The following is a 56,641-nucleotide window of genomic DNA, read 5'->3' as shown; positions in this document are numbered from 1 at the left end:
TTGATCGTCGCTCCCCGTACAGCCGGCGACCCCCGCGACGCCGACCGCGCCGGCCGCCGCGAGGAACTTCCGCCGTCGAACGTCGCGCCCGTCTCGTGCGTCGGATTCGTGGGTCGTCATGTGTTTTAGGCTTGCCTAAATGGTTTTAGTCGTGTCGGTTCAGTCGTCCGCGGGCGCCGGCGTCCGCCGGATCGCGTCGAGGCAGTCGAGCCAGTCGCGCATGTACTCGCCGCAGTGGTTGAGGAACGCGCCGTTGTTCCACTCGTCGAAGTCGCCCTCGGCGAGCGCGTCGGCCATCGCGTCGAAGACCGCCGCGTACGAGTCGGCGTCGGCGCCCGCCTCGTCGACGACCTCCCAGACGTGCTCGTTCAGCTCCAGCCCGGCCACCTCGTTCGAGAGGTCGTCGAACGTTGAGCGCGGGGCCTTGTTGTGTTCACAGAGCGGGTCGCCGTTGTAGATGCGCTTGCCGAGCACGTCGCAGGCGCGCTTTAAGAACAGCCCCGACCAGATGTCGTCGAACCGCCCCACGTCCCACTCGTTGTCGTCCATCGGCAGCTGGTAGAACGCCGGGATCACCTCGCGGCGGAACGCGAGGTTCATCGAGCAGACGGTGAGGTAGTTGCCGCGCGCGGCGACGAAGTCGTCGCCGAAGTCGTCGGCGGTCGCCCGCGTCTGCGCCTGGCCCTCCAGGTCGCCGTCCATCAGGATCCGGACCGCGTCGAGGTCGGGGACGTTCGTCCACAGCCCCTGCGAGGCGACAACCTCACCGGCCTCGACGTCGACCGCGTCGGTCTCGACGGTCTCGTCCATCGCCGAGTACGGGTAGCCGCGCGGGTAGAGGCCGTGCTCGTCGGCGTTGTCGTAGAGGACGTTCACCCAGTCCTCGTCGGAGCGCACGCGCTCGATTTCGCCGCCGAACGCGAGGTTCGCCATGTGTCGACCGAAGTAGTCGACGTCGTCGTGCGGGAGCGTGTCGTCGTCGATGAAGACGCCGTAGTCGAACGACTCGTCGGCCCACATGTACAGCAGGCCGAAGCTCGTCTCGGCGTGGCTCGCCGCCGGGACGACGTGGCCGTACTCCGCGACGCCGTTGGCCTCGTACCACTCCTCGCGGCGGCTGCCGTCGAACACCTCGCCGGAGACGTCGAGGTCGTCGAGCATCGCGCGCATCTCGTCGGTCTCGCAGAAGTCCTCGGTGACGAGGACGAAGTGGAGCCGCGAGACGTCGAACCCGTGCTCGCGGGCGTTGGCGACGTACGCGCGGAGGCACTCGTACTCTCTGATCGTCGGAACGATGACGCAGATATCCGAGCCGTCGCCGCTCGGGGCGGTAGCCGTCATACGCGTTAGTTTTTAGGCTGGCCTAAAAGTTTAGCGGTCCGTCGTCGGCTGCGTCGCGGTCGCGTCGGGTTCCCGCTCCGACTCGTCGGGAGCGCGCGTCGGCGACAGGTCGAACGCGGCCGCGACGGCGCCGCCGCCGGCGAGCGTGACGGCGTTCTTCAGCGCGTGGTCGAGGGCCGCCGCGGCGAGCGCGACTTCGGCGGAGATCGGCGTCGCGGCGACGACGATCCCGGTGAACGCCGCCTCGTACAGCCCGATCCCGCCCTGCGAGAGCGGCAGCACCTTCGCGAGGTTCCCGGCCGAGACGGCAAGCGTCCCGACGACGGCGAGCGCGACCGGATCGACGGCCCCGCCGAACCCGCCCACGAGCGCCGCGAGGACGAAAACAGCGGTCGCGACGTCGAGCGCCCACACGACGCTGCTCGCGAGCGACACCCGAACGAGCGCGCCCGCGTCCGCGGCGACGACGCGGACGGCGGCGCCGAACCGGACCGCCGCGTCGACGGCTCGGGCGAGCCGGGATCCCGCAGCGCGATCGCGGAGGGCCGGACCGAACTGCCGGTCGCTCCGAGCGACGACGACGGTGAGCGCCGAGAGCAGCGCGGCCGCGATCGCAGTGCCCCCGGCGACGACGAGCACCCGACCGGAGCCGTCGGGCGCGACGACCCGCCCCCCGGCGAGGCGGACGGCGAGCGCGGCGCCGCCGAGCGCGCCGAGCGCGATCAGGTCGAAGGCGCGCTCGACCGCCAGCGATGCGACGCCGGTAGCGTAGGGGACCTCACGGCGGTCGTTCAGCAGGTACGCGCGCACCCCGTCGCCGGCCCGGGCGGGGACGATCAGGTTCGCGGTCTGGCTCGCGAACACGGTCGCCGTGAGGAACGCCGTGCGACACCGGTGTCCCATCGGCCCGAGCACGTCGCCGTACCGCCGGCCGCGGACGGGCCACGACGACAGGTACGCGACGAGCGCGGCGGCGACGTAGACCGGGTCCGCGGTCGCGACCGCGTCGACGACGGCGGCGAGGTCGAGGGTCTGCGTCAACACCGCGCCGCCGATCGCGAGGACGAGGACGGTTCCCGCGACCGCGAGCGACCCCCGAGGGACGCGCGCTCGGAGCCGGGAGAGGCGCTCGCGGAGTCGAGCGGCGGCGGTTCGCGGTCTCATACGATTATTTAGGTCGCCCTAAAGAACATAACGCTGGCGGTTCGCGGAGGCGAACCGGCGGGGCGGGCCGGACCCGGCGCGACGCAACACGTTTGTTCGCGGGAATCGAACAACTACGCATGAGCGCGAACGAGGCAGACGCCGGCGCTGCGACCGAGGACGTGCGGATGTGGCTCGTCGAGCGCACGTACTCCGACGACGAGCAGAACATGGTGATCCTCACGTACGCGACGCCGGACGGCGAGCGCTACTTCCGCAAGGAGCGCGCGCTCACCTCCTTCACGGACGTGCGCGACACCACGGCCGCCGTCGACGCGGCGCCGTCGAACGTCGGAGCCGTCGACGACCCCGACGACCGCGAGCGCTACGCCGCCGAGGCGACGCGGATGGCCCGCGCCCACGACCCCGACGACGTCATCTGAGCCGCACCGCGGACGGGCCGCGAGCGACCGGGCCGCACAGCCTTTTCACCGCCCGGGCCCAACGCCCGGCCGATGCGCGCCACTCTCGAAACGCTCGGCGTCGCCCTCCTCGTCGGCGCCGCGCAGGCCCTCCTCGGCGTCGTCGGCCTCGCCGGACTGTTCGCGCTGTCGACCCCCGTCGCCGTCGCTCCCTGGACGCTCGTCACGAGCGTGTACGCGCACGGCTCCGTCGGCCACCTGCTGGCGAACGCCCTCGCGCTGCTGCTCGTCGGGCCCCTGGTCGAGCGCCGGACGACCCGCGCCCGCTTCCACGCGTTCGTGGTCACGACGGGCGCGCTCGCGGGCCTCGCGCAGGTGACCCTCGGGAGCCTACTCGGCCCGCCGGTCGCCGTGTTGGGGATCAGCGGCGCGGTGTTCGCGCTCGGCGGCTACCTCCTCGCGGGAAACGTCGTGAGCGAGACGCTGTTCGACCGCCTGCGCCTCTCGCCGCGAGTCCAACTGGTCCTGTTCGGGCTCGTCGCCGTCGTCCTCACCGCGACGACGGCCGCGCCGGGCGTCGCGCTGATCGCGCACGCGACCGGGGCGTTCTGCGGGCTCGTCGCCGGACGCGTCGGCCTGCTCGACGCACGGTGACCGGAACCGGACCGGACGGTGGGCGCGGGCCGCGATCGACGGCGCCGAGGCTAGGCGATGTGAAAAACGAAAGGGGTGAAAGAGAAACGCCCTAGCGCTCAGTCTTCGAGAACGATCTCGATGCTGACGTCGTTCGGCACTTGGACGCGCATGAGCTGGCGGAGCGCGCGTTCGTCGGCGTCGATGTCGATCAGACGCTTGTGGACGCGCATCTCCCAGTGCTCCCACGTCGCCGTCCCCTCACCGTCCGGGGACTTGCGCGACGGGATCTCGAGCGTCTTCGTCGGCAGCGGGATCGGGCCCGACAGGGCGACTCCCGTCGAGTCCGCGATCTCGCGGACGTCGTCGCAGATGTCGTCGAGGTCCTCGGGGCTCGTGCCGGCGAGGAGGACGCGTGCCTGCTGCATCGATTATCGCTCGTTGACGTCCAGCACCTTGCCGGCCGCGATGGTCTGACCCATGTCGCGGATGGCGAAGCTGCCGAGTTCCGGAATCTCGCCGGACGGCTCGATGCTGAGCGGCTTCTGGGGACGCACGGTGACGACCGCCGCGTCGCCGGACTTGATGAAGTCCGGGTTCTCCTCGGCGACCTCACCGGACGAGGGGTCGATCTTCTGATCGATGGACTCGATCGTACAGGCGACCTGCGCCGTGTGGGCGTGGAAGACCGGGGTGTAGCCGGCCGTGATGACCGACGGGTGCTGCATGACGACGACCTGGGCCTGGAACGTCTCGGCGACGCTCGGCGGGTCGTCGGCCGGGCCACAGACGTCGCCGCGGCGGATGTCGTCCTTGCCGATGCCGCGGACGTTGAATCCGACGTTGTCGCCGGGCTCGGCCTTGGGCACCTCTTCGTGGTGCATCTCGACCGTCTTCACCTCGCCGCCCACGTCGGACGGCTGGAAGGAGACGTTGTCGCCGGTGTTGAGGATCCCGGTCTCGACGCGTCCCACGGGGACGGTCCCGATACCGGAGATGGTGTACACGTCCTGGATCGGCAGGCGGAGCGGCGCGTCCGTCGGCGGCTCGGCCTCCGGCAGGTCGTTGAGCGACTCCAGCAGGGTGGGGCCGTCGTACCACGAGGTGTTCTCGGACGCTTCGGCGACGTTGTCGCCCTCGAAGGCCGAGATCGGCACGAACGTGGTGTCGTCGGTCGCGAAGCGGACCTGGTTGAGCAGGTCCTCGACCTCGCTGATGACCTCCTTGTAGGAGTCCTCGCTGTAGTCGACGAGGTCCATCTTGTTGACGCCGATGATGAGCTCGTTGATCCCGAGCGTGCGGGCCAGGAACACGTGCTCGCGGGTCTGGGGCGCGACGCCGTCGTCGGCCGCGACGACGAGCACCGCGTTGTCGGCCTGCGAGGCGCCCGTGATCATGTTCTTCACGAAGTCACGGTGGCCCGGACAGTCGACGATGGTGAAGTAGTACTCGTCGGTGTCGAACTCCTGGTGGGCGATGTCGATCGTGACGCCGCGCTCGCGCTCCTCGGCGAGGTTGTCCATCACGTAGGCGAACTCGAAGCCGCCCTTGCCCTTCTCTTCGGCTTCCTCGCGGTGCTGCTCGATTACGTGCTCGGGGACGCTCCCCGTCTCGAAGAGGAGGCGACCCACGAGCGTACTCTTGCCGTGGTCGACGTGGCCGATAATGGCCAGGTTCTGGTGCGGTTTGTCACTCATGGGGTAATCACGCGCTAAGGCGCTCTGTGAGTAAGTTTCGGTTGATTCCACTAAAACGGTTTCGATACGGCCCACAGAGTATCGTGCCGCCGTCTTGCGATTCTCGACAACCCGGGGCACGCCACACGGCCGCACGGAGACCGTCGGTGGGCGAGTCGGGCGTCGGCTACTCCAGCCGGCCCACGTCGCCGAGGACCGCGCTCGCGGTCTCGGGGCCGCCTGCGCCGCGGCCGGAGATGTTGAGCCGGCCGGCGTGAGAGGTCTCGATCTGGACGATGTTCTGGGTGCCGGAGACCGCGAGCGTGCCGTTCTCGGGGACGAGCCGCGGCGCGACGCGGACGGTCTCGCCCGTCGCCTCGCCGATCAGCCGGACCGTCCGCCCGTCCTCGGCCGCGAGGCGGAGCGCGGAGCCGGGCACGTCGCGGATCCCCGAGACGTCGGCGTCTTCGAGCGTGAACTCCCGGGCGTCGGCGGGGTCGTCGACCGCGCCGAACGAGAGCACGTTTGCGAGGATGACGCACTTCAGCGCCGCGTCGGTGCCGTCCACGTCGAAGGAGGGGTCCGCCTCCGCGACGCCGAGGTCCTGCGCCTCCGCGAGCACGTGGTCGTAGTCCAGCCCCTCGGCGGCCATCCGCGTCAGGATGAAGTTCGCCGTCCCGTTGAGCACGCCCCGGACCGCCGTGACGTGGCCGGGCTCGATGTCCTCGACGGTCGACACTGCGGGGATCGCGCCACCCACGGTCGCCTCGAACCGGATCTGGCCGTCGCTGTCGCCGACGGCCGCCCGCAGGTCGCCGTACCGCTCCGCGACGGGGCCCTTGTTCGCGAGGACCGCGTGGCGGTCGCGCTCTAAGGCGGTCGTCACGTGCGAGAAGCCCGGCTCGGCGTCGCCGAGCGTCGTCGGCGTCGCCTCCACGAGGACGTCGTAGTCGGCCGCCAGCGCGTCTGCCGGGTCGTCGTCGCCGACGATCCCCCGTTCCGCCTTCCGCGCCACGACCGCGTCGGGGTCGACGCCGACGGCCTCTCCGCCGGAACCGCCCGTCCCGTCCGCGACGACCGCGGTCGACGAGTCGGCGACCGCGACGACCTCGTGGCCGTGTTCGCCCGCCAACTCGACGACGGAGCGCCCGACGGCGCCCGCACCGATCACGGCGAGTCTCACGCCTCCACCCCCGTGAGTGGCTCAACGACGCGGAGGTCCTTCTCCGCGGCGAGGTCGCGGACCGCGGCGAGCGCCGCGTCCGTCTCGCCGGCCCGGGCTTCGAGCCGGAGCCGCGCGCTCGACACCTCCTCGGTGCCCTGCGGGGCCGCGAGCGACACGTCGGCGACCGACGCCGACTCGCAGGCCTCGATGCTCGAGAGCGTGTCGGAGAGGTCGGTGTCGATAAGGTGGCCGAAGAGGAGCAGCGTCACCTCCTCGGCGTACCGCTCCGTGCCGGCCTGCATCACGTTCACGCCCTCGCTACGGAGCGCGTCGACAATCTCCTCGAACCGGTCCGGCGTCGCCTCGAAGTCGACCTCGACCGGGATCCGGCCGCGGGGCGTCTTGTTCCCGCGCTCGTGGTAGATCGACAGGAGGTTCCCGCCGTTGTCGGCGATCGGGTGGAGCGCGGCGAGCAGCTGCCCGGGCTCGTCGACCAGCTCCAGCCGGACCGTGTGCGTCGAGACCGCCGTCGAGGCGTGGCCGCCGTCGGGCGACGCTCCCGAGTCGGGCTCGTCGACGCCCGCCTCCGCGTCGAGCGCGGCCTCCGGCGCCCCGTCGCGACGGTCGCTCACTGCGCCACCTCCGGCGCCGCGCCGCGCCCGGCTTCATCGCGGCCGGTCGAGTCCGGATCGCTCGTCCGCGGACGCGCTCCTGTCCCCGACGTGGAGCGGTCGCTCGGTGGCTCCGTCGCGGTGCGCCGGGGGGGAGTCGTGCCCGTCTGCATACCCGAACGGAGTCGGACGATCCGGTATAAGCCTTCGGCGCTGGCAGGCGTTGCCTCGCTTCCGTGCCTGTCAACGCGGCGCACGGTTCGGGGAGGTCTGCCGCGATCGACGGCGTCGGGGCTCTCAGGCGGAAGACGCGAGAGAGAAGTTGACCGCAGAGACCGCGGACCGCGTCGTCGACTTAGAAGTAGTCGATCGACTGCGGCAGTTCGAGCTTCATCCCCTTGCGCTCGCGGATCTCCATGATCTTCTCGCGCTGGAGATTATCGACGAGGACGCGGAAGCCCGCGTTCTCGGTGTTCCACGAGGCGCGGCCCTCGGTGGCCGAGCGGATGTCGGAGGAGAACCCGATCATCTCCTCGACGGGCGCGATGCCCTCGACGACCATGAGGTCGCCCTCCTGGTACATGTCGTCGACGCGGCCGCGACGACCCTGGATCTCGCCGGAGGCCGCGCCCATGTGTTCGCTGGGCACGTCGATCCGGACGTCCTGGATCGGTTCGAGCAGGCGGACCTCGCCGTCGATCAGCGAGCGGTGGACCGCGTCGCGGACCGCCGGGATGACCTGCGCCGGACCGCGGTGGATGGTGTCCTCGTGGAGCTTCGCGTCGTGGAGTCGGAACAGCGACCCCTGGACCGGCTCGGCGGCCAGCGGACCGTCGTCGAGCGCCTCCTGAAGCCCCTCCAAGACGAGCTCCATCGTCTCGTTGAGGTGCTGGATCCCCTTCGTGTCGTCGATGAGGATGTTGGTCCGGTGGATGTCCTCGACGTTCTGGGAGGTGTCCTTGTCCATGCCGGCCTCCTGTAGCGCCTCGCGGCGCTCCAGTTCGGGCATGTCCATCGAGACCTCGCCGAGCTGGATGGCGTCGACGATCTCCTGGTCCATCGGCTCGACGGTGATGTAGAACTTGTTGTGGCGGTTCGGCGACTGCCCCTCGACCTCGCGAGAGGACTCCTGGGGCTGCTCGCGGAACACGACGATCGGTTCGCCGGTGATGACCGGGATGCCCTGGTTGTCGCGAATCCGCTGGGTGATCACTTCGAGGTGGAGCTCACCCTGCCCGCTGATCAGGTGCTCGCCGGTGTCCTCGTTGATCTCGATCTGGATCGTCGGGTCCTCCTTGGCGACCTGCTGGAGCGTCTCGATGAGCTTCGGCAGGTCGTCCATGTTCTGCGCCTCGACGGACTTCGTGATGACCGGCTCGGAGATGTGTTCGATCGACTCGAACGGCGTCATCTCAACCGAGGAGACGGTGGAGCCGGCGATGGCGTCACGCAGTCCGGTGACGGACGCGATGTTCCCCGCCGGGACACGGTCCACCTCCTCGCGTTCGGACCCCATGAAGAGCCCCACGCTCTGGATGCGGTTCTTCCCGGCCGTGCCGGAGACGTACAGCTCCTGGCCCTTCTCCAGCGTGCCGGAGAAGACGCGGCCAGTCGCGATCTCGCCCGCGTGCGGGTCCATGGAGATGTCGGTAACCATGAAGACGACGTCGCCGTCCTCGTCGACCAGCTGCATCCCCTCGGCCAGCTCGGTGTCCGGGTCACCGCGCCAGATGCGCGGGACGCGGCGGGGCTGCGCGTCGACCGGGTTCGGGAAGTGTTCGCAGACCATGTCGAGCACGACGTCAGACAGCGGCGTCCGCTCGTGGAGCTCCTGCCGCTTGTCGTTCTGTTCGAGCTCCATGATGTCGCCGAAGTCCATGCCGGTCCGCTGCATCGAGGGCATCGAGACGCCCCACTTGTACAGCGCGGAGCCGAAGCCGACCGTGCCGTCCTCGACGGAGACGGTCCAGTCCTCGGGGATGTCGTCCATGTTCTCGGCCATCCCGCGGATGAGCTCGTTGACGTCGGCGATGACCGACATCAGCCGCTCTTGCATCTCCTGGGGCCCCTCCTGGAGCTCCGAGATGAGGCGGTCGACCTTGTTGATGAACAGCGTCGGCTTCACGCCCTCGCGGAGCGCCTGTCGGAGCACCGTCTCCGTCTGGGGCATCGCGCCCTCGACGGCGTCGACGACCACCAGCGCGCCGTCGACCGCGCGCATCGCGCGAGTGACGTCGCCCCCGAAGTCCACGTGGCCCGGGGTGTCGATGAGGTTGATGAGGTGGTTGGTGTCCTCGTACTCGTGGGTCATCGAGACGTTCGCCGCGTCGATGGTGATCCCGCGCTCCTGCTCGTCCTCCTTCGTGTCCATCGCGAGCTGCTCGCCCGCGGTGTCCTCGGAGATCATCCCGGCGCCCGCCAGCAGGTTGTCAGACAGCGTCGTCTTCCCGTGGTCGACGTGGGCGGCGATGGCGATGTTCCGGATGTGCTCCGGGTTGTCCATCAGCCGCTCACATTCCTGAACGATCTTCTTGCGTCGGCCCATTATACCGAGTGTTACCGAAAGGAGGGTCAAAAGGGTAGTGTTTCGTCGCGGCCGATTCGCCGGGGATCACCCCCGATCCCCGGCGATTTCGTGTCGCACAGTGTCACGGAACGACCGCCGCGGGCGCCCGGGTCGAGACCCCGGCGGAGCGGGCATCGGCGCGGTTTTAAGAGCCGACTCGGGAAACGGTGAGTATGAACGAGACGCTCTCACGGCTCGTCGACAGCGGCGTCGTCGCGGTGCTCCGCGGGGTGCCCGCCGACCAGCTCATCGAGATCGCGGAGGCGCTCCGCGAAGGCGGCGTCACCGCCGTCGAGATCACCGCCGACACGCCGAACGTCGCGGACCTCATCGACGAGGTGACCGCCTCCTTCGACGACGAGGTCGTCGTCGGCACCGGTACCGTCCTCGACAGCGAGACGGCCCGGACGACGCTGATGGCGGGCGCCGAGTTCGTCGTCTCGCCGAGCCTCCACGAGGACGTCATCGAGACGTGTAACCGCTACGGCGCGGTCAGCGCACCCGGCGTGATGACGCCGACGGAGGCGGTCCGCGGCTACGAGGCGGGCGCCGACTTCGTGAAGGTGTTCCCCGCGAAGACGGTCGGGCCGGCCCACCTCGGCGCGATGAAGGGGCCGCTCGGCCAGATTCCGATGATGCCGACCGGCGGCGTCAGCCCGGACAACGCCGCGGAGTACGTTGAGGCGGGCGCGTTCGCGGTCGGCGCGGGCGGCGCGCTCGTCGACTACGACGCCGCCGAGCGCGGCGACTATGAGGTCATCACCGAGACCGCCCGCGAGTTCACGCGGGTGGTCGAGGAAGCGCGCGGCGACTGAACCCCGAGGGTCCGGCGCGGTGAGGCCCGCTCGACCCGCGGCCGCTCCCCCCACCTCACATGAAGTCCGCGATGCCGGACTGCTTGTTCGTGTCGTCCTCGAAGATCGACTCTAACGACTGGTCTAACACCTTCAGCCGCTGTTTCGTGTAGGGCCGGCAGTCGAACCGCTCCGCCACCTCGATGGCGGTGTCAACGTACTTGCTCACCGACCCCTCGTGGACGGTGAGGTTCACGCGGCCGCCGCACTCGCGGCACTCGCCCGTCAGCGGCATCCGCCGGTACTTTTCGCCGCAGTCGAGACAGCGCGTTTCCTGCCGCGAGAACGCCCGGAGGTTCCCGATGATGTCCGGCAGGAAGTGGTACTCGATCACCCGCTCCGCCACGTCGGTCTCGTCGACCGCGCGGAGCTTCCGGGCCAGCTCCAGCTGGGCGTCCATCTTCTCCATCATGTCGCCGAGCGTCTTGTACGCCGAGAGGTCCGGTCCCATCGCGATGTCGGTGGTGTCGTGGGTGTGGTCGAACCCGTGGTACTCGTCGTCGGTGCCGAGCGTGTCCTCGCCGATCTGGATCAGCTCCTCGACCGCCTCCGGGTCGGCCATCTCTCGGGACGCCTCGTACAGCTCTTTGGGGTACTCCCGCACGATGTCGACGTTGTGCGCCTCGTCGTCGATCTCGGAGGGGTCGATTCGCGAGGACATCACCAGCGGCGCGTCCATCCGCCCGCCGCGCTGATCGGGCAGAAATTCTTTCGAGAAGTTGAGCAGTCCGTCCATAAGCAGCATCACGCAGTCCTCGTCACCGTCACACTGACCGGAGTACACGTCGTTCGCGACGAGCGTGTTTGTCTCCTCAACAGTCAGACAGTATGTGAATTCGATGTCGGACTGGACCATCTCGACAGAGACGACTTCGTCAACCCAAACGTCGCCTCCGTCACCGAAGAGTCGCTGTGTTCGGGTATCGACGCGGTCCAGCACGTCAGTAAGCGTCTCGTCCTTGCGGCCGAGATGGAAGCCGACTCGGTCGGCGAACCGCACGGCGTTCTGTGATGTGATCTTGAGGACCCAGGATTCGAACGACTGCTCGCCGTCGTAGAACTCGGCCACCGCACCCGTCTTCGGGGTACGCTCCTCGCGATACACTTTCGTAGCGATACCGAACCGCTTGAGGGCTGCGATTAGGTCGGACTGTAGGTCGTTGCTCACCGTATGTGCGCGAACCTCGACGCGTTCGCTAGACGTGCTTCCGTCGCCAGAGAAGTACGCCGCGAGGAACGTTCGGAGAATCGAGTCCGGTGCGGAGAGCACGCAGTCCGGGATTAGTTTCGTCTCCGCACGACTCCCGGCGTCAAGAACATCCGAGAACAGCGTCGTGACGAGGCGACTGGAAACAGTAATCTTCCATTCGTTCTCCTCGAACGCCTCAACGTCAAATACGTCGTCAAAGACGTCAATGATCTCGTCGCGTGGCACGTCGTCCGGCGTACAGATTGTCGTCTGGTAAAATGACCCAGCCTCCTGCCGGGTGAACCCTTCTGCAGCGTAGTATCCGAGCATCGTGCCGACCGTCTCGTCGACATCGAACTGACGCGAAATCGAAGCGCTGTCTCGACGGATTCCAAGTGTCACGTCGGTGGGAACGCGTTCGACGACAGTGTCGCAGTCGTACAGTTCGATCAGAACGCCGGCCGAGATGCTGTCGCGAGACACCCAGTTGTACACCGTCGACTGACTAACGTCGAGGAGTTCCGCAACAGGCTTCAGGTAGTTCTCGGCGTCTGTCGCATCATCGAGGAGTTGTTTGAGATTAGATTCGCCGAGCCCTCGGATCATCAGGTCGTCGTTCGAAACGGCGTCCGCGTCGAGGAATTCCGCGAGCAGGTCGAACGTCGCTGTTTCCCCGTCAACCGAGATCTGTTTCGGCGCAGGGAGCGCATCTTCCGTGGTTAATTCTCGGGCCGACACGCGCTCGATTCCATCGCCGGTCCACCGACGCATCGAGTGGTCGGGCGTCACCGTCAGCTCCTGTCCACTCTTTGTTTCGACGCGGACGAGGTGGTCAGGCGAAGGATGCTTCGAGAGTGCTTCAGCCCGTTGGAGCGTTTTCTCGCCATCCTCAGTTACGGACGGTACATACACATCGTCATCGAGTTTCTGGACAAGCGTCCCGAAGTCGTCCTCTTCAGCCGTTTCGGCGTCAAGTCGGTCCTCAACGAGTGTCTCGATGGGGTCGTAGTGCCACTTTCCGGCTTCGTCCTCGTACCAGATTTTCGTCTCCGGGTGGAAGCAGTTCCGCCGTTTCGCGGCGTGAAAGTACGGATGAGCGTATCCGACCGCGGCCGACGTGAAACCCACCACTCTCCCAACAGTCGCGGCGCTCGTGTGGGGCGCCATCCCGAAGACGAGCTCGCCGACGAGGTCGTCGCGCTCGTTCACCTCGTAGAAGCGGTCGAGCCCGTAGAACTGTTCGAGGAGGTCGTCGACGAAGTCGGCGGTCTTGAGCATGTGCTCGGCCGCGCCGTCCGAGAGGACGATGTCCTGGACGCGCAGTTCGACCACCTGGTCGTCGTGGCGCAGCGGCTCGCCGTCAATATCGGTCTCGTAGCCGAGCTCGCGGAAGTGGTCGGCGGTGACGTCGAGCTCCTCGGGCCGGACCGCGGTGACCGGGAGGTCGGTCATGTCGTACCGGACCGTTCCGTCCTTGAACGACGTGACGCCGTTCTTCGCGCGGAGGACGCCCTTCTCGATCGGCTCCGGCGTCTTGTTCCGCGAGGTGAGCCCCTGAACCCCCTTCAGGATCTCGAAGGCGGACTCGCGCTCGCCGACCGTCTCCAAGGCGGTGCGGTACGCGTCGTTGACGTCGACCTCCTGATACCCCGCGGCCGTCACCTCCCACTCGCAGTTCGGGCACTCGACGCGGCCGGCCTCGTCGGGCTCGCAGACGGTGCCGCAGTCGTTACACTCGTAGTGCGGTTCGGTGTGCGTCTCGCAGTCGGGGCACAGCGCGGCGTAGGTGTGCTCGCCGCAGTCCGGGCAGACGCGGTCGGAGACCTCCAGTTCGTGTCGCCCCCGCCGGCCGGTGTCGTCCATCACGTTCGCGGCCTCGGCGACGTCGCGCTGGGGGCCGCCCGCCTCGTTGATCGGGAAGAGGGTGTGGACCGCCGGCGAGAGGTCGCGGCTCTCCGACTTCTCGGGGCGTCCCATCCGGTTACCGATGCGGGTGGGGGCCCGCTCGCGCACTTCGAAGGGGGCGACCTCGTTGACCGCGCGGATCGCGTTCTCGCCGTCGGCGTACTCCCGGGCCGCGGGGGAAAGGTCCGCGGGGTCCCACTCCTTCCGGAGGCCGTCGTCGATCCCGAGCGACCGCGCGAGCGGCCGCCACGTCGGGATCCGGAGGGCGTCCGGGGTCGCCGCGTGTTCGATCAGCAGCGACTCCAGCGTGTCTTGGACCTGATCCGTGCGCTCGATCGCGAGGACGCCCTCGACGACCTCGCCAGCCGCGATCGCGTCGGCGAGCGCCGCGAACGCGTCGACCGACACGTCGTGCCAGAGGTAGGTGTACTCGGGGTGGAGCGGGCAGTCGTGCTCGCGCGCCCACGAGAGCGCCCGGTCGACACCGGGGTGTTCGAGGTCGACGTGCGGGTCGTCGCGGAGCGCGCGGACGTCGGCGCCGGCCGCCTCGAACTCCTGGACCCACCACTCGGGGGCGTACGAGGCGGGCGCGAGCGGGTGGTTGTTCTCGACGAACTCCCCGTAGTTGACGAGGTACTCGCCCAGGTCGAGGACCTTCTCGACGCCGTTGCGGAGCTCCTTCGCCTCCTCGGGGTCGTCGATCCGGCGGACCTCGCCGTTCGCGAGCCGGACCGTGGGGCCCTCGATGGAGTCGACCGGGACGACGCCGTGCGCCTTCCCCGGCCGCTCGGTCTTGATCTGCGTGCCGGCCGCGAGGAAGTCGTCGACGATGTGCATCGTGGCGGGGTGGACGCCGCCGGTCGCGAAGCCGTGGTTGCGCGCCCGGCCGTACCGGAGTCGGAAGCCGCCAGCCTCGCTCGGGTGGGTGAACACGGGCCGCCCCGCGATGAGGTCGCGGAGGAACTTCTGTGAGGGGTCGGCCCGCGGCGGTCCGGCCGCGTCGTCGGCCGCGCTCTCGTCTCCCTCGGTGTCCGCCGCGTCGTCGGCTTCGGCGTCGCCGTCACCGTCTCCCGTGCCGCTCTCGGTGTCCTCGTCGGCCGCGGCGCCCCCGTCGCCCGCCCCGTCTTTCCCGATCGTCCCGTCGATCAGGTCCTGGAGCCACGGCCAGTCGACCTCCTCGAGGTCACGGGTGTACCGCTGGATCTTCGGGGCCTTCAGCGCGATCCCCTCGGCGGCGACGAGGCACATCCCGCCGCGCGCGGAGTTGGTGTCGACGCGTTCGAGGTCGCGGAACCCCGAGACCTCCTCGTCGCTCGTCGCCTCCCCGTCGAGCATGACGGGGATGTGCTTGGCGATGAACTTCGACTCCTTGTCCTTCGGCGTGTACTGGAGCCCGGTGTCCTTGTCGTAGAGGGCGATCTCCTCGGCGTAGCGCTCGACCTCCACGTCGCGGGGCTTGTACTCGTCGACGTCGAGCAGCGACCGGGCGTAGTCGGCGACGAGCACGGACAGCGCCTGCGCCGTCCCGCCCGCCGAGCGGATCGGACCGGCGTAGTAGACGTTGACGAATTCCGTGCCGTCGTCGTTCTCCAACAGCTCGACGCGGTCGATCCCCTCGATCGGCGCGGCGACGACCCCCTCGGTGAGCAGCGCGACCGCGGTCCGGACCGCCCCCTCGATCTTCCCCTCGCGGGAGTTGTAGTCACCGACGTTGCCGTCGACGAAGTCAGTGACCAGCTCCAGAGCCGCCTCCTCACGAGACATCTCGCCCTCCAGCTCGCGGACGCGCTCGGCGACGCCGTCGATGCCGAGGATGTTCTCGACGCGGTCGGCCATGTCGCGGGCGATCGGGATCTCGATCTCCGGCTCCGGGTCCCGGCCCTGCTCTTTGGCCGTCTCCGCGACATCCCACGCCTCGTCGAGTCGCTCTTCGATCCGGGCGAAGTAGCGCTCGTCGTCCGGTCTCATCGGGCCTCTGGGGTCCGGTGGCGCGGTCGACGGGTCACAGCCACAGGTCGAGGTCCGTCGCCTCGTCGTGCGAGCGCTCCAGCGGCTCGGCGAACGCGCGCAGGTGACACTCGCCGGCCCAGACCGTCGCCGAGTCGAGGTGCCCCGCGAGCGCCTGTCCGCTCGGCCGCGAGAGGACGGCGTGGGTGTGTGCGAACACGTCACCCTCCAACAGCGAGACGTTGCCCACGCAGGCGGCCACCTCGAGCGGTTCGTCGAACGTCACCGATCGATACTCGGTATCGTCTTGGTCGTAGAACCAGACGTTCGCGTCCTGGACCGCACCGAGCGCCGTGAACCAGCCGGCCTCGACGTCTTCCTCGCGGGCGAGCGACTCGATCTCCTCGCGCCAGTCGGCCCCCGTTTCGAACCGCGCGACGTACTCCGCCGTTGGTTCGACCTCGCGGTGGTACATAGCAACTCCCCACGGCGGCCGGGGAGAAAAAGGCTTCAGTCGGACCGAGAAGGACGGCGGACTCAATTCAATATAGCGTTATGTGATACATCTAGCGACGACAGCGAGAGTCAGAGAGACGACAATAAGGCCGAGAGAACGCGTCTACACCGTAGAAACGGTGGATCTACAGAGACGGGCGGTCCAGTAGCTGACGGCGTTGCGACTCGCCGAGCGGAAAGAGAGGAAAGGCGTGGTCGGCCGGGTTCAGAACGGCGCCTGGGGGCCTTCGTCGTCACCGTCGTCGTCGGTCGTCTCCCCGGGGAAGGAGGGAGACATCCCGCCGCCGCTGCTGGTGCCGCCGAGGTCGCCGTCGGCGCCGGCCGACGCGCCGGTGTCGGCGTGGACCGTCTCGATCTCGGGGATCTCTTTGACCATCCGGGACTTGATCGCCTGGATCGTCATCGGGGAGATACCGCAGCCGGAACAGGCCCCGCCGAGCTGGACCGTCACCTCGCCCTTCTCGCGGTCGAGGTGGGCGATGGCGGCGCTGCCGCCGTGCATCTGGATCTGCGGGAAGTTGCGCCGCAGGAAGTTCGTGATCCGCTCGCGGAGTTCGTTGTCCGCGTCAGCCGTGTCCGTGCTCATGCCCGCGAGTTGGCGGGCACCGGGCTTATGCCTTTGGTTCGGCCGGATCCGCTCCCGTCGCGGGTCGCGTCGGACCCCTACTCCGGTCGGTCGACCCCAAGGGTCCGGTACAGTTCGGACTCGATCCGCTCGACGTACTCCTCGAGCGTCTCCTCAAACGTCTCGTCGTCGACCGCGACGGCGCCGCGGATGCGCTCGCGCGGGTTCTCCGGGAGCTCGACGCGGAACTCACCGTCCTCGTAGAACGGCTCCGACTCGTTGAGCACGGTCTGGTCGATGCCGTGGATCAGCTCCGAGTCGTACCGGTCGTTCATCTGGTTGAACGCGTTCTTGTACGCCCGCTGGAGCTCGTTGAAGTAGTGCGCGTACTTGTCCTCGAACTTCTCCGGGTCGAACTCGTCGGCCATGTCGCCAGCGAGGGCTCGGCGGGAAAAAAGCCGGTCGATCGCCCCCGAGACGCCGAAACGGGGGCCCCCTCGAACTCGCGGTTCGGGGAGAGATTCGAACGTGGCCGACAAGATAAATTATATGTCGCGATATAGAATTTGATCGGCGCCGGTCACCGGGTCCGAAGCGAGAGTCACGACTCGGCGGCCGACAGCGAGAGGCTCGAACGGCGGGCGACGGCGGAGCGACGCACCACCGGCCCGCGTTCGGCGGGGGCAGAGTCAGAGAGAAAACCGGGAGCGCGGCGATCGGGTTACTCGAGATCGAAGCGGTCGAGCTTCATGATCTCGCTCCACGTCGCGGCGAAGTCCTCGACGAACTTCTCCTCGTCGCTGGCGTACACGTCCGCGATGGTCCGGAGTCGCGCGTTCGAGCCGAAGATGAGGTCGGCGCGCGTCGCCTCCCACGCGACCTCACCGGTGTCGCGGTCGCGGATCTCGTAGACGTCCTCGTCTTCGGTGACCGCGTCCCACTCGTACTCCATGTCGAGCAGATTCGCGAAGAAGTCGTTGGTGAGCGCGCCGGGCTCGTCGGTGAAGACCCCGCGGTCGGAATCGCCGTACGTCGCGCCGAGCGCGCGCAGACCGCCGGCCAGAACGGTCATCTCGCTGGCGGTCAGGTTCAACAGGTCCGCCTTGTCGACCATGAGGTCCTCGACCGGCTCGTCGGCGTCGCCGAGGTAGTTACGGAAGCCGTCGGCCTCCGGCTCGAGCGCCTCGAAGGAGTCGACGTCGGTCTGCTCCGCCGTCGCGTCGACGCGGCCGGGCTCGAACGGCACCTCGACGTCGTAGCCCGCGTCGGCCGCGGCCCGCTCGACGGCCGCCGTCCCACCGAGCACGATGAGGTCGGCGAGCGAGACGCGGACGTCGTCGTCGCGCGACTCGTTGAACTCGGTCTGGATCTCCTCGAGCGTCGAGAGGACGTCAGCGAGCGCCTCGGGCTCGTTGGCCTCCCAACTTCGCTGCGGTTCGAGGCGGATGCGGGCGCCGTTGGCGCCGCCGCGCTTGTCGCTGTCGCGGTAGGTGGACGCCGCCGCCCACGCGGTCTTGACGAGTTCGCCGGTCGACAGGCCGGACTCGAGGAGCGCGTCCGTGAGCTCGGCGACCTCCGCGTCGCCGATGGCCTCGTAGTCGGCCTCGGGCAGGGGGTCCTGCCAGATCATCGTCTCTTCCGGGACCTCGGGGCCGAGGAACCGCTCCGGCGGGCCCATGTCGCGGTGGATGAGCTTGTACCACGCCTTCGCGAACGTCTCCTGGAACTCTTCGGGGTCGTCGCGGAACTCCTCTAAGACGGCCCGGAAGTCGTCGTCGTGCTTCAGGGCGACGTCCGTCGTGAGCATCATCACGTCCTCCTTGTCGTCGGGGTCCGCGACGCCGGGCGCGGCGTCGTCGAGCTCGTCGTTCTCCGTTGTCCACTGCCACGCGCCGCCGGGACCCTTCTCCGGCTCCCAGTCGTAGGTGAGCAGGTTGTTGACGTAGCTCATGTCCCAGACGGTCGGGGTGGCGTTCCACGGCCCCTCGATGCCGCTGGTGATCGCGTCGGGGCCCATCCCCTCGCCGAACTCGTTGTCCCAGCCGAGTCCCTGGAGGTCGATGGGGGCGTCCTCGGGCTCCGGACCGAGGTTGTCGCCGTCGTCGGCGCCGTGGACCTTGCCGAAGGTGTGGCCGCCGGCGATGAGGGCGACGGTCTCCTTGTCGTTCATCGCCATGCGGCTGAACGACTGGCGGATGTTCTTCGCGGACCCTTCGAGGTCGGGCTCGCCGTTCGGCCCCTCGGGGTTCACGTAAATGAGGCCCATCACGGTGTTGCCGAGCGGCGCCTTGAGGTCGCCCTCCTCGTCGAAGCGCTCCTCGGAGGTCGTCTCGAACTCGCTCTCGGGGCCCCAGTCGACCGCGTCGTCGCCCCGGAAGTCGTCCTCGCGCCCGCCCGCGAAGCCGAACGTCTCGAAGCCCATCGACTCGAGCGCGACGTTGCCGGCGAGGACGATGAGGTCCGCCCACGAGAGCTTCTCGCCGTACTCCGTCTTCACTGGCTCCAGCAGCCGCCGGGCCTTGTCGAGGTTCACGTTGTCCGGCCAGCTGCTGATCGGGGGGAGGCGCTGGTGGCCGCCGGCGGCGCCGCCGCGGCCGTCGAGCGAGCGGTACGTGCCGGCGCTGTGCCACGCCATCCGGATGAACAGCGGCCCGTAGTGGCCGTAGTCGGCTGGCCACCACTCCTTCGAGTCGGTCATCACGTCTTCGAGGTCGGACTTGACCGCCTCGAGGTCGAGCTCCTCGAACGCCTCGGCGTAGTCGAACTCCTCGCCGTAGGGACCGATGTCGGCGGAGTTCTGATCGAGCAACTCCAGGTCCAACTGGTCCGGCCACCACTCTTGGGTGTTACTAGCCATCAAAAAATAGTCGCCCTTCTTTACGGATAATATTGTCTAATACGAGGAGACAATAATCGATATAACGGAGAGTTTCTATCGAGAAACTGAAGTTCTGTTTTCCGATCTGCGAAGTCGGCGTCGTGGACCGCAGCGGCGCTCCGCATGGCGTGCTCCGCCGAGAAGTGAGTGGCGACCCCGCTACGGATCGAGAAGTCGACAGTTCGATAATCATGTGTGAGAGTTCCACCCGAGGGAGGCGGGCGCGTCCGTTCGCCTCGCGGCCACTTCTGACTCCGCGCGGGAGCGTCGAGTCGCCGACGGCGCCGACCCGGGGTCTCGAAGACGGGCCGCTCAGCGGTTCAGCGTGTGGATCGCCTGCCCGCGAGCGTTCTCCGCGGCCTCCATCACCGCCTCCGCGAGCGTCGGGTGGGTGTGGACGGTGGCGGCCACGTCTTCGAGGGTCGCGCCCATCTCGACCGCGAGCGCGACCTCCGCGATCAGCTCCGACGCCTCGGGTCCGACGATCTGCCCGCCGAGGACGAATCCGGTCTCCTCGCCGGCGACGATCCGGGCGAACCCCTCGGTGTGGCCGGTCGTCATCGCCCGGCCGGAGGCGTTGAACGGCATCTCGCCGACGACGGGATCGAAGCCGGCGTCCTCGGCCTCGGCCTCGGTCATCCCGACCGTCCCGATCTCGGGGTCGGTGAACACCGCGGCGGGGACGGCCTGTCGGTCGAGCGCGGCAGGTTCACCGGCGATCACCTCGGCGGCGACGATCCCCTCGTTCGAGGCCGCGTGCGCGAGCATCGGGTCGCCCGCGACGTCGCCGACGGCGTGGATGTGCTCGACCGCCGTGCGCGTGCGATCGTCCGTCTCGATGAAGCCGCGGTCGTCCGTCTCGATACCGGCGTTCGCTACGTCGAGGCCGTCGGTGACTGGCTGACGGCCGACCGCGACGAGGATCTTGTCGACGCCGTACGTCGACTCCTCGCTGTCCTCCGTCTCGGTGTGGAGGAGGTACCCGCCGTCGGGCGCCTCCGACCACTCGCTCGCGCCCTCGCCGAAGTTGAACTCGACGCCGAGCTCCGCGGCGCGCTCCCGGACGATCCGCTTCACGTCGTCCTCGTAGGGGTCGAGGATGTCGTCGAGCATCTCGACGACCGTCACGTCGGCCCCGAGCTTGGCGTACGTCGTCGCCAACTCCATCCCGATGTAGCCGCCGCCGACGATCCCGAGCCGGTCCGGGACGGTGTCGGCGTCGAGCGCGTCGGCGGAGCTCCAAACGTGGTCCTCGGCGAACTCGAAGCCGGGGATCTGGATCGGACGCGAGCCGGTCGCGACGACCGCGTGTTCGAACGAGAGCGTCTCAGAGCCCTGCCCGTCGCCGCCGTGCGCGACGCGGACGGTGTCCTCGCCGACGAACGAGGCGGTCCCTTCGATCAGGTTCACGCCGTTCGCCTTACAGAGCTTCTCGACGCCGCCGGTGAGCCGGTCGACGACGCCATCTTTCCACTCGATCATCTTCCCCATGTCGACGGCGGGGTCCGCGTGGACGCCCATGAACTCCGCGTTGCCGGCCTCGTGGGCGAGCCCGCTCCCCGTGATCAGCGCCTTCGAGGGGATACAGCCGCGGTTGAGACAGGCGCCGCCGTAGGCGTCCTTCTCGACGAGGGTCGTGTCGAGCCCCTCCTGTGCGGCGCGGATGGCGGCGACGTAGCCGCCCGGCCCCGCGCCGATGACCAGTACCTCCGTTCCCGTGGTGACATCTCCGACGACCATTATTCGTTGAGTAACAGCAGGGGGTTTTCCAAGTGTTCCATGACGGTGTTCGCGAACTCGGCCGCGACCGCGCCGTCGACGACGCGGTGGTCGATCGATAAGGACAACGGGAGCGTCGGCGCCGGGACGACCGTCGAGTCGTCCGAGTCGTCGAGGAACTCGGACTCGACGTCCGCGTGGTCGCGGACGACAGGGCGCTCCTCGATGGCCCCGAGCCCGAGGATCGCCGTCTCGGGGTAGTTGATGATCGGCGTGGCGTACTCGCCGCCGATCGCGCCGAAGTTGGTGATAGAGAAGGTCCCGCCCTGCATCTCCGCGGGCTTGAGCTTCCGCTCTCGGGCGCGCGAGGCGAGGTCGTTCACCGCGTCGGCCAGCTCGAAGAGCCCCTTCTCGTCGACGTTCTCGACGACGGGAACCATGAGACCCGCGTCGGTCGCGACCGCGATGCCGAGGTTGTACTCGCTTTTCAACACGATCTCCTCGTCGTCCTCCCGGAGCTCGCTGTTGAGGTACGGGTACTCCTTCAGCCCGGCGACGATGGCCTTCATCACGAACGGCATGTAGGTGAGCTTCACCCCCTCGGCCTCGGCCTTCGGCTTCAGCTCCTCGCGGGCCTCCACGAGCGCGTCGACCTCGGCGGTGTCGTGGTGGGTGACGTGCGGCGCCGTGAACTTCGAGCGCTCCATCTGCTTGCCGATGGTGCGCCTGACGCCGCGGTACGGGACGGTCTCGTCGCCCGACGCGGGAGCGCTCGTCTCGGACGCGTCGCCGGCGGTCACGGCGGGCTCCGTGCCCGGGCCCGTCTCGACCGGTTCCGGCTCGGGCGTCGACGCGGGCGACTCCAGCGCGTCAGCGTACGCGTTCACGGCCTCGGCCGTGACGAACGCCTCGCCGTCCCGGGTCTGGTCGGTCGGCACGTCGTTGATGTCCACGTCGCGGTCGCGCGCGGCCTTCCGCGTGGCGGGCGTCGCGAGCGTCGTCTCCCGGCCCGCGGGGTCGGGCCCGCCGGCGGGCGTCGCCGGGGCGTCGGCGGCGCCACGCTTGCTGACCGCGGACTTCCGCCCGTCGGAGCCGGTATCGGTCGGCGTCGGCGCGGGACGGGGTTCGGGGCCGTCGTCCGGGGCGCCCGCGTCGGCGGCCCCGGCGTCGCCCTCGGCGTGGGCGCGCACGTCGGCCTCGGTGACGCGGCCGCCGGGGCCGCTCCCGTCGACGGCCGCGACGTCGACGCCGAGCTCGCGGGCGAGCCGGCGGGCCGACGGCGGCGCGAAGGTGCGTCCGGCGGGCGTGTCGGGCTCGGCGTCGGCCGCCTCGGTGGTCGGCTCCGACGCCGACTCGTCGGGCGAGTCGGGCTCCGGCTCCGGTTCGGCCTCCGCGTCGTCGCCGGCGGCCGCCTCGCCGTCCTCGTCGACGCGGAACGAGATGATCACGTCGCCGACGGGGACCATCTCCCCCTCCTCGGCGAACAGCTCCTCGACGACGCCGTCGTAGCTCGACGGCACCTCGACGAGCGCCTTGTCGGTCTCGACCTCGGCGACGGGCTGGTCCTCCTCGACGCGGTCGCCGGGCGCGACCAGCCAGCTGACGAGTTCGCCCTCCGCGACGCCCTCGCCGACGTCGGGCAGTTTGAACTCCTCGACCGTCATTCGTCGCCCCCCTCGGCGGTCGGGCGTCTCCCCTCTGCCGTCGTGCGCCGGTCCTCGGCGTTCATGGGTGTACCTCTGCCGGACATCTTAAAATTCGACCGCCTCCAAGATTCCGTCCTCGATGCGGGCGGCGGACGGGAGGTAGTAGTCCTCCAGCGCGTACAGCGGGTACGGCACGTCGAAGCCGGTGACGCGGCCGATCGGCGCCTCCTGGTACAGCAGCGCCTCCTCCTGAAGGATCGCCGTGATCTCGCCCGCGAGCCCGCCGGTCTTGGGGGCCTCGTGAACGACGACCGCGCGACCGGTCTTCTCGAACGCCTCGACGACCGCCTCGCGGTCGAGCGGGGAAATCGTGCGGAGGTCGACGACCTCGCACTCGATCCCCTCCTCCCCGAGCGTCTCGGCGGCCTCCAGCGTGGGGCGAGTCATCGCGCCGTAGGTGAAGACGGCCACGTCGTCGCCCTCGCGGCGCGTGGCCGCCTCGCCGATGGGGACCGTGTACGGCTCCTCGGGGACCTCCTCGCGGAACGCCCGGTAGATCAGCTTCGGTTCGAGGAATATCACCGGGTCGGGGTCGCGGATCGACGCCGCGAGCAGCCCCTTCGCCTCGTACGGCGTGGAGGGGATGACGACCTTCAGCCCGGCCTCGTGGGCGTAGAACGCCTCCTTCGACTCGGAGTGGTGTTCGGGCGCGCGGATCCCGCCGCCGTAGGGGGCACGTAGCGTCATGGGGAGCGTGAACCGCCCGCGGCTGCGGGTCCGGAACCGCGCCATGTGCGAGACGATCTGGTCGAAGCCGGGGTACATGAACCCGGAGAACTGGATCTCCGGGACCGGTCGCATCCCCATGGCGGCCATCCCGACCGCGGTGCCGACGATGCCCGACTCGGCCAGCGGCGTGTCGATCACCCGGTCGCCGCCGAACTCGTCGAACAGGCCCTCGGTCGCGCGGAAGACGCCGCCGTTCTTCCCGACGTCTTGCCCCATCACGACGACGTCGTCGTCCTCGCGCAGTTCGGTGTGTAGTCCGTCTCGTATCGCCTGTACCAGCGTGAGGTTCTGTGTCTCGGTCATTTACTCCTCCAGGAACGCCGCGTCGCCGCGCTCGTCGCGCAGGGCGGCGAACTCCTCGTACTGCCGCTCCAGCTCGGGCGGAAGCTCCGCGTACGCGTGTTCGAACAGCTCGCGCGGGTCGGGGCGCGCCATCGATTCAGCCTCGTCTATCGCGTCCGCGACCCGGGCCTCGACCGTCGACTCGATCTCCGCGACGCGCTCGTCGTCGAGGACCCCTTCGTCCCGGAGGTACGACTCCAGCCGGTCGATGGGGTCCTTCCGCTTCCAGCGCTCGACCTCGTCGTCGTCGCGGTAGACGGTCGGGTCGTCGGCGGTCGTGTGCGCGCCGAACCGGTACTGGACCGCCTCGATCAGCGTCGGCCGCGGCCGGTCGGTCTCGGGGTCGCGGGCCTTCTCTAAGGCCGCTTCCGTGACGCTGTACACCGCCAGCGGGTCCATGCCGTCGACCTGAACGCCGTCGATCCCGTACGCCTCCGCCTTCTGCGCCAGGGTCGCGCTCCGGGTCTGGCGCTCTCGCGGAACGGAGATCGCCCACTGGTTGTTGTTACAGAAGAAGACGGTCGGCGTGTCGAACACGCCGGCGAAGTTGATTCCCTCGTGGAAGTCGCCCTCGCTCGTCGCGCCGTCGCCGAAGTAGCAGACGAACGCGTCGTCCTCGCCGCGGAGCTTCGAGGCCCACGCGGCGCCCGTCGCGTGGGGGATCTGCGACGCGATGGGGACGGCGACCGGGAAGACGTTGACGTCCGTCGGCGCGTTGTTGCCGTCCTCGTGACCCATCCAGTAGAGCAGGGTCTGTTTCAGCGGGAGCCCGTGGACGAGGGCGGCGCCGTGTTCGCGGTACGACGGGACCATCCAGTCGTCGTCGTCGAGCGCGAACGCCGAGCCGATCTGGGCCCCCTCCTGGCCGGAGAGCGGGGGGTACGTCCCCATCCGCCCCTGTCGCTGGAGGCTCACCGCGCGGCCGTCGAAGTGACGCGCCAGCCGCATGTGCCTGTACATGTCGACGAGCGATTCGTCGTCGAGGTCCGGCACGTCGCCGACGACCTCGCCGTCCTCGTCGAGGACGCGAACCGTATCGTCGTACGCCCTATCGAACACGTTCACGGTCGAACCCACCTTCGCATGTAGGATCCCTTCACCGCCCGGGTAATATCGTTTTCGTAAATAATTTAGTATACTCAGAAATAGCGGCGTCGCTCTGAGAGACCGTCCATCAGACGGGTCGAGAATCGGACGTTTCTGAACAAACTCGGAGCATCACGGCAATATTTTCGCCAACATGGGCGGTTCAGCGGTTAGTAACGGACGAACAGGAAGGTTTTCGTCCGCGCGTCCGACCGTCATCGAAGTACGGTCCGAACGTCGCGGACGGTCGGAGCGGACGGCGCCGTAGCTCAACGGTGGACGGGTCTCTCCCGGATCGACGGAGCGGTGGAAATGGAAGGAATCGGCGGCTACCCGAGGCGGAAAGCGGGTTCGTCCGGCTCGCCGTCGAGGTCTTCGAGCTGGATTACGTCGTCGTCCTCGTCCTCGAGCTGCTCCCGGAGGTGATTGACGTACCGCTTGTGCTCTTCGAGCTGCTCCCGGAGGTGTTCGGCCTCGAGTTCCAGCCGCTCGTGCTCGCGGACGAAGCTCTTCGGAACCTCGACTTTCGGGGGAAACGGCTCGCCGTCGTCGCCCGCGTCGGCCAGTTCCGACTCCGGGACGACCCGGACCTGGCCGTCGTGGGCAACGAGCGCGTCCACGTAGTCTCGGAACACCGCCGACAGCGAGATGTCCCGCTCCTCGGCGATGTCGCGAAGGGCCTCGAACGCGTCCTCGTTGACGCGGAACGAGATGGTCTTGTTCTTGTTGCCCATCGCCCGAAACGTGGGCGCGCGGATCACTTAATGGTTTGTCAGACAGTCGCAAGAAACGGCGAAAAGTGAGTCGTTACGGGGTGACGCGCCCGATCGGTTCGTCGAGGCGGTCGGCCGTCGCCGGTCAGGGCTCGGGCGTCTCGGCCGGGTCCGGCTCGTCGCCGGCGTCGCCGGCGAGCTCGTCGCCGCTCTCGTCGAGGTCCTCTAACGCCGACAGCGCGGCGGCCTTGTACGTCTCGGGGTCGAGGTCGTACTCCTCGCGGGCCATTCGCGCGTACTCGTTGCCCTCGTCGTCGAACGCGGCGACGCGCTCGACGGTACGGCGGGCGGTCTCCGCGACCCAGCGGTCGCGGGTGGCGGCGTCGACCTCGGTGATCGACTCGGGGCGGACGGACACTCGGACCGTGCCGTCGTCGGTCTCGTAGGTCCGGGGTTTCCCCACGACTGCGACGTAGGCCGGGGGCTCCAGGTCCCGGAGTTTGGAAGCGGCCTCGGGCTGGTACTGGCCGGCGTACACGAAGAACGTGCCCGTCGGGTCGACGATGCGACCACGCCAGTACTCGCTGTCCTCGCCGACGTCCTCCTTCTCGGTGAGGGTGCCGACGAAGAACACGCGGTTCGAGGACTCGCCCGTCGGCAGCAGCGCGTAGACGGGGGCCCGCTCGTCGTCGGACTCGGTGAACGTGTAGCCGGCGTCGTTGAACTCGCTCGCGAACACGCGCCGGGCGACCTCTCGGGTGGGGGCTGACTGGCTCATTTCAAATCGACCTCGCTTCGATCAGCGCGCTTTCAACGTCGACGGTGCCGGGGTCCTCCATCTCGTCGACCAGGACGTACCGCCCGAAGGTCGGGCCGGTGACGCGGTAGTAGCGCCCGAGCACGTCCTCGCCCATCTCCTCGGCGACGACGGTAGTGTCGAGCGCGTCCATCGCCATGTCCTTGGCCTCCTCGAGGGTCATGCCGGTGAGATCCTCGGTGGCCTCGCGGTCGAAGATGACCTCGGTGACGGTCTCGCCGTCGTCGAGGACGCCCTTGATCCGCAGGTCGAACTCGCCCTCGACCTGACCGTGCTCGGAGCAGCGCCCGTTCTGGAGGACGCGCGTACAGTCCTCCTCGGGGCAGCGCTTGATCAGCCCGGAGCCGGACTGGATGTCGACCAGCGCGCCCTCGACGGTGTCGGCGTTGTCGCCGACCTCGATCGCTTCGTCGATCTCGGTGATACCGGTCGTCCGGTTGAGCTTCACCGAGTAGCTCCCCTCGTACTCGTCGGTGACGACGTTCGAGAGCTCGTACGCCTGTCCCTCCGTCAGCTCGGGGAGGTCGGAGGTCTCGAAGGCGACAAACTTGATCGTGCCCGACTCGTCGCCGAGGAGCCCGACCTGCGAGATGGAGTCGCTGCGGGGCTCCCACAGGTCGACCAGCTCGACGCGCAGGTCCACCCACTGCTCGTCCTCGTCGATGTCGTTGACGAGGACCTCCTCGCTGCCGCCGCGGCCGAGCTCGTCGCGCTCCATCCCGGCGTCTTCGAGGTAGCTGTTAGTGACGCTCCGGCTCGCCTCGTCGAGCGGCACGCGGTACTCGTCGACCAGCGTCGTCAGGCGCTCCTCGACGTCGTCGGGGTCGACGTCCGTGTGGTCCGAGAACTGTTCCGCTATCGCTTCCGCTTCCTGTCGCAGTTCGCTCATGGGGTGTCTCCGCCTCCGGTCTTGTTTCACTGGGAGGCGTACGGCCGTTGGTTACTCACCGTATTAAAACGCCCGTGACCGCGGTGAAAGTGAACGTTTCCGTCGAGAGCGCGCTTCTCTCCGGATTTCTCCGGATCGGCGCCGGACTGACCGCGGATCAGATGCTCGGAAGACACCGGTGCGGCGGCGGCCGCGTCAGACGCGCGTCAGCCGTGCGCGGGCGCCGTTTCGAGTGGAACCGTCCCACGGTTTGCGGTAGCACGGAGGGGGACGAGCCGAACGGAGGAACGGGTGTTCGGGACCCTCACTCGTCGGCGTCGGGGAACGGCACCTCGATCAGGTCGCCGTCGTCGGGGAGCAGGCACTCGCCGTCGAACGCCTCGCGGGCGTCGCGGTGGATCGGGCGCGGGTCGGCGGCGTAGCGCGAGGAGATGTGGACCAAGGCGAGCCGCTTCGCGTCCGCGCGGTCGGCGATCGACCCCGCCTCGCCGCCGGTCGAGTGGGCCGTGTCGCGGGCGCGGTCGGCCATGTCGTCGGCGAAGGTGGCGTCGTGGATGAGCAGGTCGGCGTCCGCGGCCGCTTCGACCGTCGACTCGCGCGGGCGCGTGTCCGCGGTGTAGACAAGCTTCCGGCCCGGACGCGGCGGGCCGACGACCTGCTCCGGCTCGACGACCGTGCTGTCCTCGGCCTCGACCGGCTCGCCCCCGTGGAGGCGGCCGAACTTCGGCCCGACGGGGACGCCGAGCTCCTCCGCCTTCGGGCGGTCGAACCGGCCGGGGCGATCGTCCTCCGCTAGGACGTACCCCTGCGAGACGGTGCGGTGTTCCGTCTCGAACGCGCGGATCTCGTACTCGTCGGTCTCGTGGGCGACCTCGCCGGGAGCGACCGGCTCGATCCGGATCGGGAAGGCGGGGTCGTGGCCGGCCGCGTGGACCAGGTCGTGGAGGTGCCCGCCGGTCCCCGGCGGGCAGTGGATCGCCAGCGGGTCGGTGCGGTCGTTGAATCCGAGCGTCTGGACGAGGCCGGGGATGCCGAGGACGTGGTCGCCGTGGAGGTGCGAGACGAACACGCGGTCGACGGCGAACCCGGTGCCGCTGCGCATCATCTCGCGCTGCGTGCCCTCGCCGCAGTCGAAGAGGAAGCGGTCGCCCTCGCGGTTGACGAAGACGGCGCTGGCCGCGCGCTCGACGGTGGGAACGGCGCCGCCCGTCCCGAGGAACGTGACGCGAAGAGACATGGCGACTCATCGGGTCGGCGGTTGTAAACCGGTGTCGATGCGGGGGAGGAGGGCGCCGGATCGGGCGGGCGGCCGATCGGTCGACACCCACATGAGTCCGGCCACCCGAGAGCGACCATGCGAGAGCCGATCGCCGCCTTGGTCAGACAGGAGGGGTGGCGCGCGGAGGGCGCGGCCGCCCGCGTCCACTACGAGGGGGGCCGGGACCGGTACGCGGTGGAGTTTTACGCCGAGACGGGCCACGTCCTCTACTGGTCCGTCCCGACCGACGAAGACGAGGAGGGAACGGCGACGCCGGTCCCGCGGGACGGGGTGCCGGACCCGCTCCGGCGACGTGTGCGCGACGACCTCGACGAGGCCGGGATCGACACCGCCGTCGAGCGGCGCGAGCTCTGAGCCCGGCGCGCGGTCGGCGTGACCGAGGTCGCCGCGCGCGCCGGACTGACCGTCGGGTCGACCGCTGCGCCGACGCCGGTGACCGCGGTGGTTCCGGGAGAGATCACCCGATCGAACGGGTGTTACCGGCGTTTTCTGCCGACGTATTTCGGTTCGAAGGAAACCTATTTGCCCGCCTACCTGATACGAACTCGTGATGAGTGGCGTCGAATGGGAGGACGACGATCCCTTCGAGGAGCAGCGGGACAAGATAGAGAATCCGATGAAGCGGCTGTTCGTCGAGTACGGCCGCGACTACGTCCCGCAGGTGACCGTTGGGGTGTTCGCGAGCGTCTTCGCGCGGCTGCTCGACCTGCTCCCGCCGCTGATGCTCGGGATCGCCATCGACGCCGTGTTCTACGAGGACGCCCTGTTCAGCGAGCAGATCCCGCTCGTCGTCCTCCCCGACGCGTGGCTGCCGACGGGACAGACCGCGCAGTTCTGGTTCACCATCGCCGTCATCGGGGGCGCGTTCGGGATCGGGGCCGGGTTCCACTGGATCCGGAACTGGGGGTTCAACGCCTTCGCCCAGAACATCCAGCACGACGTCCGGACGGACACCTACGACAAGATGCAGCGGCTCAACATGGAGTTCTTCTCCGACAAGCAGACCGGGGAGATGATGTCGATCCTCTCGAACGACGTGAACCGGCTCGAACGGTTCCTCAACGACGGAATGAACTCCCTGTTCCGCCTGTCGGTGATGGTCGTCGGCATCGGCGTCCTCCTCTTCTGGATCAACTGGCAGCTCGCCTTAGTCGCGCTGCTGCCGGTGCCGATCATCGGCGGGTTCACCTACCTGTTCATCAGGATCATCCAGCCGAAGTACGCCGAGGTCCGCTCGTCGGTCGGGAAGATGAACTCCCGGCTGGAGAACAACCTCGGCGGCATCCAGGTGATCAAGTCGTCGAACACGGAGCCGTACGAGTCCGACCGCGTCGACGACGTGTCGATGGACTACTTCGACGCCAACTGGGACGCGATCACGACCCGGATCAAGTTCTTCCCGGGGCTCCGCGTGCTCGCCGGAGTCGGCTTCGTGGTGACGTTCATCATCGGCGGCCTCTGGGTGTTCCAGGAGACGCCGCCGGGACCGTTCACCGGCGAGCTCTCGGTGGGGATGTTCGTCGTCTTCATCCTCTACACCCAGCGGTTCATTTGGCCGATGGCGCAGTTCGGGCAGATCATCAACATGTACCAGCGCGCCCGCGCCTCCTCCGCGCGGATCTTCGGGCTGATGGACGAGCCGTCGCGGCTCGCCGAGGACCCGGGCGCGGAGGACCTGACGGTCGGCGACGGCGACGTGGTGTACGACGACGTCTCCTTCGGCTACGACGACGAGACGATCGTCGAGGACGTCGACTTCGCCGTCGAGGGCGGCGAGACGCTCGCGCTGGTCGGCCCGACCGGCGCGGGGAAGTCGACCGTGCTCAAGCTGCTCCTCCGGATGTACGACGTCGACGAGGGGTCGATCGAGATCGACGGACAGGACGTCCGCGACGTGACGCTCAAGTCGCTCCGTCGCTCGATCGGCTACGTCGGGCAGTCCTCGTACCTGTTCTACGGGACGGTCCGCGAGAACATCACCTACGGTACCTTCGACGCCACCGACGAGGAGGTCCGCGAGGCCGCCGAGGCCGCCGAGGCGCACGAGTTCATCCAGAACCTCCCCGACGGCTACGACACCATGGTCGGCGAGCGCGGCGTGAAGCTCTCCGGCGGGCAGCGCCAGCGCGTCACCATCGCGCGGGCGGTGCTCAAGGACCCGGACATCCTCATCCTCGACGAGGCGACCTCGGACGTCGACACGGAGACGGAGATGCTGATCCAGCGCTCGCTCGACCGGCTCACCGAGGAGCGGACGACGTTCGCGATCGCCCACCGGCTCTCGACGATCAAGGACGCAGACACGATCCTCGTGTTGGAGGGCGGGCAGATCGCCGAGCGGGGGACGCACGACGAGCTGCTCGACAACGACGGGCTGTACGCGCACCTCTGGGGCGTTCAGGCGGGCGAGATCGACGAGCTCCCGCAGGAGTTCATCGACCGCGCGCAGGAGCGCACGGCGCGGATAGTCGAAGAGGCCGATACCGACGACGACTGATCGGGGCCGCGCGCCGAGCGGAACGGGGCGGGGCTCGACCGAAGAGTCACCGCGGAAGCCGCGTCCACTCGTCGGCGGCCGCCTCCGGGGACGCGTCGGCGTGCCCGAGCGCATCGAGAACGGCCTCGCGGACCTCCGACGGATCCCGAAACTGCGTCTCCTCGCGCCCTTCGAGCAGCCCGTCGAGCCGCGCCGTCCTCGCCGGCGTCTCCAACGTCGCGGCGCCGTACTGCTCTATCAGCTCCGCCGCGGTCACCGGATAGCGGTGTTCGCGGAGCGCCCGCTTCAGCGGGCCGAACGTCACGGCCGGAGCCGAGTCGTGTGCCCCCGTATCGTGATCCGCGTTGTCACCGCTCATGGAGCCGCGATCCGCGGGAAGCGTCATAATACCCCGGGAGCGGCCGCGGGGCGAGCGCCCATGTCTCGCGAGCGGTCGACCGCCCCTGCGCCGCGGCGACCACCAGACGCCGACGGTGACCACTCGGCATCGGCGATGACCGCCGGCTATACGACGCCGGCCACCGAGGCGTCGGTATGCGCCTCAGCGAGGTCACGTGGACCGACGTTCGCGACGCCGACGTCGACGTCGCGTTCCTCCCGGTCGGCAGCACGGAACAGCACGGGCCGCACGCCCCGCTCGGCACCGACGCGCTGAACGCCGTCGCGGTCGCAGAGGCGAGCGCGGACGCCTACGAGGAGACGGGAACGGACGACGAGGGGTCGGGCGGCGAGCCGGGAGCGGACCGCGGGGAGGTCGCGGTCGCGCCGCCGATCCCGGTCGGCGTCGCGGAGGAGCACCGCGCCTTCGACGGGACGATGTGGGTTTCCCCGGAGACGTTCCGGGCGTACGTCCGGGAGTCCGCGGAGTCGCTGGTCTCGCACGGGGTCGACCGCGTCGTGTTCGTCAACGGGCACGGGGGGAACGTCGAGGCGCTGGCGGAGGTCGCCCGCCGCTTCTCGCGCGACGACGCCCACGCGGGGTACGGGGTGGCGTTCACGTGGTTCGAGTCGGTCGGCGACCACGCGAGCGACATGGGTCACGCTGGCCCGCTGGAGACGGCGCTGCTGCGCGCGACGAATCCGGACTTGGTCCGCGAGGAGCGGGTCGACGATGCGAGCGCGGGCGCCGCCGACCGGTGGGGCGAGTGGGTGTCTGGGGTGAACCTCGCGCACGACTCTGCCGAGTTCACCGACAACGGCGTCGTCGGCGACCCGCGGGAGGGCGACGCCGAGCGGGGCGCGGTCCTGCTCGACCGCGCGAGCGCGGCGCTCGCGGCGCTGGCGGAAGCGGTCGCTGACCGGAAGTCGACGTAGGGCGCGGCCGGAGCGGAGGGTTACTCCTCGTCCGCCGCGTCCTGAAGCGCCCCGCGGATCGCGGGGACGGTGCCGGTGAGGGAGGCGACCTCGTCGGCGGCGCTCTCGATGTCGCCGACGAGCGATTCGAGCTCCTCGATCTCCGCTTTCAGGTCGGCGGCGTCCTCGAAGGCGTCGGCGCGCTCGCCGAGGACGTACGCCTTCTTCGCCGAGCGGACGCTGTCGACGGCGTCGCCGGCGTCGAGCGCGGATTTCAGTCCGTTGAGCGCGCCGAGGACGTTGTCCGCGTCCGTCTCCCACACCGCGTCCGGGTCCGGGAGTTCCTCGCGCGCCGCGGCGAGGTGATCTTCGACCTCCGCGCGGGTCTCCGCGGCCGCCTCGCCGAACAAGTCGTCGTCATCGAACGTGGACTGGCCCATACCGGACCCGTCTCGCCCGCGCCTTTTAAAAACGCGCCCGAAAGCGGAAGTGAAACCGACGGAGAGGACGGGTCGGGTGCCGGATCGGGCGGGTCTCGCGTTCAGTTTCGGTCGGCCGGCGGGCTCAGATGCGAACGAGCAGCTCGACGGCGATCAGCGTCACGAGGAGGGCGAGAAGGCCAGCGAGGACCGCGAGCGTCCGGAGCTGATCGAGCACCGCGTCCGTCCCGGGCGTCGCCGCGAGGAGGGCGGGACGGTCGCGGAGACCGGACTCGCCGTCCGGGTCCGAGTCGGCGCTCGGGGAGCCGCCGGCGGGCGGGCCGGCGTCGGTCCGCGAGTTCGGGTCCGGCACGGGCGGGGGTTCGATCCGGATCCTCGTTAAACCGACTATGAGGCCACAATACCGGTATTGAGCGTTACGGAGATCGGTCTCGGTTCCACGACGCCTCCTCGAAGTCGACGATCCGCTCGCGGCGGTCGAGCGCGTCGATCCGGGCGAGTTCCTCGTCCGTCAGGTCGATCTCGCGGGCCGCCCAGTTGTCCTCGACGTGGCCGAAGTCGGCCGCCTTCGGGATCGGCGCGACGCGCTCCTTCGAGAGCAGCCACGCGAGGCTCACCTGGGCCGGGGTCGCGTCGTGGGCCGCGGCTATCTCTCGGAGGGCGTCGACCTCGGCGACGCGGTTGCGCGCGATCGGCGAGTAGGCGACGAGCCAGTGGTCGTGTTCGACGGCGTACTCGCGGAGCCGCTCCTGTTGAAGCAGGGGGTGACACTCCACCTGGTGGGCGAACACGTCGTGGTCGAGGCGGTCGAGCGCCTCGTCGAGTTCGTCGGGCTCGAAGTTCGAGAGCCCGATCCGATCTATCACCCCGTCGTCGACGAGGTCGTCGAGCGCGGGCAGCGTCTCCGCGGGCTCGTAGGTGTTGATCGGCCAGTGGACGTACAGCAGGTCGATCGAGTCGACACCAAGCCGGTCGCGGCTGGCGCGGGCGGTCTCGACCGCGTCGTCGTACGAGAGGTTGTCCGTCGAGAGCTTCGTCGCGACGAACAGGTCCTCGCGGTCGCGGTCGCTCCGGTCGATCCCGTCGCCGACCGAGGCCTCGTTGTCGTACCCCTGGGCGGTGTCGACGTGGCGGTAGCCGGTCTCGATCGCGTGGGCGACGCCGGCCGCGCACTCCTCGCCGGCGGCCAGCTTGTACGTCCCGTATCCGAGTCTGTCGAAGGCGGTCACCATGCGCGTCCGTGCGGGCGGCGACGCCCTCAACGTACCGGTCCCGGCGGATCGGGGTGTCAGGCCCGGCGGCCTCGCGTACGTGCTCGCTTTCTGCTCGCCGAGCCGCCGGTACCGCCCGACTCGACCGCGAGCAGAGTATCACTGGTAATATTCGGGGAGGAGTTATTATGACGATAGGATCTCTGCCGTTCGGTATACATGCAAGAGGGATCGGCCTCGGGCGTCCGATCGAGCTACGGTGCGAAGCTCGCTCTGTCGCTGATCGGGGTCATGGCGGTCTCAGTTTCGTACGGAGTCATCGTCTATCTACGCGCGGAGGGGACCGGCACCGCGGGCGCCGAAGTGCGCTCCGGACTGATCGGGATGACGCTGTTGACGGTGATCGGGCTCGCGCTCATCGGCGTCACCGTCGGCTCGAACACGGTCATCTCCCTGCGGCAACTGACTGACAAGGCCGAGCGGATGGCCGAGGGAGAGCTCGACGTGCGGCTCGACACCGGGCGAACCGACGAGATCGGGCGGCTGTTCCACGCGTTCGACGAGATGCGCGGTTCGCTGCGCTCGGAGATCTCCGACGCCGAAGCGGCCCGCGAGGAGGCGGAACGAGCGCGACGGGAGGCCGACACGCGCGCCGAGACGGTCGAACACAAGGCGACCGAGTACGAGTCCGCCATGCGCGCGCTCGCCGACGGCGACCTGACGCGCCGGGTCGACCCCGAGAGCGACAACGAGGCGATGGCGCGGGTGGGCGCCGCGTTCAACGAGATGGCCGACGAGCTGGAGGGGACGGTCGCGTCCGTCGCGACCGTCGCCGAGGACACCGCCGACGTGGCCGGGACCGTCGACGACCGCACGGAGGACCTGCGGGCGACGACAGGGACCGTGAGCGAGGCGGTTGAGGAGATCGCCGAGGGCGCGCGCACCCAGCGCGACGACCTGCGGGCGGCGACCGACGAGGCCGAGAACCTCGCGTCCTCGGCCGAGGAGGTCGCCTCCACCGTCACCGACGTGGCGGAGACCGCGGAACACGCGGCGGAGGTCGGCGACGAGGGTCGCGAGGCCGCCGAGGAGGCGCTCGCGGAGATGGACGCGGTCGAGGAGACGACCGCGGAGACGACCGCGGAGGTCGAGGCGCTCGCCGCGGAGGTCGAGGAGATCGGCGAGGTGGTCGACACCATCTCGGAGATCGCCGAGCAGACGAACCTGCTCGCGCTGAACGCCTCCATCGAGGCGGCCCGCTCCGGGGCCGACGGCGCCGGCTTCGCGGTCGTCGCCGAGGAGGTGAAGGCGCTGGCCGAGGAGACCCAGGAGTCGGCGAGCGAGATCGAGGCCCGGATCCGCTCCGTCCAGGAGCGCGCGGAGACGGGCGCCGACGCGATGGCGCGCACGGAACAGCGGATCTCGGCCGGCGTCGACACGGTCGAGACCTCGATCGACGCCCTCGAACGCCTCGCGGAGGCCTCCGAGCGCACCGACGCGAGCATGACCGAGATCACCCGGACGACGGAGACGCAGGCCGACTCCGTCGACGCGGTGGTCGGCCACGTCGAGGACGTCTCCGCGATCAGCGCGCAGACGGCCAGCGCGGCCGGCGACGTCACCGGTGCGGTCGACGAGCAGGAGCGGACTCTCGGGGCGGTCGAGACCGCGGCCGGGTCGCTCTCCGACCGGGCGCTCGCGCTGCGCGACGCGGTCGACGACTTCGAGTTCGCGGCCGGCGACGGTCTCGGCGCCGCGGGCGACGGGACGGGCCGCGGCGCGGCGGCCGACGGCGCCACCGCCGTCCCCGACGGGGGAGGCGACGGCGACGGGAGCGAGTTTGACTTCTCGCGCGGCGGGGGCGACGACGCGCCCGCCGGGGAGGGGGTGAACTGAGATGCTCGTCGACACCACCGTCTGGGCGTGGATCGGCGCGCTCGCGATGGGCGCCGGAACGGTTCCCCCGCTGTGGGCGTGGCTCTCCGGATCGTCGGCGACCGACGAGTCGCACGGCGTCTACTACGGGACCCTCGCCGGCGTCACCGGCGTCGCGGCGCTCGCGTACCTCGCGATGGCGCTCGGCGTCGGCACGCTGTCGACGGCGGCCGGCGAGCTGGAGGTCGTCCGGTACGTCGACTGGCTCGTGACCACGCCGCTCATACTCCTCTACCTCGGGCTGCTCGCCCGCCCGTCCCGACGGGTGCTCACCGGGCTGATCGGCGTCGACGTGGTGGTCATCGCCGGCGGGGTCACCGCCGCCGCCACCGGCGGAGCGGTGTCGTGGGCCGCCTTCGCCGTCGGCGGAGCCGCGTACCTCGCGCTCGTCTACGGGCTGCTCGTCGCGCTCCCGCGGTCGGCATCGGCGGAGGGCGACCGGGTCCGCGCCGTCTTCGGCACGCTGCGGAACATCACCGTGGTGCTGTGGACGCTGTACCCGGTCGTGTGGCTGCTCGCGCCCACCGGTTTCGGCCTGCTGACGCCCGCGACGGAGATGCTCGTGTTCGTCTACCTCGACATCGTCTCGAAGGTCGGCTTCGTCGTCATCGCGGTCGCGGGCGCGGACGCGCTCGACCGCCTCGGCGCCGGTGAGTTCGCCGCCGCCGACTCGGCGGCAGAAGAGCGGACGGCCGCCCTCGGCGACGACTGAGCCGCGGAGATTTTTTGCGTTACCCGTCGTCCGCGACGAGGTCCTCGTAGCGCGCGCCGGTCTGTTTCAGCGTCTCGGTCGAGTAGAGTCGCTCGTGGTCGAACGGGAGGTGGTCGGTCGCCAGCTCGTCGATCTTCGCGTCGACCGCCTCCGCCTCCCGACCGTGGATCATCGTGAACAGGTTGTACTCCCACTCCTGGTCGGGGCGACGCGGGCGGTGGTAACAGAGCGTGACGTACGGAAGGCTGCCGACCGCCTCGCCGCGCTCGTCGAGCTCCTCGTCCGGCACGTCCCAGACCACCATACAGTTGTTCGTGAAGCCGGTGACGACGTGGTTGACGACGCAACCGATCCGCTTGATACAGCCGTCGGCGAGGAGGCGCTCGACCGCCACGAGCACGTCGTCGACGGGCGCGTCGATCTCGTTCGCCACGTCGGCATAGGGGGTCGCGGACAGCGGGAAGCCGTCCTGGATCGCCAAGAGGAGGTCCGCTTCGAGCGGGCTCAGGTCGCCGCGCGCGTCCTCGGAGATGCGGGTGGCGGAGACGTCGGTGTGGTCGAGCGACTCCCGCGCGAACCGGTCGGCGTTGACTACGGGGAACTCAAGGTCGATGTAGTAGTCCGTGAGCATCGGGAGCGCGAGCACCTCGCAGCCGGTTTGCTCCTCGATCTCCGCGAGGATCTCGTCGCGCTTCTCGCGGGAGCCCGCGGTGACGACGAACCACTGGTTCCACTCGTGGTCGCGGCGGTAGTTGTGGTTCACCTGCCGGTACCCGTTGATCACCTCGGCGACCTCGTCGAACCGGTCGTCCGGCGCGCGCACCGCCGCGAGCGTCGACGAGCCGATGACCGGTGGGTTGAGGACCGCGCCGAACCGGCGGAACACGCCGCGCTCGCGGAGGTCGCGGACGCGGTCGAGGAGGTCGTCGGCGTCGACCGCGACGCCCGTCTCGGCCGCGATCTCGCGGGCGACCCGCTCGAACGGACGGCGTTCGACGGGGAAGCCGCTCTGGTACTCGTCGATGAGGGCCGCGTCGACCGCGTCGAGGTCGGCCCGCCAGTCGGCGTCCAAACTCATTGGAAACGCTTAGGGCGGAGTGTACGTACGGGTTTCGGAGGGCGCCGATCGTCAGGGCGACACCACGTTCGGGGCGGAGCGTCGGTCGGGGTGGAGCGTCGGTCGTCGGCGGGGGGCCTCGCTGGGCGTCGCGACGGTGATTCAGTCGTCGGCGGGGGCCTCGCCGGGCGTCGCGACGGTGATTCAGTCGTCGGCGGGGGCCTCGCCGGGCGTCGGCGCGAACGCCCGGGCGCTCTTCTCCAACTGCGCCGTCGAGCAGCCGCCGACGGTCGCGGCCTGTTCGAGCGTCAGCGTGCGGGACCGATACAGCGTGAGCGCGGTGGCGACGGATTTGGACGTCATCGGGTACGATCGCTAACTATCTGGACAAGCATATAACTCTAACGCTATTTTGACTCTGATACGGCATACTTACAGAGCAAGTTTAGCGCTTATTCACATATATTCTTACAGAACAAGACATTCGTTCATTTGTACTGTGTGGGTGAGTACCACAGATCGGGCGAGAGCGGTCGCGCCGTCCCGGCTCATCGCTCGCGCGCGGTGTTGCCGCGTCGAGTCGGAGGGCGGAGGCGGTCCCTCTCGTTCCCGCGGTGCGGGAGTCGAACGGGGGACTTTTCGTGCGAGAAGCCTAACGGAGCGTATGGCTCAGGCGACTCAGGAGTTCGGCGACTGGCCCCTCAAGCGGCTGATGACCGAGGTCTGCGGCTCCGGCCACAAGTCGGCCGACGACCTGACGCGCGCGCAGGCGACCGAGGCGTTCGAGCGCATCCTCGCGGGCGAGCCCGACCCGACGACGCTCGGGGCGTTCTGGCTCTCGAACCGCTGGAAGCGGAACACGGCCGAGGAGCTCGGCGCGTACGTCGACGTGATGTGCGACCGCGTCGAGTACGCCGAACCCGACGCCGACCCCGTCGACTGCGGCGCGAACTACGACGGGAAGGGACGGACGGCGATCCTCGGCGTCGCGGCGGGCGCGGTCGCGGCCGCCGCGGGCACTCCCGTCGTCGTCCACTCGGGCGACCGCGTGCCCACGCAGAAGCAGGACGCGTACAAACACGTCCTCGACGAGCTCGGCGTCCACACGGAGCTGACCCCCGCTGACTCAGCCGACATGGTCGACGAGACCGGCTTCGGCTTCTACTACCAGCCCGCGTTCAACCCCGCCATCGACGACCTGTTCGACCGGCGCGACCAGATGGGCGTCCGGTCGTTCGTCAACACCGTCGAGACGCTGGCGAACCCCGCCGGCGCGTCCGTCCACCTCGGCTCCTTCTACCACCTCGCGTTCGCGAAGAAGGTGGTCGACACGTTCGTCGAAAGCGAGTTCCACGACCTCGACCGCGTCCTGATGTTCCAGGGCATGGAGGGGTACGACGACGTACGCCCCGGCTACACCAAGGTCGCCGAGTGGGACGCGTCGGGCGACGACGGCGAGGGCAGCGAGGGCGCGTCCTTCGACGACTTCGAGATCGAGACCGCGGAGTACGGGATGGACCTCGAGGAAGACGACCTCGCGGTCGACGACGTCGCGGCCGACTCCGCCGCGATCACCGAGGAGGTGCTGGCGGGCGAGCGAGACGGCGCCTTCGCGGACGCGGTCGCGGTCAACGCCGCGCTTCGGATCTACGCCGGCGGCGACGCCGACTCCATCGAGGAGGGTCTCGACGCCGCCCGCGAGGCCATCGACGACGGCTCCGCGCACGACGTGCTCGAAGCGATGCGGGAGTTCTGAAGGGGCGCGACGCGGGCGTTACAGTTCGCGGGCGGGCGCCGGGGGCATCGCCCGCTTGTGGGCGCTGCGCTCGTGGAGGTCGACCACGCGGTCGACGGCCTCTTCGGGCACGTCGAGTTCGCTGACCGTCGCCGACCGCGAGAGTCCGCCGTCGACGTGGACCGCGAGGATGGCGTCGACGGTGTCGTAGTCGAGCCCCATCTCCTCGGCGTCGGTCTGGCCCTCCCACATCCCCGCGGTCGGCTCCTGCATCACGAGGTCGCGGGGGACGCCGACGTGGGCGGCCAGCTGGCGCACCTGCTGTTTGTAGAGGTTGCCGATGGGGTTACAGTCGACCGCCTGGTCGCCGTACTTCGTGTAGTAGCCGGTCATCGCCTCGGCGCGGTTCCCGGTGCCGAGGACGACCCGGTTCTCGGCGTTAGCGACGAAGTAGTTCAACACGGCGCGGGTGCGGACGTAGACGTTCCCGGCCGCCATCTGGTCCGTCGCGGCCTCCGGGACTGCGTCGAAGAAGGCCTCCGCGATCGGCTGGATCTCGATCACGTCGTACTCGACGCCGAGGTCGTGGGCGACGCGCTCCGCGTCGCTCATCACGTCCGCGTCGTTCACCGCCGAGGGCATCGTGAGGCCGTGGAGGCCGTCCTCGCCGAGCGCCTCGACCGCGAGGTGGGCGGTGAGCGTCGAGTCGATACCGCCCGAGAGGCCGAGGACCGCACCCTCGGCGCCCGCGTCGTCGACGACGTCGCGGATGAACGAGACGATGCGCTCGCGGGTCGCCGCAAGTTCGTCGTCCGAGAGGCGGAGGTCGAGCGGGGGGTCGTCCGACAGCAACACCGACTGCTCCGATGCGTGGCTCATACGTCTATTGAGGGGCCGCAGCGATTAATACCTCCGCGTTGGCCCCGTGAACTGGACGCGTGTCGGGTTCTGTCCGGTCGCCGGCGGACGCCCGGAGGGGTCGCCTACAACAGCCCCTCGCGCTCGGCGAGCAGGAGCCCTTCGAGCGTCGCGTCGTTCGTCGGGGGCTCCCGGGCGATGTCCAGCGCCTCGTCGACCGGGACCGCTCGCGGCGCGAGGAACTCGTTGCTGTCGTGGTCGACGTCGACCGGCTCCAACCCTTCGGCGAACACGTAGCCGCGCGTGTGGCGCAACACGCCCGTCGAACACCACACCTCCTGGAGCAGCGACGTCGAGGACGGCGCAAAGCCGGTCTCCTCGGCGAGTTCGCGCGCACCGGCCTCGGTGTAGGACTCGCCGGACTCGACGATTCCGGCCGGGAGCTCCAGCTGCGTGTTCCGCACGGTGGGCCGGTACTGCTCGACGAACAGCACCCGGTCGTCGGCGACCGCGACGATCACCGTCGCGGGCGACAGCTCCGCCCAGTAGTACTTCTTCGCCGTGCCGTCGGGCTGCTCGACGCGGTCGTAACCGCCGACGAACCACCCCTCGTCGTACTCGACGACGACCTCCTCCACCGGCCACTCGGGCTCGCCCGGCAGCGAGTGGTTGCGCCCGTCGGAGAACGCGGGGAGCTCGCGGAGGTCGGCGGCCGGCGCGTCGGCGCCGGCGGGTCCCTCGTCCGCGCCGGGCGCCCCGTCTTCGTCCGTCACGGGCGGACCACCTCGGCGTGGTACACCTCGCCGCCGCGGCGCACCCGCACGCCGGTCTCGGTCGAGGCGTTCGGCACCTGTTGGGTGAGCGCGTCGACCTCGTCGAACGGGGTGTGGGTGAACCACTCCTTCATCCCGTACGGCCCGGCCTGGTAGCCGTCGGAGCGCCCGTCAGGGCTCTCTATCGCACCGATCAGGTACGGGTACCGGCGGTCGGAGACGTTGTTCACGTCGGCGGCGGTGCCGTTCGTCTCGATCGGCTCGACGCTGAGGTAGTAGGGGTCGCCGCTCCCGAGGTAGCTCGGGAGCGCGCCGAGCGCGAGCAGCGCGACGACGACGAGAACGATGGCGATGAGGAGGTTCCGGGTGACCCGGCGCATGGTCGCCGTAGGGTCCCGCGGGGAATACCGGTTTCGGCCGACCGGACCGCGGTCGGCGGGACGCGACCGCGTGGGTGACGACTCGCGGTGACGCGACCGCGACGGCGGCGACTCACGGCGAGAGGGCGGCGACGCGTTTTAGCCCGAGGCCGCCTTGTTCGCGGTATGGAGTACCGGTTCGAGCTGGCGTTGTGCGCCGCGCTCGAATCGCCTGACCGGGTCGTCGCCCGCCAGCTCGGGGCGGGCGTCGAGACGCCCGGCGCGCGCATCGTCGATGTCTGTCTGCTGTCGCCGGGACCCGGCTTCGACGACCGCGCCGCGATCAGCGCCGAGCGGATCCCCGGTCCGGCCGTCGAGGCCGCGGTCGGCCCGGGCGAGGCCGTCCCCGTCGCCGACGCCTTTGACCTCCCGCCGGACCGGGCCGCAGCCGTCGTCGACCGCGCGGTCGAGGTCGGCTACCTCGAACGCGAGCGGCGGAACGGCCGGGAGGTCGTCCGCGCGACCGCGCGCTACCCGGACGACTGGGTGGGCGAGCTCGTCGCCGTCGAGAACAAGCCCGACCTCGGGACGCCGGGCGACCTGGAGGCGCAGCTCCGGTACGACGCCGCGCTCGGACTCTTCGACGAGGTGGTCCTCGCCACCGCCTCGTACGTCACCCGCGCGCACCTCAATCGGATCCCGGACGCGGTCGGCGTCTGGCGGTTCGACCCGGAGACGGGCGAGCGCGAGGTCGTCCGCGAGCCGACGCCGCTCGACCCGGCGGCGCCGGGCGTCGAGATCCGCGACGAGCGGCCCTCCCGCACGGACGTGGCGCTCGTCGGCCCCGAGGCGAAGGCCCGCAAGCGGCGGCGGGTCGCCGAGCGCGCCTACGGGAAGGGGTGGCGCCCCGACCCGCCGGCGTGCGCGCACGGCGAGACGACCGCCGACGGGCGACCGCGCTGCGCGCACTTCGACCGCGTCGTCGACCCCGGCCGCGAGTGCGGAGGCGGGTGTCCCGCGTTCGAGGCGGCCGACCGGCCGGCGGCCGAGCGCGACGGCCTCCGCGACGAACGGACGGCGTGGGTCGCGGCTCCCGAGGGGGACGGCCCGCGCCGTCAGTCCGGGCTCTCACGGTATCTGTGAGAACGCTTATACGGCGAGGGCGGGTCTCTCCGGTATGGACGAGATCGAAGACGTCTTCGTCGCGCGACTGATGTCGACGGACCTCCACACGGTGACGCCGGACACGTTGGTCGAGGACGCGGCCGCGGTGCTGCTCGAAAACGACATCAGCTCCGTGCTGGTCGTCGACGACGACGGCGACCTCGTCGGGATCCTCACCTCGACGGACTTCGTCGACATCGTCGCCAAGAGCCAACCGAAAGCCGAGACGACCGTCGAGCGGTACATGACGCGCGACCCGATCACCACCGGCGCGCAAGACGACGTGTCGGCGGTCGCCGCGACGATGCTGGAACGCGGGTTCCACCACGTCCCGGTCGTCGACGGGAAGACCCCCATCGGCATCATCACCACCTCCGACTTCGCCGCGTACGTCTCCTCGCCGGAGTCGGTCTCCGCGTAGGGCCCGCGGGTCGGCGTCCGGTCGGCGGTCGCTCCGCGCGTCTCCGTCGCGAGGCGTCCGCGACCGCGACAAGTGACGCCACTTCCTGTGGCCGTATTACCCCGGAACGCGTACGGTGGTCCGTGTCCGATCACCTACACCTCAACCTCTTCACCATGACCTCGGTGGAGCACGTCTCGCCCGGGTCGTGGCGGTACCCCGGCGACCGGTCGGCGGACTACGCCGACCGCGAGTACTGGACCGAGGTCGCGCGCACCGCCGAGCGCGGCGGCTTCGACGCGGTGTTCTTCGCCGACGTGCGCGGAATCTACGACGTGTACGGCGACGACCGCGAGACGGCCGTCGAGCGGGCGGTCCAGACGCCAGCGAACGACCCGCAGCTGGTCGTGCCCGCGATGGCGGAGGTCACGGACGACCTCGGCTTCGCGGTGACGCGCTCGACGACGTACACCCACCCCTACCAGCTGGCGCGGGAGTTCTCGACGCTCGATCACCTCACCGACGGCCGGGTGGCGATCAACGTCGTCACCTCGTACCTGGAGTCGGCCGCGGCGAACCTCGGCCTCGACGATCGGATGGACAAGGAGACGCGCTACGACCGCGCCGACGAGTTCCTCGACGTCTGCTACGAGCTGTGGGAGGAGTCGTGGGAAGACGACGCGGTCGAGGCCGACCGCGAGGCCGGGCGGTACAGCGACCCGGAGAAGGTCCACGCGATCGATTACGAGGGCGATCACTTCTCTGTGCCGGGGCCGCACGGCTGCGAGCCGTCGCCTCAGCGCACCCCCGTCGTCTACCAGGCCGGTTCCTCCGACTACGGCCGGTCGTTCGCCGCGCGCAACGCCGAGGCCGTCTTCGCCAGCCAGCCGACCGAGGAGGGCGCCGTCGAGTACATGTCGGACGTGAAGTCGCGCGCGGCCGACGCCGGGCGCGACCCCGAGAGCCTCCGCTTTTTCATCGGCGTGGTGCCGATCGTCGGCGAGACGCAGGCGCTCGCGGAGGCGAAGCACGCGGAGTACAAGCGGCACGTCGACGTCGAGGCGACGCTCGCGCTGCTGTCCGGCTTCCTCGACATGGACCTATCCGAACTCGACCCCGACCAGAAGGTCGAACACATCGAGACGGACGCGATCCAAGGGACGATGAACGCGTTCACGAAGGCGCAGCCGGACCGCGAGTGGACGGTCCGCGAAGTCGCGGAGTTCTGCGGGCTCGGCACCACCTCGCCGAAGATCGTCGGCACCCCGGAGGTGATCGCCGACGAGCTCCAGCGCTGGCACGAAGAGGTCGGCGTCCACGGGTTCAACGTCAAGGAGGTCGTCCGCCCGGACTCGCTCGTCGACTTCGTCGACCTCGTCGTCCCGGAGCTCCGCGAGCGCGGGCTCGTCCCCCCGGCCGACGCCGAGCCGCCGGGTGAGACGCTCCGCGAGCGACTCCTCGGCGAAGGACAGACGCGGCTCCGCGCCGACCACCCCACCCGCCAGTAGCGGGAGAGAGTCCGCCGCCGAGTCGACGGGACCGGACTGCAGTCGGGCTGTTTCGGTTCCTGTTGGTCACGTGTTGTGAACATCTTGCCGCTAGCTAATACGATAACGCTGCCGCCCCCGGCACGCTTAAGTATCTACCTCCGCTTGTTTCAGGTGACGCTTCGCTTGGAGGGCCGAAGCGTCAGCGGGGACCTACTGAACGACACGCTCGTGCCACCTTTTCCCGGCACGGGCGTGCCGTTCGTTCCTTTGACTCCCGAGCTACGGGTGTTCCGTCCGTTTGCGACGACGGCGTGGTAGTGGTGGAAGCGCTCGTCACCGACCGGTGCGCCCAGCGGCGTCGCACTCGCGCGCGGCGGTGGATGTGGCCGACGGGCGCCAACCGATCGTTTCAGAGGTTCTCTTGCTGGTACGCGCCGTCGTACGTCCCGTCGTGATCGGCCTCTGCGAGCACCAGCTGCGCGATCCGCGCGCCCGGCTCGATCTCGATCGGGTGTCCCACGTCGAGGCGCCCCTCGCCGACCCCCTCGTAGCCCGCGTCCCACACCGCGGTGTCGAGGGTACAGGCGTTCCGCAGCAGCGTCGAGCGCGGGAGGACGAAGCCGATCCGCTCGTCCGGGATCCGCACCGGCTCGCCGTACCGGACGACGTAGCTCCCGCGTTCGAGCCGGTAACAGTCGCCCCGCGGCTCCAGTTCCCGGCGCTCGCCCACGCGCTTCCCGTCGCGCCCGAGCCGGCCCGGTTCCGCCTGTTCGAACAGCGCGTCGACGGTGAGGTCGACGCCGTTCGGCTGTCGCTGCGCGTCGTCGAGGTCGGCGCCGGCCGCGGAGAGCGCCGCCGCGACCGCGGCTCCCGAATCGAACATGCGCGTCCGGAACCGCGGCCGAGCCTAAACGGTGTCGACCGCGCCGCGGGTCGCTCGCGCGGAAAGCGGCAGCTCTCGCCGGAGGCGCGGAGACGGTGGTTTTCGGCCGTTTCAGGCGTTTAATGACCTAAAATACTCGGCACGGCTACGTATTTCACGGTGTATGGTACCACTGTGAGTTCACAGCGAACGTTGCCGCATCGGACGATCTAACACGGTCGATCTTCGGGAAACTCGCGGGTTTTATATCCACGGGAGAGCCAACTGCGGATGATATGGGACAAACGATTACAGAGAAGATCCTCGATGAGCATCTCGTCGAGGGCGAGCTGACGCCCGGCGAGGAGATCGGCATCGAGATAGACCAAGTGCTGACGCAGGACACCACGGGGACGATGGTGTGGCTCCAGTTCGAGGCCCTCGAAATGGACGAGGTCCAGACGGAGCTGGCCGCGCAGTACTGCGACCACCAGACGTACCAGTTCGACTTCAAGAACACTGACGACCACCGCTTCCTCCGCTCCGCGGCCGGCACGTACGGCGCGTACTTCTCGCGGCCCGGCAACGGTATCTGCCACCAAGTCCACAAGGAGAACTTCGCGGCGCCCGGCAAGACGCTGCTCGGCTCCGACTCGCACACGCCGACCCCCGGCGGGCTCGGCCAGCTCGCGATCGGCGCCGGCGGGCTCGACATCGCCGTCGCGATGGGCGGCGGCCCCTACTACGTCGAGATGCCGGAGGTCGTCAACGTCCACCTCGAGGGCGAGCTCCCCGAGTGGGCGACCGCGAAGGACATCGCGCTCCACCTGCTCGGCGAGCTGACCGTCAAGGGCGGCGTCGGCAAGATCTTCGAGTACACCGGCCCCGGCGCCGAGAAGCTCACGATCCCCGAGCGCACCACGATCACGAACCTCGGCACCGAGCTCGGCGCCACCTCCTCGATCTTCGCGACCGACGAGAAGACGAAGGACTGGCTCGCGCGCCAGGACCGCGAGGACGAGTTCGTCGACCTCCAGCCCGACGAGGACGCGGAGTACGCGGAGACGATCGAGATCGACCTGACCGAGCTCGAGCCGCTCGTGGCCGCCCCCTCGATGCCCGACAACGTCGCCCCCGTCAGCGAGTACGAGGGCACCGACGTCGAGCAGGTCATCGTCGGCTCCTGTACCAACGGCGCCTACGAGGACATCCTCCCCAGCGCGAAGATGCTGGAGGACCGCGAGGTCGCCAAGCAGACCGAGATGATCGTCGCGCCCGGCTCGAAGCAGGCCTCCGAGATGCTGGCACGCGAGGGCTGGACCGCGGAGATGATGGCGGCCGGCGTCAACTTCTCCGAGGCGACCTGCGGCGCGTGTATCGGCATCGGTCACGTGCCCGCCTCCGACTCCGTCTCGCTGCGCACCTTCAACCGCAACTTCGAGGGCCGCTCGGGCATCGAGGACGACTCCGTCTTCCTCTGCTCGCCCGAGGTCGCCACCGCGGCGGCCATCACCGGCGAGATCGTCGACCCGCGTGACCTCGCGGACGAGCTCGGCGACCTCGAAGCGCCCGGTCTCGAAATGGGTACGAAGTACGGCCCCGGCATGGGAGAGGACGACTCCGACATCATCTCGCCCGACGAGGCGATCGACGACGGGCTCGTCAAGGGTCCGAACATCGGCGACGTGCCGCTGAAGGACGACATCGACGTGGACGGCGGCGAAGCCCTCCTCAAGATGGAGGACAACATCACCACCGACCACATCATCCCGGCGACGGCGGACATCCTGAAGTTCCGCTCGAACATCGAGAAGCTCTCCGAGTTCACGCTCTCGCGCGTCGACGACACGTTCGCCGACCGCGCGCTCGACGCCGACGGCGGCGTCCTCGTGGCCGGCGAGAACTACGGCCAGGGCTCCTCGCGCGAACACGCCGCGCTCTGTCCGATGTACCTCGGCATCGAGGCCGTCTTCGCGCAGAGCTTCGCCCGCATCCACAAGGCGAACCTGTTCAACTTCGGGATCGTCCCGCTGGCGATCGACGAGGAGACGTACGAGGAGATCGACCAGGGCGACGACCTCGAAATCGTCGACGACGTGCCCGCGGGCGTCCGCTCCGGGCAGGAGGAGTTCACCGTGAGCGTCAACGGCGAGTGGGAGTTCACCGCCGACCTCGACGCCTCCGAGCGCGAGCGCGACATCCTCGCGGCCGGCGGCAAGCTCTCGTGGGTCAAACAGCAGCACGCCGACGGCGGCTCCGGCGCAACGCCGGCCGACGACTGACGCCGCGACCGCGCGGCCGAACCCGACTTTCTTTTTTCGCTCCTCACCAGCGGCGGCGACGCGCCCGACGCGGCGAGATCGAGGCGGACCCGTCGGTGGGCGGTCGGAAAGAGATGTAGAAAACGCCGGCGGCGTCAGCGGGCCGCGGCGGCGACGCGTTCGCGCTCCTCCTTCTGCGAGATGGAGTAGGAGCCCTCGACGTCGTAGTCGGCGGCGGCGACGAGTTCGTTCGCGAGCGCCTCGGCGGCGGCGGTCGTCGACTTGTACGTCGCGCTCGCGACGGCGTCGGAGATGAAGAGCAACGCCTGATCGACGCGGCGCTGGGGCGCGACGTCGACCGCCTTCGGGACGGAGATGCCGCCGTACTTCAGGCGGACGGTCTCCTCGCGGGGCGCGGCGTTCTCGACGGCGCTCACGAGGATCTGGACCGGGTTCTCCTCGGTCCGGTCGTGAACGATGTCGAAGGCGTCGCGGACGATCCGCGTCGCCTGCTGTTTCTTCCCGGTGTTCTCCTCGGTCTGCATCAGGCGGTTGATCAGCCGCTCGACCAGGGAGATCTCCGACTTCTTGAACTGCTTCGACGCGTGGCGGCCCATCGTGTGCGCGATGGGCGTCACCGTCATGTACCGCTTCGTCGAGGGATCCTCGTAGGCGATCTCGGTGACGTCCCAGACGCCGAACAGCTTGGCGTTCTCGTTGGCGGCCTCGCTCGACGCGGGCGCGTCCGGGTCCGGCTCCTCGGCGGCGACGTCCTCCTCGGACGGCGCCTCGGTTTCCTCGCCGCTCATCTGACCGGCTTCTCCGCGTTGCCGCGAACCAGTTCGATCATCGACACGCCGTTGACCTTCTCGACTTTGTAGTTGACGCCGGAGAGGTCGCCCATCGCGCGACCCTTCGCGCCGCCGATCCCGGCGATCGTGACCTCGTCGTGCTCGTCGATGAACGAGATCGCGCCGTCACCGGGGCAGAACGCGGTGACCTGCTTCCCGTTTTTGATGAGCTGAACCCGGACGCACTTTCGGATCGCCGAGTTCGGCTGCTTTGCCTCGATGCCGACCTTTTCGAGGACGATGCCGCGCGCCTGCGGGGCACCCTCCAGGGGGTCGGACTTCGTCTTGAGCCCGCGCTCGCGCCGAGCGTACTCGGAGTCGGACCAGCGTCGCTTCTGCCGGTCCTTTTTGAGCTTACGGGCCGCGTACTTGCCGTTCGCCATCGTACGTCTACTTCCGAACGGAGCTACTTAAGCGTCGTCTTTCGCCGCCGCGAAACGCCCTCAGATTCCCCGAGCGGTACCTCTCGACGGATCTGAGGGCGTTTCGCGGCGGAACGACGGGCGCAAAACAACGTTGAGGCGATAAGCCGCCGAGAGACGCGTTCGTTCTCCGGTCAAAGCCGGCGGAAGAGTGCGCGGGTTCGGGCGCCCTCGGCGCGCGAACCGGGGGACCCGGGACGACCGGCGGAGCGTCGCTCCCCTCAGGTCAGCTGTACGTCGTCGACGTCGTAGTGACGCTCGGCGAGCCGGCGGGCGGTCTCGATGTTCGCACCCTCCGCGCCGATGGCGACGCCGCGGTCCGCCTCCGGAACCTCGACGTACGCCACGCGGTCGTTCTGCTCCGAGATGGTGACCGCGTTGACGGCCGCCGGCGCGAGCGTGCTCGCGACGAACGCCTCGGCGGTGTCGGCGTCCTCGACTAGTTCGATCGACTTGTCGAGCCGCCGCTCCGCCTCCGTGACGGTCTCGCCGGCCTGCCCGATCGCGGCCGCCATCTCGCCCGCGGGTACCACGAACACGAGCCGGTCGCCCTCCACGAGGCAGTCGGTCGGCGTGACGCCGGTCAGCTCGTCGAACCGACCGATGTAGCGCCGCGCCTCGTCGGAGAGCTCGACGCGCATTAGTCGTCGCTCACGACGCGCGACCCCATCCGGAGGTCGACGTCGCCGGTCCCCATCGAGATGGGCTTGCCAGCGATGACGTTCTCGATGACCCCGTCGAGGTCGTCGTACTCGCCGTGGATCGCGGCGTCGAGCAGGTGGTTCACCGTCACCTCGAACGCCGCGCGCGCGAGCACCGAGTCCTTGTTGCCGGAGATGCCGTGCCGGCCGATGGACTCGATCTCGCCGTTGTTCGTCATGATGTCGGCGACGAGCATGAGGTGGCGGACGTTCACGTCGTCGAGCCCCTGCTCTTCGAGCGTGTTCTTCGTCTCGTCGATGATCGTCTCGCGGGCCGCCTCGACGCCGAGGTTGCGGTAGATCTCGTGGATGTTGTTACACGTCGTCCGCGAGGCGTCGACGCCCTCGATGTCGAGGGTGTCGCCGAACGCCGACCCCTCGGTGTAGAGGACGAACTCCTCGTCGCCGTCGATCTCCTCTTTGCGGATGACGACGCGCTCGATCTCTTCGATCCCCTTGAAGACGATCTCCCGGAGCCGCTCGACGAGTTGGAGCAGCTCGCGGTAGCTCGGCTCGTTGGGGCCGAACTCGATCACGGTGCCGGCCTGCCGGGCGTCGACGCCTAACGCGTCCTCGATCGTCTCGGCGATGATCCCCGCGATCTCCGTCGGGTCGGAGTGGGTGGGCCACCGCTCCAAGAGGGTGTCGTCGTTTAAGTCGATCCGGACCAGCATGTCCGCGACGTTGGTCGATACGTCGCCGAGCGCGAGGATGCGCGTCGCCTCGATCGACCAGACGACCTCGTGGGCCTTCTCGCGGTCCGTCGCGTACTCCCCGTCGAGGTGGACCGTCATCATCGGCGTGTCCGGCGTCTTCCGGGCGTCCACCAGCTCGATGAGTCGGGGGAGCCCCTGCGTGACGTCGATTTCTGCGACGCCAGCGTAGTGAAAAGTATTCATTGTCATCTGAGTACCGGGTTCACCAATCGATTGGGCAGAAACAGTGCCCACAGGGTCCAAGGGATCAACCCGCGTCTGCTCGTAGCGGTTCTCGACGCCCTCGGCGATGTCGGTCGCCTGCTCGATGGTGACCTCGCCGGCCTCCTCGGCCTTCCGGTCTATCGCCTCGTACACCTTCGTCCTGAGTCGGCGGGGGAGCTCGGTCGCCTCCACGACCGCCTCCATGTCGTCGGTGACGTTGTCGTACTCAGTCATCGGACTCCACCCCCGGCCCGCCGGCCTTGTTGAGCCCCGGCCCGGCGTGCTCCGAGAGGTTCGTCGGCGGCTCGCGCTCGCCGAGGAACCGCTCCTTCTCCTCGTCGGAGGCGAACTCCGCGTCGACCACGCGGTCAACGATCCCCTCGACGTCGATGCCGTCCTCCTCGCCGGAGGAGACCTTCACGGGCGAGGTGCCGTCCTCGCCGAACTCGAACTGGACGATCCGGCCCGAGGTGTCCCGGACCGTGCCGTCGTACTGCGCCTCCAGCTCGGAGAGCGCGTTGATGAGCCGACGCTGGAGGTAACCGGACTTGGAGGTCCGGACCGCCGTGTCGACGAGCCCCTCGCGGCCGCCCATCGCGTGGAAGAAGAACTCCTGCGGGGTGAGCCCGCCGCGGTAGGAGTTTTCCACGAAGCCGTGCGCCTCAGAGGAGAGGTCGTTCGGTCGGTAGTGCGAGAGCGTCCGGTCCTCGTAGCCGCGGTTGATCCGCTCGCCGCGGACCGCCTGCTGGCCGACCGACCCGGCCATCTGCGTCAGGTTCAGCATCGAACCGCGGGCGCCCGAGCGCGCCATCACGACCGCCGGGTTGTCGTCGCCGAAGTGCTGGTCGGCGATCTCCCCGGCCGAGTCGCGGGCCTTCCCGAGCGTCTGCATGATCTTCATCTCGAGCGTCTCGTCGACGCCGCGGCCCGGCAGCGACTCCAGCTCGTCGGCCTCGTACGTCGCGATGAGCTCCTGAACGCGGTCGTAGGCGCTCTCGATCGCTTCGTCGACCTGCTCTTCGGCCTCCGGCGGGATCGACTCGTCGTCGATCCCGATCGAGAACCCGAAGTTCATGATCGCGCGCATCGCCAGCGACGCGATCTCGTTGATGAACACGCGGGCGCGGGTCTCGCCGTACTCCTTCGTGAGCATGTCGACGACCTCGCCGCCGAACGCGCCGACCGCGTCCTCGTCGATGGTCCCCTCTATCAGCTGTCCGTCCTCGATGACGACGCTGTCGCCGGCCGAGGAGGTAAAGGAGAGGTCGAGGTCGTCCGGGAGCAGCTCCGAGAACAGCGTCCGGCCGGTCCAGAACTCGCGGCCGTCGTCGTCGACGCCGTCCGCCTCGGGCAGTTCGTCCACGCGCGTGGCGCGGAGCAGGTCCAGCGCCTGCGTCTCCGTGAACTCGGGGTTCGAGTGGGTGAGCAGGTAGGTGCCGGAGATGTGGTCCTGGATCGCGCCGATGATGTTCCCGCCGAACCGGGGCGAGAGGATCTGCTCTTGGACGCGCATGAGGACGCGGGCCTCGGCGCGGGCCTCCTCGTTTTGGAGCGCGTGCATGTTCATCTCGTCGCCGTCGAAGTCGGCGTTGTACGGCGGGCAGACGACAGTGTTGAGCCGGAACGTCTTGTACGGCATCACCACGACCTCGTGGGCCATGATGGACATCCGGTGGAGCGACGGCTGTCGGTTGAAGATCACGATGTCGCCGTCCACGAGGTGGCGGTTCACCTCCCAGTCGGCCTCGACCTTCTCGGCGAGCTCCTCGCAGTTCTTCTCGGTCACCTTCAGCCGGCGGCCGTCGGGACGGCGCACGTAGTTCGCGCCGGGGTGGGCCTCGGGCCCGTTGCGTACGTACTGCCGCGCCTCCTCGACGTTGCGCTCGGTGACGTTGAGCGTCTGGGTCATCTCCTTGGCGACCCGGTCCGGAACGCCGACCTCGTTCAGCGAGAGGGTCGGGTCCGGCGAGATGACGGTCCGGGCGGAGAAGTTGACGCGCTTCCCGGAGAGCGAGCCGCGGAAGCGGCCCTCCTTCCCTTTCAGCCGCTGACTGAGGGTCTTGAGGGGACGGCCGGAGCGGTGTCGCGCCGGCGGTGTCCCGCTGATCTCGTTGTCGACGAAGGTTGTGACGTGGTACTGGAGCAGCTCCCAGAGGTCCTCGATGATCAGCTGCGGGGCGCCGGCCTCGCGGTTCTCCATGAACCGCTGGTTGATCCGAATGATGTCGACCAGCTTGTGGGTGAGGTCGTCCTCGGAGCGCTGGCCGTTGTCGAGCGTGATCGAGGGACGAGTGGTCACCGGCGGGACCGGGAGCACCGTCAGGATCATCCACTCGGGGCGGGAGTGCTCGGAGTCGATGCCGAGGACCTCGAGGTCCTCGTCCGGGATGTCCTCGAACCAGTCGCGGATGTCCGAGGGCATCAGCTTGTTCATGTCCTCCTCAGTGAGGTCGACGTCCAGCGCCTTCTCGATGGCGCGGCGGTCCTCCTTGCGCGGGCGGAACTCGCCGGCCATGATCTCGTTGATCCGGTCGACGGCGATGTCCGTCTTCTCGGCGAGCTCCTGCGGCGAGGTGCCCGGGTCGTCCTCCTCCTCATCGGGCTGCATCGCGGCCGCGATTCGCTCGGAGTAGTCTCCGGAGAGCACGTCCTGAACCTCGTAGTAGGTGGTCGGCTTCTCGTGTTTGATGTCCGCCTGCGGCTCGCCGCAGAACGGACACGTCGACGCCTTGCGGGCCTGCCGGACGGCGGCCTTCAGCACGTCGTGTTCGTCGTCGCCGAGCTCCTTCGCCCGCTCGTAGCGGTCGCGGAACTCGTCGCGCTGGGCGTCGTCCAAGGCGAGCCGACCGCACTCGCGGCACGTCGAGCGCAGCAGCCGCCGGATGAGCTTCGTGAAGCCCACGTGGATGACCGGCGCGGCCAGCTCGATGTGGCCGAAGTGGCCGTTACAGGAGCCGGAGTGGGAGCCGCAGGTCCGGCACTCCAGGCCGGGGTCGATGACCCCCAGTCGCGGGTCCATCAGCCCCATGTCGATCGGATAGCCGTCGTCGTCGTACGTGTCGGCCGTGATCACCTTCGTCGCGGACATGTCCCGGTACGTCTCCGGGTCCATGAGGCCGAAGTCGATCCCGCCGAGCACTTTCGGTGTTTGCATTGACATCTAAATCGCGTCCTCCAGTTCGAGTTTCGGTCGGATGCCGAGGGCGATCATCTCGTCGAGCAGCAGCTTGAACGCGTAGCTGACCTCCAGCTCGTGGATGTCGTCCTCGTCGCCCGTGACCGGGTCGTACACGCGGCGCTGCTCGCGGTCCTCGACGGCGACGAGCCCGGTCTCCGCTGAGACGTGGACCGTTTCGGCGTCAGAGGACTCCAGCAGCCGCTCGTTGAGCACCATCGACGCGCCGTGGCCGATGATCGTGTCGCGCTCCATCTCCCCGACGCGCAGCCCGCCCTCGCGGGCGCGCCCCTCGGTCGGCTGGCGCGTGAGCACCTGGACCGGCCCGCGCGAGCGGGCGTGGAGCTTGTTCGACACCATGTGGTACAGCTTGTGGTAGAAGATCGTCCCGACGAAGATCTCGGCGTCGATCTTCTCGCCGGTGACGCCGGAGTACATGACCTCCTTGCCGGAGGACTCGAAGCCGTACTCCTCCAGCTGACCGCGGAGCTCCTCCTCGTCTTCCCCCTGGAACGGCGTCCCGTCGACGCGCGAGCCGCGGAGCGAGCCGACCTTCCCGCCGAGCATCTCCAGCACGTGGCCGACCGTCATCCGCGACGGCAGCGCGTGCGGATTCATCACGAGGTCCGGGACGACCCCCTCCTCGGTGAACGGCATGTCCTCCTGGGGCGCGAGGTGGCCGACGACGCCCTTCTGTCCGTGTCGGGACGCGAACTTGTCGCCCAGTTCGGGGACGCGCTGGTCGCGCACCTTCACCTTCGAGAGCTTGGAGCCGTCCTCGCCTTCCATCAGCGTCACCGTGTCGACGACGCCCGATTCGCCCGAGCGCATCGTCACGGAGGTCTCGCGGCGCTTCTGCGGTGAGAGCCCGCCCATGTCGTCCGGCTCTTCGAGGAAGCGCGGCGGACTGGTCTTCCCGAGCAGGACGGACGACTCGTCGACCTTCGTCTCGGGGTTGACGAGGCCGTCCTCGTCGAGGTGGGTGTACGCGTCCTCGCCGCGCGCGCCGCGAACGTCCTGGTCCGGAATCTCGAAGCGGTCCTCCTGGCCGCCGGGGTACCGGCGCTCCTCGCCCTCGTAGGTCCGGAAGAAGTGCGATCGGGTGAGCGCGCGGTCGACGGAGCCCTGGTTCATCACCAGCGCGTCCTCGATGTTGAAGCCCTCGTAGGACATCACGGCGACGACGAAGTTCTGCGCCGCCGGCCGCTTGTCGAAGCTGATCTGGTCGGACGTCTGCGTCTTCACCATCGCCAGCTGCGGGTAGTGTAGGAGGTGCTGACGCGTGTCCGGCCGGATGCGGTAGTTGGCCGAGGGGAGCCCGAGCGACTGCTTCATCATCCCCGCGCCCATGGTGATCCGCGGGCTCGCGTTGTGCTCGGGGTACGGGATCATCCCCGCGCCGATGCCGAAGACGAGCTGCGGGTCGATCTCGAGGTGCGTGTGGTCCTCGGTCACGTCCTCCTCGTCGACCGCGACGAGGATGTCCTCCTCCTCCTCCGCGTCGATGAACTCGACGTAGCCGCGCTCGACGAGGTCCTCGAACTCGACGTCGCCGCGTTCGAGGGCCTCGATCTCCTCGTCGCCGAGGAGCGGCTCGCCGTTCTCGACGACGATGAGCGGGCGTCGCGCCCGCCCCGCGTCGGCGTTGACGATGACCTCGCGGGTCCGGTCTTTCACCGAGACGTTCACCATCTCCGAGACGTCGCCGCGGCGGCGCGCCTCGCGTATCTGTTCGGCGAGCTCGTCCGGGTTCTCGTGGGTGCCGACGAGGCTCCCGTTGACGTACACCTTCGCTTCGCGTTCTGCTTGTGCCATGATCAGTCGTCCGCCGTCTGTCGTTCGACGCCCTCGATGCCGGGGATCCCCTCGACACCCATCGACGCCAGTTCTCGTTTCAGCCCCTGTTCGTCCTCAACCGTCTGCGAGAGCTCCATCGCCTGCGCGAAGTTCTTCACGAGCCCGCAGTTCGGCCCCTCCGGCGTCTCGGAGGGACAGATGCGACCCCACTGGGTCGCGTGGAGGTCCCGCGCCTCGAAGTGCGGCTGCGACCGCGACAGCGGCGAGCGCAGGCGCCGCAGGTGCGAGAGCACGCCCATGTAGTCGGTCCGGTCGACGAGCTGGGAGACGCCCGAGCGGCCGCCGACCCAGTTCCCCGTCGCGATCGGGTGTTCGAGGCGCTCGGTCAGCACGTCGGAGCGGACCACCGTGTTGACGGTGAGCTGCCGGTTCCGCATGTTCGCGCGCTCCAGCTGGTACTTCACGTCGCGCGCCAGCTTGTTGAGAGCGGTCCGGAACAGGTCGCGCATCAGGTCGCCGGAGACCTTCAGGCGCTTGTTCGCGTAGTGGTCCTTGTCGTCGGCCTCGCGGCGGTCGAGAGCGAGCTCGAAGCACGCCTCGGCCATCCGGCAGAGGTAGTACGCCTTGTTGATCCGCACGTCCTCCTCGTCGACGCCCTCCTCGTGGAGGTGCGGGAGGAGGTAGCGGTCGATGACGTAGTTCGCCCGCTTGAGCTGGTAGTTCTTCCCCTGACCGCTCGCGACGCGCTCGCCGAGGGTCTCGATTGCCTCCTCGGTCGTCTGGACCGAGGCCTCCTCTAAGTTCTCCAGCATGAACTTCACGATCTCGGGGTCGTCCGAGACGCGGTGGACGATCTCCTCGTCGGATTCGAGCCCGAGCGCGCGGACGAGCGTCACGAAGTCGATGGATCCGGAGACGGAGGGGAACGACACTTCGAGCAGCCCCTCGCGGTTGCGTTCACAGAGCACTAAGGCGCGGTAGCCCCGGCGCTGGGAGAACGTCTTCGCGACCTGGATCTCGTCGCCGTACTTCGAGTC

52 protein-coding genes (2 of these 52 cut by a window edge) are annotated in these 56,641 nt (G+C 69.0%); 13 read left to right on the top strand and 39 right to left on the bottom strand.

The window, feature by feature from the left end; genetic code table 11:
- The 3 genes in view from EO776_RS00780 to EO776_RS00770 are tightly spaced (at most 39 nt apart) and all read right to left on the bottom strand, a layout consistent with a single transcriptional unit that may run on beyond the window.
- Positions 1 to 120 carry the start of an extracellular solute-binding protein gene (locus EO776_RS00780; RefSeq protein ID WP_049932273.1) on the bottom strand. It extends 1,029 nt beyond the left edge of the window, so 120 of the gene's 1,149 nt are visible here — the first part of the coding sequence; the start codon lies at positions 118 to 120; its stop codon lies off the left edge, out of view.
- Between the two features lie 39 nt (positions 121 to 159).
- On the bottom strand, positions 160 to 1,341 hold the full coding sequence (locus EO776_RS00775; RefSeq protein WP_094579936.1) for an alpha-1 4-glucan-protein synthase: 1,182 nt from the start codon (positions 1,339 to 1,341) through the stop codon (positions 160 to 162).
- 30 nt (positions 1,342 to 1,371) lie between these two features.
- Complete coding sequence (locus EO776_RS00770) at positions 1,372 to 2,505, bottom strand: lysylphosphatidylglycerol synthase transmembrane domain-containing protein (protein WP_094520558.1); 1,134 nt, start codon at positions 2,503 to 2,505, stop codon at positions 1,372 to 1,374.
- Between the two features lie 119 nt (positions 2,506 to 2,624).
- On the opposite strand from EO776_RS00770, the gene EO776_RS00765 reads away from it, so the two are divergent.
- Entirely contained in the window at positions 2,625 to 2,927 is a 303-nt protein-coding gene (locus EO776_RS00765; protein ID WP_094520559.1) for a hypothetical protein, read from the top strand.
- A gap of 72 nt (positions 2,928 to 2,999) precedes the next feature.
- Complete coding sequence (locus EO776_RS00760; RefSeq protein ID WP_049932268.1) at positions 3,000 to 3,560, top strand: rhomboid family intramembrane serine protease; 561 nt, start codon at positions 3,000 to 3,002, stop codon at positions 3,558 to 3,560.
- A gap of 98 nt (positions 3,561 to 3,658) precedes the next feature.
- On the opposite strand, the gene rpsJ is transcribed toward EO776_RS00760, so the two are convergent.
- The 6 genes from rpsJ to EO776_RS00735 all read right to left on the bottom strand — a co-directional run bounded on the left by rpsJ (position 3,659) and on the right by EO776_RS00735 (position 9,536).
- Entirely contained in the window at positions 3,659 to 3,967 is a 309-nt protein-coding gene (gene rpsJ, locus EO776_RS00755; RefSeq protein WP_129452285.1) for a 30S ribosomal protein S10, read from the bottom strand.
- A 3-nt stretch (positions 3,968 to 3,970) separates the two neighbouring features.
- The gene (gene tuf, locus EO776_RS00750; RefSeq protein WP_049932267.1) at positions 3,971 to 5,236 is read right to left on the bottom strand and encodes a translation elongation factor EF-1 subunit alpha; all 1,266 of its coding nucleotides are present in this window, start codon (positions 5,234 to 5,236) and stop codon (positions 3,971 to 3,973) included.
- A 166-nt stretch (positions 5,237 to 5,402) separates the two neighbouring features.
- Positions 5,403 to 6,398, bottom strand: coding sequence for a homoserine dehydrogenase (locus EO776_RS00745; protein WP_094520560.1), 996 nt, complete (start codon positions 6,396 to 6,398; stop codon positions 5,403 to 5,405).
- Positions 6,395 to 7,012: an amino acid-binding protein gene (locus EO776_RS00740; protein WP_049932264.1), complete on the bottom strand. Its 618-nt coding sequence runs from the start codon at positions 7,010 to 7,012 to the stop codon at positions 6,395 to 6,397. Before EO776_RS00740 ends, EO776_RS00745 begins: the two co-directional genes overlap by 4 nt.
- Positions 7,009 to 7,164, bottom strand: coding sequence for a hypothetical protein (locus tag EO776_RS18740; protein ID WP_158228674.1), 156 nt, complete (start codon positions 7,162 to 7,164; stop codon positions 7,009 to 7,011). Before EO776_RS18740 ends, EO776_RS00740 begins: the two co-directional genes overlap by 4 nt.
- A gap of 182 nt (positions 7,165 to 7,346) precedes the next feature.
- Positions 7,347 to 9,536, bottom strand: a complete 2,190-nt coding sequence (locus tag EO776_RS00735; protein WP_049932262.1) for an elongation factor EF-2 — start codon at positions 9,534 to 9,536, stop codon at positions 7,347 to 7,349.
- A gap of 194 nt (positions 9,537 to 9,730) precedes the next feature.
- Between EO776_RS00735 and EO776_RS00730 the strand changes: the two genes are divergently transcribed.
- Positions 9,731 to 10,372, top strand: coding sequence for a bifunctional 4-hydroxy-2-oxoglutarate aldolase/2-dehydro-3-deoxy-phosphogluconate aldolase (locus EO776_RS00730; protein WP_049932261.1), 642 nt, complete (start codon positions 9,731 to 9,733; stop codon positions 10,370 to 10,372).
- 55 nt (positions 10,373 to 10,427) lie between these two features.
- On the opposite strand, the gene polC is transcribed toward EO776_RS00730, so the two are convergent.
- The 13 genes from polC to rnz form a co-directional block, all read right to left on the bottom strand.
- Entirely contained in the window at positions 10,428 to 15,473 is a 5,046-nt protein-coding gene (gene polC, locus EO776_RS00725) for a DNA polymerase II large subunit (RefSeq protein ID WP_100050425.1), read from the bottom strand.
- Positions 15,474 to 15,507: 34 nt separating this feature from the next.
- Entirely contained in the window at positions 15,508 to 15,927 is a 420-nt protein-coding gene (locus EO776_RS00720) for a PPC domain-containing DNA-binding protein (RefSeq protein ID WP_094520562.1), read from the bottom strand.
- A gap of 246 nt (positions 15,928 to 16,173) precedes the next feature.
- Positions 16,174 to 16,554: an iron-sulfur cluster biogenesis protein NfuA gene (locus EO776_RS00715; RefSeq protein WP_049932256.1), complete on the bottom strand. Its 381-nt coding sequence runs from the start codon at positions 16,552 to 16,554 to the stop codon at positions 16,174 to 16,176.
- A gap of 77 nt (positions 16,555 to 16,631) precedes the next feature.
- Entirely contained in the window at positions 16,632 to 16,961 is a 330-nt protein-coding gene (locus EO776_RS00710) for a DUF5783 family protein (protein WP_007995328.1), read from the bottom strand.
- Positions 16,962 to 17,254: 293 nt separating this feature from the next.
- Complete coding sequence (gene katG, locus EO776_RS00705) at positions 17,255 to 19,390, bottom strand: catalase/peroxidase HPI (protein WP_094520563.1); 2,136 nt, start codon at positions 19,388 to 19,390, stop codon at positions 17,255 to 17,257.
- Between the two features lie 333 nt (positions 19,391 to 19,723).
- Positions 19,724 to 21,151 carry a dihydrolipoyl dehydrogenase gene (gene lpdA, locus EO776_RS00700; RefSeq protein ID WP_100050424.1) on the bottom strand — a complete coding sequence of 476 codons (1,428 nt, stop codon included), beginning with the start codon at positions 21,149 to 21,151 and terminating at the stop codon, positions 19,724 to 19,726.
- A complete protein-coding gene (locus EO776_RS00695; RefSeq protein ID WP_094520564.1) occupies positions 21,151 to 22,794 on the bottom strand; it encodes a dihydrolipoamide acetyltransferase family protein in 1,644 nt (547 codons plus the stop codon). Before EO776_RS00695 ends, lpdA begins: the two co-directional genes overlap by 1 nt.
- An 87-nt stretch (positions 22,795 to 22,881) precedes the next feature.
- Positions 22,882 to 23,868, bottom strand: coding sequence for an alpha-ketoacid dehydrogenase subunit beta (locus tag EO776_RS00690; protein WP_007345778.1), 987 nt, complete (start codon positions 23,866 to 23,868; stop codon positions 22,882 to 22,884).
- Complete coding sequence (gene pdhA / locus EO776_RS00685; RefSeq protein ID WP_049932323.1) at positions 23,869 to 24,972, bottom strand: pyruvate dehydrogenase (acetyl-transferring) E1 component subunit alpha; 1,104 nt, start codon at positions 24,970 to 24,972, stop codon at positions 23,869 to 23,871.
- Between the two features lie 350 nt (positions 24,973 to 25,322).
- Positions 25,323 to 25,727: a CopG family transcriptional regulator gene (locus EO776_RS00680; RefSeq protein ID WP_049932250.1), complete on the bottom strand. Its 405-nt coding sequence runs from the start codon at positions 25,725 to 25,727 to the stop codon at positions 25,323 to 25,325.
- Positions 25,728 to 25,851: 124 nt separating this feature from the next.
- Complete coding sequence (locus EO776_RS00675) at positions 25,852 to 26,484, bottom strand: RPA family protein (protein ID WP_086219920.1); 633 nt, start codon at positions 26,482 to 26,484, stop codon at positions 25,852 to 25,854.
- Between the two features lies 1 nt (position 26,485).
- Positions 26,486 to 27,412, bottom strand: a complete 927-nt coding sequence (locus tag EO776_RS00670) for a replication factor A (protein ID WP_049932247.1) — start codon at positions 27,410 to 27,412, stop codon at positions 26,486 to 26,488.
- A 304-nt stretch (positions 27,413 to 27,716) separates the two neighbouring features.
- Positions 27,717 to 28,649 (bottom strand): ribonuclease Z, encoded by a 933-nt coding sequence (rnz, locus tag EO776_RS00665; RefSeq protein ID WP_094520565.1) that lies wholly within the window; start codon positions 28,647 to 28,649, stop codon positions 27,717 to 27,719.
- Positions 28,650 to 28,766: 117 nt separating this feature from the next.
- Here rnz and EO776_RS00660 point away from each other — a divergent pair, with 117 nt between their 5' ends.
- On the top strand, positions 28,767 to 29,045 hold the full coding sequence (locus EO776_RS00660) for a DUF7538 family protein (RefSeq protein WP_049932243.1): 279 nt from the start codon (positions 28,767 to 28,769) through the stop codon (positions 29,043 to 29,045).
- A gap of 196 nt (positions 29,046 to 29,241) precedes the next feature.
- The gene (locus EO776_RS00655; RefSeq protein WP_094495602.1) at positions 29,242 to 31,188 is read left to right on the top strand and encodes an ABC transporter ATP-binding protein; all 1,947 of its coding nucleotides are present in this window, start codon (positions 29,242 to 29,244) and stop codon (positions 31,186 to 31,188) included.
- A 46-nt stretch (positions 31,189 to 31,234) separates the two neighbouring features.
- Here EO776_RS00655 and EO776_RS00650 read toward each other — a convergent pair whose 3' ends face one another.
- Complete coding sequence (locus EO776_RS00650) at positions 31,235 to 31,546, bottom strand: DUF5789 family protein (protein WP_094520566.1); 312 nt, start codon at positions 31,544 to 31,546, stop codon at positions 31,235 to 31,237.
- Between the two features lie 176 nt (positions 31,547 to 31,722).
- Here EO776_RS00650 and EO776_RS00645 point away from each other — a divergent pair, with 176 nt between their 5' ends.
- Positions 31,723 to 32,502: a creatininase family protein gene (locus tag EO776_RS00645; RefSeq protein WP_086215299.1), complete on the top strand. Its 780-nt coding sequence runs from the start codon at positions 31,723 to 31,725 to the stop codon at positions 32,500 to 32,502.
- A 20-nt stretch (positions 32,503 to 32,522) separates the two neighbouring features.
- Here the strand turns inward: EO776_RS00645 and EO776_RS00640 are convergent, their stop codons facing one another.
- The 3 genes from EO776_RS00640 to EO776_RS00630 all read right to left on the bottom strand — a co-directional run bounded on the left by EO776_RS00640 (position 32,523) and on the right by EO776_RS00630 (position 34,153).
- A complete protein-coding gene (locus EO776_RS00640; RefSeq protein WP_049932236.1) occupies positions 32,523 to 32,921 on the bottom strand; it encodes a DUF5790 family protein in 399 nt (132 codons plus the stop codon).
- Between the two features lie 124 nt (positions 32,922 to 33,045).
- Entirely contained in the window at positions 33,046 to 33,273 is a 228-nt protein-coding gene (locus EO776_RS00635; protein ID WP_086215298.1) for a hypothetical protein, read from the bottom strand.
- Between the two features lie 64 nt (positions 33,274 to 33,337).
- Complete coding sequence (locus tag EO776_RS00630; RefSeq protein ID WP_094495605.1) at positions 33,338 to 34,153, bottom strand: aldo/keto reductase; 816 nt, start codon at positions 34,151 to 34,153, stop codon at positions 33,338 to 33,340.
- 198 nt (positions 34,154 to 34,351) lie between these two features.
- On the opposite strand from EO776_RS00630, the gene EO776_RS00625 reads away from it, so the two are divergent.
- Positions 34,352 to 36,028, top strand: a complete 1,677-nt coding sequence (locus tag EO776_RS00625; protein ID WP_094520568.1) for a methyl-accepting chemotaxis protein — start codon at positions 34,352 to 34,354, stop codon at positions 36,026 to 36,028.
- Between the two features lies 1 nt (position 36,029).
- Positions 36,030 to 36,779: a bacteriorhodopsin gene (locus EO776_RS00620; RefSeq protein WP_049932230.1), complete on the top strand. Its 750-nt coding sequence runs from the start codon at positions 36,030 to 36,032 to the stop codon at positions 36,777 to 36,779.
- Between the two features lie 19 nt (positions 36,780 to 36,798).
- Here EO776_RS00620 and ahbB read toward each other — a convergent pair whose 3' ends face one another.
- A complete protein-coding gene (ahbB, locus tag EO776_RS00615; protein WP_094520569.1) occupies positions 36,799 to 37,857 on the bottom strand; it encodes a siroheme decarboxylase subunit beta in 1,059 nt (352 codons plus the stop codon).
- 183 nt (positions 37,858 to 38,040) lie between these two features.
- A complete protein-coding gene (locus EO776_RS18735) occupies positions 38,041 to 38,199 on the bottom strand; it encodes a DUF7317 family protein (protein ID WP_167373093.1) in 159 nt (52 codons plus the stop codon).
- A gap of 301 nt (positions 38,200 to 38,500) precedes the next feature.
- Here EO776_RS18735 and EO776_RS00610 point away from each other — a divergent pair, with 301 nt between their 5' ends.
- Positions 38,501 to 39,592, top strand: coding sequence for an anthranilate phosphoribosyltransferase (locus EO776_RS00610; RefSeq protein ID WP_094520570.1), 1,092 nt, complete (start codon positions 38,501 to 38,503; stop codon positions 39,590 to 39,592).
- Between the two features lie 18 nt (positions 39,593 to 39,610).
- Here the strand turns inward: EO776_RS00610 and EO776_RS00605 are convergent, their stop codons facing one another.
- The 3 genes from EO776_RS00605 to EO776_RS00595 form a co-directional block, all read right to left on the bottom strand.
- On the bottom strand, positions 39,611 to 40,450 hold the full coding sequence (locus EO776_RS00605) for an NAD+ synthase (protein ID WP_049932225.1): 840 nt from the start codon (positions 40,448 to 40,450) through the stop codon (positions 39,611 to 39,613).
- Between the two features lie 104 nt (positions 40,451 to 40,554).
- The gene (locus EO776_RS00600) at positions 40,555 to 41,202 is read right to left on the bottom strand and encodes an NUDIX hydrolase (RefSeq protein WP_094495609.1); all 648 of its coding nucleotides are present in this window, start codon (positions 41,200 to 41,202) and stop codon (positions 40,555 to 40,557) included.
- Positions 41,199 to 41,582, bottom strand: coding sequence for a hypothetical protein (locus tag EO776_RS00595; RefSeq protein ID WP_094520571.1), 384 nt, complete (start codon positions 41,580 to 41,582; stop codon positions 41,199 to 41,201). Before EO776_RS00595 ends, EO776_RS00600 begins: the two co-directional genes overlap by 4 nt.
- 165 nt (positions 41,583 to 41,747) lie before the next feature.
- On the opposite strand from EO776_RS00595, the gene EO776_RS00590 reads away from it, so the two are divergent.
- The 3 genes from EO776_RS00590 (at position 41,748) to EO776_RS00580 (ending at position 44,633) form a co-directional block, all read left to right on the top strand.
- Entirely contained in the window at positions 41,748 to 42,704 is a 957-nt protein-coding gene (locus EO776_RS00590) for a DUF5787 family protein (RefSeq protein ID WP_094520572.1), read from the top strand.
- A 34-nt stretch (positions 42,705 to 42,738) separates the two neighbouring features.
- The gene (locus EO776_RS00585) at positions 42,739 to 43,146 is read left to right on the top strand and encodes a CBS domain-containing protein (RefSeq protein WP_086215291.1); all 408 of its coding nucleotides are present in this window, start codon (positions 42,739 to 42,741) and stop codon (positions 43,144 to 43,146) included.
- A 122-nt stretch (positions 43,147 to 43,268) separates the two neighbouring features.
- Complete coding sequence (locus EO776_RS00580) at positions 43,269 to 44,633, top strand: LLM class flavin-dependent oxidoreductase (protein ID WP_094520573.1); 1,365 nt, start codon at positions 43,269 to 43,271, stop codon at positions 44,631 to 44,633.
- A 391-nt stretch (positions 44,634 to 45,024) separates the two neighbouring features.
- Here the strand turns inward: EO776_RS00580 and EO776_RS00575 are convergent, their stop codons facing one another.
- Positions 45,025 to 45,498 carry a deoxyuridine 5'-triphosphate nucleotidohydrolase gene (locus EO776_RS00575; RefSeq protein WP_049932211.1) on the bottom strand — a complete coding sequence of 158 codons (474 nt, stop codon included), beginning with the start codon at positions 45,496 to 45,498 and terminating at the stop codon, positions 45,025 to 45,027.
- Between the two features lie 275 nt (positions 45,499 to 45,773).
- On the opposite strand from EO776_RS00575, the gene EO776_RS00570 reads away from it, so the two are divergent.
- A complete protein-coding gene (locus tag EO776_RS00570; RefSeq protein WP_094520574.1) occupies positions 45,774 to 47,759 on the top strand; it encodes an aconitate hydratase in 1,986 nt (661 codons plus the stop codon).
- Positions 47,760 to 47,893: 134 nt separating this feature from the next.
- Here the strand turns inward: EO776_RS00570 and EO776_RS00565 are convergent, their stop codons facing one another.
- From EO776_RS00565 to EO776_RS00535, 7 genes are all read right to left on the bottom strand, one after another.
- On the bottom strand, positions 47,894 to 48,547 hold the full coding sequence (locus EO776_RS00565; protein ID WP_049932207.1) for a 30S ribosomal protein S7: 654 nt from the start codon (positions 48,545 to 48,547) through the stop codon (positions 47,894 to 47,896).
- A complete protein-coding gene (locus tag EO776_RS00560; protein ID WP_006111505.1) occupies positions 48,544 to 48,972 on the bottom strand; it encodes a 30S ribosomal protein S12 in 429 nt (142 codons plus the stop codon). Before EO776_RS00560 ends, EO776_RS00565 begins: the two co-directional genes overlap by 4 nt.
- Positions 48,973 to 49,232: 260 nt before the next feature.
- Positions 49,233 to 49,652, bottom strand: coding sequence for a NusA-like transcription termination signal-binding factor (locus tag EO776_RS00555; protein WP_049932204.1), 420 nt, complete (start codon positions 49,650 to 49,652; stop codon positions 49,233 to 49,235).
- The gene (rpoA2, locus tag EO776_RS00550) at positions 49,652 to 50,866 is read right to left on the bottom strand and encodes a DNA-directed RNA polymerase subunit A'' (RefSeq protein WP_049932202.1); all 1,215 of its coding nucleotides are present in this window, start codon (positions 50,864 to 50,866) and stop codon (positions 49,652 to 49,654) included. The genes EO776_RS00555 and rpoA2 overlap by 1 nt, the downstream gene beginning before the upstream one ends.
- Positions 50,859 to 53,786, bottom strand: coding sequence for a DNA-directed RNA polymerase subunit A' (locus tag EO776_RS00545; protein WP_094520575.1), 2,928 nt, complete (start codon positions 53,784 to 53,786; stop codon positions 50,859 to 50,861). The genes rpoA2 and EO776_RS00545 overlap by 8 nt, the downstream gene beginning before the upstream one ends.
- 6 nt (positions 53,787 to 53,792) lie before the next feature.
- Positions 53,793 to 55,622: a DNA-directed RNA polymerase subunit B gene (gene rpoB / locus EO776_RS00540; protein ID WP_004599095.1), complete on the bottom strand. Its 1,830-nt coding sequence runs from the start codon at positions 55,620 to 55,622 to the stop codon at positions 53,793 to 53,795.
- Positions 55,623 to 55,624: 2 nt separating this feature from the next.
- A protein-coding gene (locus tag EO776_RS00535; protein WP_006111499.1) for a DNA-directed RNA polymerase subunit B'' crosses the window boundary here: on the bottom strand, positions 55,625 to 56,641 show its 3' portion. 549 nt of this gene lie beyond the right edge of the window; only the last 1,017 of its 1,566 coding nucleotides appear in the window; its start codon lies off the right edge, out of view; the stop codon is at positions 55,625 to 55,627.

The organism is Halorubrum ezzemoulense (assembly GCF_004126515.1).
Classification (GTDB): domain Archaea; phylum Halobacteriota; class Halobacteria; order Halobacteriales; family Haloferacaceae; genus Halorubrum; species Halorubrum ezzemoulense.
The sequence above is the reverse complement of the archived record's forward strand: the minus strand, read 5'-3'. Positions and strand labels throughout refer to the sequence as shown.

Coding starts and splice junctions, on each gene's coding strand:
- EO776_RS00775 (WP_094579936.1), bottom strand. CDS start 1,341: ATGACGGCTACCGCCCCGAGCGGCGACGGCTCGGATATCTGCGTCATC.
- EO776_RS00770 (WP_094520558.1), bottom strand. CDS start 2,505: ATGAGACCGCGAACCGCCGCCGCTCGACTCCGCGAGCGCCTCTCCCGG.
- EO776_RS00765 (WP_094520559.1), top strand. CDS start 2,625: ATGAGCGCGAACGAGGCAGACGCCGGCGCTGCGACCGAGGACGTGCGG.
- EO776_RS00760 (WP_049932268.1), top strand. CDS start 3,000: ATGCGCGCCACTCTCGAAACGCTCGGCGTCGCCCTCCTCGTCGGCGCC.
- rpsJ (WP_129452285.1), bottom strand. CDS start 3,967: ATGCAGCAGGCACGCGTCCTCCTCGCCGGCACGAGCCCCGAGGACCTC.
- tuf (WP_049932267.1), bottom strand. CDS start 5,236: ATGAGTGACAAACCGCACCAGAACCTGGCCATTATCGGCCACGTCGAC.
- EO776_RS18740 (WP_158228674.1), bottom strand. CDS start 7,164: ATGCAGACGGGCACGACTCCCCCCCGGCGCACCGCGACGGAGCCACCG.
- EO776_RS00735 (WP_049932262.1), bottom strand. CDS start 9,536: ATGGGCCGACGCAAGAAGATCGTTCAGGAATGTGAGCGGCTGATGGAC.
- EO776_RS00730 (WP_049932261.1), top strand. CDS start 9,731: ATGAACGAGACGCTCTCACGGCTCGTCGACAGCGGCGTCGTCGCGGTG.
- polC (WP_100050425.1), bottom strand. CDS start 15,473: ATGAGACCGGACGACGAGCGCTACTTCGCCCGGATCGAAGAGCGACTC.
- EO776_RS00720 (WP_094520562.1), bottom strand. CDS start 15,927: ATGTACCACCGCGAGGTCGAACCAACGGCGGAGTACGTCGCGCGGTTC.
- EO776_RS00715 (WP_049932256.1), bottom strand. CDS start 16,554: ATGAGCACGGACACGGCTGACGCGGACAACGAACTCCGCGAGCGGATC.
- EO776_RS00710 (WP_007995328.1), bottom strand. CDS start 16,961: ATGGCCGACGAGTTCGACCCGGAGAAGTTCGAGGACAAGTACGCGCAC.
- katG (WP_094520563.1), bottom strand. CDS start 19,390: ATGGCTAGTAACACCCAAGAGTGGTGGCCGGACCAGTTGGACCTGGAG.
- lpdA (WP_100050424.1), bottom strand. CDS start 21,151: ATGGTCGTCGGAGATGTCACCACGGGAACGGAGGTACTGGTCATCGGC.
- EO776_RS00695 (WP_094520564.1), bottom strand. CDS start 22,794: ATGACGGTCGAGGAGTTCAAACTGCCCGACGTCGGCGAGGGCGTCGCG.
- EO776_RS00690 (WP_007345778.1), bottom strand. CDS start 23,868: ATGACCGAGACACAGAACCTCACGCTGGTACAGGCGATACGAGACGGA.
- EO776_RS00680 (WP_049932250.1), bottom strand. CDS start 25,727: ATGGGCAACAAGAACAAGACCATCTCGTTCCGCGTCAACGAGGACGCG.
- EO776_RS00675 (WP_086219920.1), bottom strand. CDS start 26,484: ATGAGCCAGTCAGCCCCCACCCGAGAGGTCGCCCGGCGCGTGTTCGCG.
- EO776_RS00670 (WP_049932247.1), bottom strand. CDS start 27,412: ATGAGCGAACTGCGACAGGAAGCGGAAGCGATAGCGGAACAGTTCTCG.
- rnz (WP_094520565.1), bottom strand. CDS start 28,649: ATGTCTCTTCGCGTCACGTTCCTCGGGACGGGCGGCGCCGTTCCCACC.
- EO776_RS00660 (WP_049932243.1), top strand. CDS start 28,767: ATGCGAGAGCCGATCGCCGCCTTGGTCAGACAGGAGGGGTGGCGCGCG.
- EO776_RS00655 (WP_094495602.1), top strand. CDS start 29,242: ATGAGTGGCGTCGAATGGGAGGACGACGATCCCTTCGAGGAGCAGCGG.
- EO776_RS00650 (WP_094520566.1), bottom strand. CDS start 31,546: ATGAGCGGTGACAACGCGGATCACGATACGGGGGCACACGACTCGGCT.
- EO776_RS00645 (WP_086215299.1), top strand. CDS start 31,723: ATGCGCCTCAGCGAGGTCACGTGGACCGACGTTCGCGACGCCGACGTC.
- EO776_RS00640 (WP_049932236.1), bottom strand. CDS start 32,921: ATGGGCCAGTCCACGTTCGATGACGACGACTTGTTCGGCGAGGCGGCC.
- EO776_RS00630 (WP_094495605.1), bottom strand. CDS start 34,153: ATGGTGACCGCCTTCGACAGACTCGGATACGGGACGTACAAGCTGGCC.
- EO776_RS00625 (WP_094520568.1), top strand. CDS start 34,352: ATGCAAGAGGGATCGGCCTCGGGCGTCCGATCGAGCTACGGTGCGAAG.
- EO776_RS00620 (WP_049932230.1), top strand. CDS start 36,030: ATGCTCGTCGACACCACCGTCTGGGCGTGGATCGGCGCGCTCGCGATG.
- ahbB (WP_094520569.1), bottom strand. CDS start 37,857: ATGAGTTTGGACGCCGACTGGCGGGCCGACCTCGACGCGGTCGACGCG.
- EO776_RS18735 (WP_167373093.1), bottom strand. CDS start 38,199: ATGACGTCCAAATCCGTCGCCACCGCGCTCACGCTGTATCGGTCCCGC.
- EO776_RS00610 (WP_094520570.1), top strand. CDS start 38,501: ATGGCTCAGGCGACTCAGGAGTTCGGCGACTGGCCCCTCAAGCGGCTG.
- EO776_RS00605 (WP_049932225.1), bottom strand. CDS start 40,450: ATGAGCCACGCATCGGAGCAGTCGGTGTTGCTGTCGGACGACCCCCCG.
- EO776_RS00595 (WP_094520571.1), bottom strand. CDS start 41,582: ATGCGCCGGGTCACCCGGAACCTCCTCATCGCCATCGTTCTCGTCGTC.
- EO776_RS00590 (WP_094520572.1), top strand. CDS start 41,748: ATGGAGTACCGGTTCGAGCTGGCGTTGTGCGCCGCGCTCGAATCGCCT.
- EO776_RS00585 (WP_086215291.1), top strand. CDS start 42,739: ATGGACGAGATCGAAGACGTCTTCGTCGCGCGACTGATGTCGACGGAC.
- EO776_RS00575 (WP_049932211.1), bottom strand. CDS start 45,498: ATGTTCGATTCGGGAGCCGCGGTCGCGGCGGCGCTCTCCGCGGCCGGC.
- EO776_RS00570 (WP_094520574.1), top strand. CDS start 45,774: ATGGGACAAACGATTACAGAGAAGATCCTCGATGAGCATCTCGTCGAG.
- EO776_RS00565 (WP_049932207.1), bottom strand. CDS start 48,547: ATGAGCGGCGAGGAAACCGAGGCGCCGTCCGAGGAGGACGTCGCCGCC.
- EO776_RS00560 (WP_006111505.1), bottom strand. CDS start 48,972: ATGGCGAACGGCAAGTACGCGGCCCGTAAGCTCAAAAAGGACCGGCAG.
- EO776_RS00555 (WP_049932204.1), bottom strand. CDS start 49,652: ATGCGCGTCGAGCTCTCCGACGAGGCGCGGCGCTACATCGGTCGGTTC.
- rpoA2 (WP_049932202.1), bottom strand. CDS start 50,866: ATGACTGAGTACGACAACGTCACCGACGACATGGAGGCGGTCGTGGAG.
- EO776_RS00545 (WP_094520575.1), bottom strand. CDS start 53,786: ATGCAAACACCGAAAGTGCTCGGCGGGATCGACTTCGGCCTCATGGAC.
- rpoB (WP_004599095.1), bottom strand. CDS start 55,622: ATGGCACAAGCAGAACGCGAAGCGAAGGTGTACGTCAACGGGAGCCTC.